Consider the following 51,685-nt stretch of genomic DNA (forward strand, 5'->3'; position numbering starts at 1 on the left):
CTGTCACAGAAACCGCGGGATAAATCCGTCCGGGGAAAGGGGAACCTCGGACATCAGAGGCTTTGTGCAACAAAGCCCAGGCGATCGAGATCGTATTGCGCGTCAAGCACTTTCTCGACGTAGATTCTCCTGGTCAACCAGTTTTGGCTCGCTCTCACGTCGTTGACGACAGATCGGATCGAGTAAACTCCCTTGGGGCCATTGATCGGGGCCTTATCGAGAAGTCGGCGAGTGCCGAGAAGCAGGCTTGACCAGTATCCCTCGGAAACGAGATTGAACATCATCTGGTTAGGCGGGGGTCTCGAGCCTCTCTTCTCATTTGCAAGACGGACGATCCGAACCGTCGTGCGAAAGGCGGCGTAGTTCCAGAGCAGATCCTGAATGGTTCTGTGGATGCCCGTTGTCTCGTCGCGAAAAGCATCCCGCCACGTGGCGATGTGCTGGTCATGCTGCGTCATTAGTTTTCCAAGCCTGAGCGCCAAACTCACCTCATCATACCGGCAGACGCCAACACCGGCGACGGCTATTCGCTTCTGATTCTTCATTCGCGCGGGCTCTTTTTATTGTTCCCGCGAATAAACGCGCATCTTGCAGTGGGCCTGAAGGGGGAAGGCCTTCCCCCTGGCCGGCACTATCGTTGCCGGCGCACCCCCTTCAGCGGGGAGACCCCGCAACGCCCCCTGAGAGGGAGAGTGCGGACGGGTTTTCCGTGACGGGTTGAGGGCTGGAGGAGTGGCCTCCGGCGCCCGTCGCGGAGATCATCCCGATGGCCAGACAGGACCGCGCTCGCCCAGGCGGCGCCCGCAGCAATCTCTATGACGACATCACCGACAAGATCATCGCCGAGCTGGAGGAAGGGCGGCTGCCCTGGGTCCAGCCCTGGGGGACGGCGGCGGCGAAGGCGCCGCTCGCCATGCCGAGAAATGCCGCGACCGCGCGGCAATATTCCGGGATCAATGTCCTGATCCTCTGGGGCGCCGTGGTCCAGCACGGCTATCCGACCCAGCATTGGCTCACCTTCCGGCAAGCTCTCTCGCTCGGCGGCAATGTCCGCAAGGGCGAGCGCGGCACCACCGTCGTCTATGCCGACCGTTTCACGCCGGAGGACGAGAAGCGCCGCGCTCAGGAGGCGGGAGAAGAAGCAGGCAGCATTCGGTTCCTGAAGCGTTTCACCGTGTTCAACGCGGCGCAATGCGAAGGCTTGCCCGAGGACATCGCTGTCGAGGCACCACCACCACCGCCATGCATGATCGAGCCGAGGGTCGAGGCGCTGATCTGTGCCACTGGTATCGATTTCCGCATCGGCGGGGATCGCGCCTTCTATGTTCCGGCGCTCGACTATGTCCAGGTGCCGCCACCGGCCGCCTATTTCGAACCGATCAACTGGCACAGGACGGCGCTCCACGAGATGGGTCACGCCACAGGCCATGCCTCGCGCCTGGGGCGGGATTTTTCGGGCAGCTTCGGCACGAAGAAATACGCCTTCGAGGAGCTGGTGGCTGAGATGAACGCGGCCTTCTGCTGCGCCTCGCTCGGCATCGTGCCGACCGTGCGCCATGCCGACTACATCGGCTCCTGGCTGGAGGTGCTGCGCGAGGATAACCGCGCCATTGTCCGCGCGGCCTCACAGGCCAGTAAGGCGGCCGACTGGCTGCTGGCGCATCTGCCCGACGAGGACGGCGCTGAAACGGTTGCGGCCTCGACCGAGCGGAGGGTGGCGGCATGATCCTCCTGACCCGTACACAGCGCGCGCAGCTCCTCGCCAATGGTCGGCATCGCGGTGCCGATCACGTCCCCGTCGTGAAATTCTTCAATCCGTTTGGCGAGGGCGTCTGGCTCGCCACCGAGCTGGATCAGGGCGGCGACATCATGTTCGGCCTGGCCGATATCGGCTACCCCGAACTCGGCTCGTGGAGCCTGGAAGAGCTGCGTGGGGTCCGGTTGCCCTTCGGCATGGGGATCGAGCGGGATCTGCTCTTCACCGGGGATTTCCCGATCTCGGTCTGGGCGGAGGCTGCGTGGGAAACCGGCAGCATCCAGGCGGCGGAACGAGCCCTCTACCGCGCCGGTGCGGCATTCACCCGCACATCCACAGATACGGAAAGCCGGGAATCCTGATTTCCGGTTGCCGGCTTTGTGGCCTGGCGTCGCACTCTTCAGAGGAAGAGGGCGGCGCTTCGCTTCGTGACGGGTTGGAGGTCGAGAGAGTGGCTCCCGGCCGCCCGTCGCGGAGATACCACGATGGCCAAAGCTGCCAGGAAGAAGCCCGTCGCCCCGATGATCGTCTTTTCACGGGCGCGCGACATTCCGTTCAACCGGATCAGGCTGTCGGACAGCAATGTTCGCGAGGCTGACGTCGAGGCGGGTCTGGACGAACTTACCCATGACATCGACCGGCGCGAGGATCTCGTGCAGGGCCTCAACGTTCGCGCCATCCTCGACGCGGACGGCGTTGAGACCGGCGATTTCGAGACCCCGGCCGGCGGCCGCCGCTACAGGTCCATCGCGCGCCTCGTCGAAGCCGGTCGCTTCCCGGCCGATGGCCTCGTCCCCTGCATCGTCAAGAAGGCCGATGCCAAGACCTCGGCAGTCGACGACTCGCTGGCCGAGAACCTGCTGCGCCTCGCCCTGCATCCGCTCGACCAGTTCAAGGCGTTCAAGCGGATGTTCGACATGGGCATGTCGAAGGAGGAGATCGCCGACGCCTGGCGGACCACGCCGCGCTACATCATGCAGCGCCTTCGTCTCGCGACGGTCGCGCCGGCGCTGCACGACGCCTATGCGCGGAATGAGATGACGCTGGCGATGCTGGAAGCCTTCACCGTCAATCCCGACCACGAGCGCCAGCAGCAGGTCTGGGAGCGGATCAGCACGTCGTGGCAGAAAGAGCCCTGGCACATCCGCAGCCTGCTGACCGAGACCACGGTTCCGGCTGCCAACAAGCGCGCCCGCTTCATCGGCATCGACGCCTATGAGGCGGCGGGCGGCCCGGTGCTGCGCGATCTCTTCTCCGACGAGAACGGCGGTTGGTTGCAGGACGTCACGCTGCTCGACCGCCTGGTTGACGAGAAGCTGCGCACTGTCGCCGACGAGATCGCCGGACAGGGCTGGAAGTGGATCGACGCGGCAGTCGAACTTCCCTACGGCTACGCCAACGGCCTGCGCAGGCTGGTCGGTGTGACCCAGGAGCTGACCGACGAGGAGCGCACCGCCCGCGAGGCGCTGCGCGACGAGTATGACGAACTCGAAGCGCAGTATGCAGAAGCCGACGACCTGCCCGATGAGATCGACCAGCGGCTCGGGGAGATCGAAGCCGAGTTGGAAGGCTTCGAGAACCGGCCCGTCACCTTCGCGCCGGAAGACATCGCCCGTGCCGGTGTTTTCGTCAGCATCGACCGCGATGGCGAGTTGATCGTCAGTCCCGGTTATGTCCGCCCCGAGGACGAACAACCCGAGAGCGTCGATGGTGAGGATGCGGGCGAAGGTGCCGACCCGTCCGATCCCGATGCGGTGCAGCGCGCGGTCATCACCGTCGGCGGCGAGCCCGTCCCGGACGCCGATGAAGAGGAGGACGATGCCGTCAAGCCGTTGCCCGAGCGACTCGTGACCGACCTGACCGCTTGGCGGACGCTGGCGCTGCGCAATGCGCTTGCTGAGAATCCGCGCGTCGCCATGACGGCGCTGCTGCACAAGCTGGTTCTCGATACTTTCGAGCGCACCGCCACCTCGGGAACCAGCCTCTATGCCGCCGTGCGTCACATCTATCTTCCCACGGATGCGACCGGGCTCGCTGACAGCGCCGCCGCGAAGATGATCGACGAGCGCGCGGACGCCTGGCGGGGGGACATTCCCTCCGGTGATGACGACCGGCTCTGGGACTGGATCGACGGTCTCGACGATGCCAGCCGCCTGGCGCTGCTTGCGCATTGCGTCAGTTTCGGCGTCAACGCGCTCTACGAGCGGCCCAACCCCTATTCGGGGAATGGCATCTCGCAGCACGGTCTCGACCGCCGCATGGCCGAGGCCGAACGGCTGGCGCAGGCCACCGGCCTCGACCTCGTCGAAGCGGGCTGGAGGCCAACGGTCGAGAACTATCTGGGCCGCGTGACCAAGACCCGCATCATCGAGGCGGTGCGCGAGGGTGCCGGCGATCGCGCGGCCGATCTCATCGCGCATCTCAAGAAGGGCGACATGGCGAAGGAGGCCGAACGGCTCCTGGCCGATACCGGCTGGCTGCCGGAGCCGCTGCGCCCCGCCATCGAGGCGCAGGCCGTGGATGGCGCGACCGATCAGGACGAGGACAGCGTGGCGCTGCCCGACTTCCTCGCCGGTGGCCATGAGGACACGGCCGAGGCCGCCGACGATCCGGAGGCCCTCGTCGCCGCCGAGTGACGCGAATCAGCGGGGCGGCCTCCGTCGCCCCGCATTCCATCCCTTCCATCTCAAGGCCCGGCATCTCGCCGGGCCGCTTTCGTTTCAGGAGCAAGATCATGTCCGCTTCCCTCATCTTCGACATCGTGCCGCTCGGCTCGCTCGTGGCCTACAGCGACGGCCAGCCGAAGCCGCCCGCACGTTTCACCAAGAAGCTCGCCGCGTGGAAATCCCGCAACGGGGCCGGTCGTCTCGTGCGCAAGGAACCGGGCCGCGAGCGCCCGACCTACACGACCACGCCGTCCTTCACCCTGCATGAAGGCGATTTCGGCGAAGGCGGCATCATTCTTATCACCGTCATGCGCAGCTACGGCATCGACAGCGATCTGAGCTTCCGGGTGATCGAACGCCCGAAGATCGGTCAAGTCCGCGTTGTGCAGGATGTCGGAGAGAACGTCGAATTGCTGCACCTCGCGGAGAACCACGAGGCGGCCGAACTCTGGCTAGCCAGGAACGGCTACACCCGCGCGCGCCTCGAGGAGATCACCGCCGACGAGGCAGGCGCCGACGCCGTCGAGGGTCGAGCTGCCGCGTGACCATCGCCGATCCCGTTCATCCGGCCCGCTTGTCCCGTGACGGCGGGCCTTCTTCGTTTCAGGAGAACACAATGGCCATTCCCGATCCCGTTCGAACGAACTTCGACACTCTGCTTCGTGCTGCCGATGACGGCAATCTCGCCCTTATGGAATGCCTCGACGCCGCGACCCGTGAGACACGCTATGTCCTGTGCGCGGTCGGCCGCGACGGGGGTGATTACGTCTTCACGCCGTTCGGCCATCTCGCAAGCGGCAACCCCTATGACGCCTATCTGCCACCGGATCCCGACGATCCTGCCGGCTTTGTCGAGAAGGCCGAAGATGGGGGCGCATCATGATGACGGTCGATGAAATCTTCGCCGATGACCGCTGCAATCCGCCATCGGAGCGCTCGCTTCCCTGGGAGGAAACCCGCAACGGCGTCACCGTCATCGTGGAACCGAAACCGCATTGGGCCGAGGACATGCGCGCCTTCCGGCTCGATGCCCGCGAATACTGCCGCTATGCCGACTGGACGGCCCATGGCGCCCGGACGCGCTTTTTCGGTCATATCGACACCTCCGGCGACGATGTGATGATGAAGGCCCGCGCCATGATCGCCCGCGAAATCGCCGATGGGTTCTGGGACTGACCGGCCCTGAAAGCCGAACCTTGCACACGGGGCTATCGGGTATCGCTGCACAAGCAGCGATGGATCGAGTTCGAGCTTCACCATTGCGCCAACTCCTTGGTGTTGTGGGGGCAACGGGTTCCGTCCCCGGCCTGAAACACACCCTGAATATCCGCCGGCAACGAGGCTGGCGCAGCAAAGCATCTGCGACGGGTTTCCGGCACCGGCTCGACGCAAAGCACCATCCCCCGCTTCCATTCGCTAACCTTGGTCCGACCGTCTCTTTGCATTCAACCCCGGTGGGGTCGGCTTACGCGCGCGTGCCGCCCTCGGGGATTCGGAAAGAATCCGAACGCCCGAGGGTGATTGCAGATCCGGTCAGACACTTCGGGCGCCTGTCGCGCGGGGGATGGTCCCCCGCCTCCAAAGACAGGAGCCGGAACCCATGTCCTACGCAGATGCCACCGCTTTCGCCGCCAGCCTCGCCACCACGCTGATGGTCGTGATCGTCGTGTTCCAGGCCGGGGACGGCACCCACGGCGCCATGCCCGCCGACGAGTTCGACGGCGACGATGAGATGGTGAAGCTCGAACTCGATCCCTTCGGCTGAGGCGCGAAAGCGCCTCCGCCCGACGGCCCGGCCCGCGTCAGGCGCAGCCGGGCCTTGTGCCATGCGCAGGCTGCGCATCGCCAGCGGCGGTGCCGAGGCCTCGCCTCGGCTGTGGAAAGGGAGAGTTGGGCCGGGATCGGGGCGAGCCTGGCGGAAGGAGAGGAGAGCGCCGCCGGGCCATATCATCCCGCTCTCCTGGAGGATCATCCAATGACCGATACCGACAAACCAGCCACGCCGGAATTCGACATGGCCGCCAGCGTCGCGCGCTTCTTCGCCGAGCGCGATGAGCGCAACCGTCGCGCTGAAGCGGTCCGTCCCGACAACAAGACGGCGCTGGCCGCCGCAGGCATCACTCTCGTGACCGTCACCTTCGACGGTTCTGGCGACAGCGGCCAGATCGAGGACATCACCGCCCAATCGGACGACCGGACCGTGGACCTGCCGCAGGGCGAGATCACCATTGCCACGGTGGCATGGGGAACCGACAAGGTGACCGCAATCTCAATGGGCGTTGAGGCGGCCATCGAACAGCTCGCCTATGACTTCCTCTCGGAAACCCATGGCGGCTGGGAGAACAATGATGGCGCCTATGGCGAGTTCAGCTTCGATGTGGCGGCGCGCACCATCACGCTCGACTACAACGAGCGCTACACCGCCACCGAATTCTACAGTCACGAGTTCTGAGGGGGCGGAAATGGCACATCCCTATCATCATGCGCTCTCGTCGGTGAAGAAATGGGGCGGCACGGTCGAGGATTACTTGCCCATCCATAGCTGGTTCGATGCCAGCAAGGAGATCCTGGCCGATTTTCGTCATCGCGCGCTTCGCTACCATGCCGAGGGCATCTTCATGGCCGAGACCATTTTCGGGGCGACGATCACCCTGTCCACCGGCAGGGTGATCCCGGCCCGATGGGTCGGGGAGCAGCATGTCCGCGAGGATCTGGGCCGTATCCCGTCCTTCGCCGATTGGGCGCGGGCAATCCACCCGGCGCCTTGGATGGGGCGGACGCAGCGGATCGAGGCGGAGGTCGATCCGCATTGCGTCAATGGCCGACTTCAGGAAGAAGTCTGAGCAGTCGCGTCAGCCTCCCCCTTATGAAAGCCTCTTGCCATGCTCAGCCATATCGTCATCTCCGTCCTGCTCTGCACGGCTTCCTGCGAACCGGCGGAAGTCCGCGTCTGGGACGGTGACTCGATCCGGCTGGGTATGGGACAGCAGTCCGAAGCTGTTCGGATATTCAACATCGACGCTCCCGAAATGGAGGGCCGCTGCATCCATGAAACCGACCTTGCCCGGCAAGCGAAGATCAGGCTGGCGGAAATCCTGCAAGGTCGGCGGGTCGAAATCCTGCGTCAGGGGACCGACCGCTATGGCCGGACCCTGGCGGCGATACGCGTCGAAGGCCGCGATGTCGGCGATATTCTCGTCGATGAAGGGCTGGCGAGAACCTGGGCCGGGCGGCGTGAGCCCTGGTGCTGATCGCCGGATCGTCCCGCCGAGGTGCGGGACGATCCACCGTCGGGACGGGAGAGTAAGAGTGCGGGCCGGTTGGCCGTGACGGATTGTGAGGCGGGAGAGGGGCTTCCGCCGTCCGTCGCGGAGCATTCCCCATGAGCCTTTCCCACCACACCACTTTCGCCTCGATCGGCGAAATTGTCGCGCGACAGATCCTGCCCCGGCTGCGTCATGCCCAGAAGCTGCCGCTGCGCATCTCCTGCATCGGTATCGCCAGCGATGACGAAAGCGATGACGTCGGCGGCTTCGACCGCACGCTCGTCATCGGCCAGTGCCAATCCCCCGAAGAGGCGCTGATCATCGCCAGCCAGCGCGTTGCGCGCGGTGATTTCCGCGTTGGACAGGGCGATGCGCTGCGCTTTCGCCCCCGCGTCATGGTCATTCAGGACAACGAACTGGGCCTTGTCCTTGCCGGTGAGGTCCGGGCCGGGATCGTGCTCTGGCAGCATCCGGTCGCCTCCGACGCCGAGGCTCGCCGCACCGTCACGGAGGCCAGCCGTCTGCGGGGCATGGCCTTCACGGCATCCGGGCGCGGCGATGCGGTATCGGCTCGTGATCTCCGCCACCGCGCCAGCCTGCTCGAGGCGCGGCTGGTCGATCCCTTCTGGCGCGAGACGACTGCCGATCTGCTGCGGCTGCCACAAGCTGCCTGACCTGTCGCCCCTTTCCATCCACTAGGCCCGGCCCCGCGCCGGGCCTTCTCGTTTCAGGAGCCTGACATGGCCGACTACTTCACCCATTTCTCCTGCCTGCTCGACGTGGGCAGCCCCGAGAACGCCGCCCGCGCGCTTGATCTCTACAACGCGCTGGCGCGCGAAAACGCCGCCGAAGATCCGCCCTCGGACGGCTTCATGCTTTCGATCCAGCCCGAACATGGCGGCACCCAGCTCTGGATGCGCGATGACGGCACCGGCGATCCCGAGCATGTCATCCAGTTCGTCAAACGCTGTGCCGCCGCGTTCGGCCTGACCGGGCTATGGGGGATGCAATACGCCAATACCTGCTCACGTCCGAGAATCGACGGGTTCGGGGGCGGCGCGCATGTCCTCGACCTCGCCACCGGCGAGACGGTGGACTGGATCTACAACGACGGTTGGCTTTCCACCGTTCTGGACGGGGGCGACCCCAATGCCTGACGTCATCGAAACCACGGTCTATCGGCTCGACGAGCTTTCCGAAGCCGCGAAAGACAATGCCCGCGCCTGGTATCGCGAGGGCGGCTTCGACTACGATTGGTACGATGCCGTCTATGAGGATTTCCGGCGGATCGCGGACATCCTCGGCATCCGCATCAAGAGCCGCACCGTCCGCCTCATGGGCGGCGGCGTGCGACAAGAGCCTTGCATCTGGTTTACGGGCTTCTGGTCGCAGGGCGATGGCGCCGCGTTCGAAGGCCACTATTCCTATCGCAAAGGCACGGCGGCGGAAATCCGTACCTATGCGCCGAAGGATGTGGAGCTGCACCGCATCGCGGATGCCCTGCACCAGGCGCAACGCCGCAACTTCTACCAGTTGACCGCCGAGGCGACCCATCGGGGGCGATACTATCACGAATACTGCATGGCGATCTCGGTCACCCGCGACAGCCCGACCTGGCAGGACATGACCGCCGATGCCGAGGAGACCGTCATGGAGGCATTGCGCGATCTCTCCCGTTGGCTTTATCGCCAGCTTGAGCGCGAATACGACTACCTGACTTCGGATGAGGCGGTCGATGAGGCCATCGTTGCCAACGAATACAGCTTCACAGTTGATGGAAAGCGCTTCGGCTGAAACCCTTCTGCGCTGCCTCACAGAACCGACAGCAGGTCCGTCCGTGAGAAGTCGTCGCCGACGAAGAGCAACGGGCAGCCGCGTTCGCTGGCGACCTCATAGGCGAAGCAATCCCCGTAGTTGAGTCCGGCGGGATGAACGCCCTTGCCCCAGCGGGCATAGGCTTCGGCGATCCTGCGTGCCGAGGCTTCAGTGACGGAGACCACCTCGAACCCAAGGCCCTCGACCAGGGCGGCGATCTCTTCACCGACATTGCGCCGCCCGGCGACGATCAGCGCCTCGGCCACTGTTCCGGCCGAGATCAGCAGGCCGTCTGCCGCCTCGATCGCCACCATGCAGGTCTCGGCCTGCGGCTCGTCCAGCACGATGGCCATCAGCGCCGAGGTATCGACGGCGATCATGCCGGCATCCCGTCATCCCCGTAGAGGAAATCCTGGCTGCGCGCGGCAGCCGCGCCGGGCAATGCCTTGCCCCGCGCCGTGGCCCGGACCCGCTCCATCAGCGCGCGCCGGCCTTTCGGGGTCGCCACCACGGCAACCGGCACGAGGCGGGCGACCTCGTGGCCCCGCCGCGTCAGGATCACCTCGTCGCCGGCTTCGGCCCGCTTCACCAGTTCGGTGAGCTGCCCCTTCGCCTCGGTGACAGAAACCCTCATCGCATATCACTCCAGATGTTCTCCGCTATTCTGCACAAGATGGTCCAGATAATGGTCCACTTCAAGCCCCCAGAGCGAAAGGAGGGCCGGGAACAGGTGCCCCCGGACGGGTTGAGAGAGGGTCGTCCGGCAGGTGCCCCTTTCCCTCTCGGAGACCGATCATGGCTTTGCCCGAACTTGCTTCCCAATCCGCAATCCGCGTCCCCGACGAGCGCCGCATGGACTTCCTGCCGCGCCTTTTTGGCCGGCGCCTGCTCATCATCGGCGAGCATACCGTCTTTCGCTTCATGGAGATACTCAGCCCCGGCGATTACAGCGGCGGGCTCTGGGATTTCTACGAACGCGCCGGCCAGCCGCTCTATCTCGCGCCGACCTCAAAGCCCCGTTGCCGCCTGTTCTGCGAAGGCAACGGCTTCGAGGGCGAGGTCTCAAGCGATGCCGCCGGGATCATCGCCACGCTCTTCGCCTTCTCGCATCTTTCCTTCCGCTACGATGACGACGAACTCGCCGAGGGCTATGGTCGCCTCTACGAGCATGCCGCCGATCACGCGGAGGCGGCGGCGATTTTCCAGGCCATCGACTGAAACCCACAAGCGCCCAGCCTGACGGTCGGGCGCTTGTTTCATGCCTGCTTTCGCCACGGCTTCAGAGCGAGAGATGGGCCGGAAGGGGTTTGAGCCGGTGCGGTCGAGAGAGAGCGCTGCCCGGCTTGATCCTGACTTGCTCTCCCGAGGAATCCCCGATGAACATGATTTCCGCATCCGCGGCGGCATCCGCCACCGCGCCGCTTCCGTTCGACCATGACGCTGAGACCGCGGCCTGCGTTTTCACCGCTGCCGGTCTGCTGCTGCCGCATCTGGAACGCGGTCAGCGTGTCGACGCCGCCACGCTGCGCGGCGCCATGGAGGCCGCCTTCGGCACGTCCGATGCCACCGGCGCTTGGGACTGGAAGACCGCCTATGATGCCTGCGAGGCGGCGACCGTCCTCTTCCTGCGCAAATACGGCAATGCACTTTTCCGCAAAGCCGGGTCTCCGTCGGCAATCCTGCCGCAGCTTACGAAAATTGCCGGGCTCCTGCCGACCCACACCCGGCGTTCCGAGGAAGCGCAGACCTTCCAGCAGTTCTCCACCCCGATCCCTCTCGGCTTCGCTGCGGTGACGGCGGCGGCGATCACGCACGCCGACCGCGTGCTGGAGCCCTCGGCCGGCACCGGGCTCCTCGCCATCCTGGCCGAGATCGCCGGCGGTGCGCTGCTCGTCAACGAACTGGCCGAGGTCCGCGCCGGCCTGCTTTCCTCCCTCTTTCCGGCCCTGTCCGTCACCCGCTTCGACGCCGCCCAGATCGACGATCATCTCGATCCCGGCCTGATCCCGACAGTGGTGCTGATGAACCCGCCGTTCTCGGTCATGGCCCATGTCGAGGGCCGCGTGGCTGATGCCGCCTTCCGCCATGTCGCCTCGACGCTGGCGCGCCTTGCGCCCGGCGGGCGGCTCGTCACCATCACCGGCGCGAGCTTCGCCCCCGACAATCCGGCCTGGACGGCTAACTGGAAACGGCTGCAGGAGCGCGGCCGCGTGGTCTTCTCGGCCGTCATCGATGGATCGGTCTATGCCAAGCACGGCACCACCATCGACACGCGGCTGACCGTCATCGACAAGCTGCCCGCCGAAGACCCGGCGGTGTTCCCGGCAGCGCCCGGTGTGGCGTCGGATGTTGCCACCCTGATGGGCTGGCTGGCGGAGCAGCTTCCGGCCAGGCTTCCCGTCGATCCCGGCCTGGCCGTGCCGGTGGCACGACCGACCGCGCCGCGCACCGTGCGCGGCTATGTCAACCGCGCCGCGCGATCCGCGCCCGACGCGCCCCTTGCGGAACCGGAGGCCGTGCCGGTCGCCTACGAGATCGTGGATTGGGAACCGGCCGAGGGCGGCCGCCTCTCCGACGCGATCTACGAGGAATACGGTCTTCAGACCATCCGCATCGCCGGGGCGCAGGCGCATCCGACCCAGCTCGTGCAGTCGGCCTCGATGGCGAGCATCGCGCCGCCGAAGCCGAGCTATCGTCCGGTGCTGCCCAAAGACATTCTCGGCAGGCTGTCCGAGGCGCAGTTGGAGACGGTGATCTATGCCGGCGAGGCCCATATGGGATTCCTCGCCGGGGCTTGGACGGTGGACGACACGCTCGACAATCTTGCTGCCACGCCGGAGGACGCCAAGGGCGCCGTCCGCTTCCGCCAAGGGTTCATGGTCGGCGATGGCACCGGCGTCGGCAAGGGCCGGGAATCCGCAGCGATCATCCTCGACAACTGGATGCAGGGGCGGCGCAAGGCGGTCTGGATCTCGAAGTCCGACAAGCTGCTGGAGGATGCGCAGCGCGACTGGTCGGCGCTTGGCATGGAGCGGCTGCTGGTCACGCCGCTGTCGCGATTCCCGCAAGGCGCAAAGATCACCCTGAACGAAGGCATCCTATTTCTAACCTATGCCACGCTGCGCTCCGACGACCGCGGAGAAAGGATTTCCAGGGTCAGGCAGATCGTCGAATGGTTGGGTTCCGACTTCGATGGAGTGGTGATTTTCGACGAGGCGCACGCAATGGCCAATGCCGCAGGAGGCAAGGGAGAACGCGGCGATGTCGCCGCCAGCCAGCAGGGCCGTGCCGGGCTGCGCCTCCAGCACGCCCTGCCGCAGGCCCGCGTGGTCTATGTCTCGGCCACCGGCGCCACCACCGTCCACAATCTCGCCTATGCGCAGCGGCTCGGTCTCTGGGGCGGCGAGGATTTCCCATTCTCGACCAGGGCGGAGTTCGTCGAGGCGATCGAGGCCGGCGGCGTCGCGGCGATGGAGGTGCTGGCGCGCGACCTGCGGGCGCTTGGCCTCTACACCGCCCGCTCGCTGTCCTTCAAAGGCGTGGAATACGAGTTGCTCGACCACGAACTGACCCCTGAACAGGTCCGCATCTACGACAGCTATGCCGATGCCTTCGCCATCATCCATAACAATCTCGATGCGGCGATGCAGGCCGCCAACATCACCGGCGGCGAGGGCGGGTCCGGCACGCTGAACCGGCAGGCCAAGTCCGCCGCCCGCTCGGCCTTTGAGAGCGCCAAGCAGAGGTTCTTCGGGCACCTGTTGACGTCGATGAAAACCCCGACGCTGATCCGGTCCATCACGGCCGATCTGGAAGCGGGACATTCTTCCGTCATCCAGATCGTCTCGACCGGCGAGGCGCTGATGGAACGGCGGCTGGCAGAGATCCCCACCGAGGAATGGGGCGATCTGAAAATGGACCTGTCGCCGCGCGAATATGTCCTAGATTACCTTGCCCATTCCTTCCCGGTCCAACTCTACGAGCCGTTCACCGACAGCGAGGGCAATCTGTCCTCGCGCCCGGTCTATCGTGATGGCCAGCCGGTCGAGAGCCGCGAGGCCGCGGCCCGGCGCGACGAGATGATCGCAAGCCTCGCCAGCCTGCCGCCGGTTCCCGGCGCGCTCGACCAGATCATCCAGTATTTCGGGACCGACACGGTGGCCGAGGTCACGGGTCGTTCGCGCCGTATCGTCCGCAAACGCAGCGTCACCATCGACCGGCTCGTCGTGGAAAGCCGCGCCGGTTCGGCCAACCTGGCCGAGACGCAAGCCTTCATGGACGATCAGAAGCGCGTGCTGGTCTTTTCCGATGCGGGCGGCACGGGCCGGTCGTATCACGCCGAACTGTCGGCGAAGAATACCCGGCTGCGTGTCCACTATCTCCTCGAAGCCGGGTGGAAGGCGGACGCCGCCATCCAGGGCCTCGGCCGCACGCATCGCACCAACCAGGCACAGCCGCCACTGTTCCGACCGATCTCGACCAATGTGAAGGCCGAGAAGCGCTTCCTCTCGACCATCGCCCGCCGTCTTGACACGCTGGGCGCGATTACGCGCGGCCAGCGCCAGACCGGTGGTCAGGGCCTGTTCCGCCCGGAAGATAACCTGGAATCGCATTACGCCCGTGACGCGCTGCGCCAGCTTTATCTCCTGCTGGTGCGCGGCAAGGTCGACGGCTGCTCACTGGAGCGGTTCGAGGCTGCCACCGGGTTGAAGCTGATGGATGCGAACGGCATCAAGGACAATTTGCCGGCCATCACCACCTTCCTCAACCGGCTGCTGGCGCTGACCATCGAGCTTCAGGGCATCCTCTTCACCGCCTTCGAACAACTTCTGACCGCCCGCATCGAGGGCGCCATCGCCTCCGGCACCTATGACGCCGGGCTGGAGACCCTGCGCGCCGAGAGCTTCGTAGTGACGGATCGGCAGGTGATCTACACGCACCCGCGCACCGGGGCCGAGACCAGCCTGCTGACCATCACCGAACGCAGGCGCAACCGCCCGGTGACGCTCGACGCCGCGCTGGCGGAACTCGACGATCCCCGCGCCAGGCTGCTGATCAACGAGCGCTCAGGCCGGGCAGCGGTGCAGATCCCCACCACCAGCGTGATGTTGGACGATGGCGAGATCGAGCGCCGCGTCCGGCTGATCCGGCCGATGGAAGCGCAGAACGTCCAGGTCAGGATGATGCGCGAGACCCATTGGGTCGAAGCCGACAGGGATGCCTTCGCATCGGCCTGGGAAGCCGAAGTCGCGGAGGTGCCGGAGTTCGCCGAGTCCACCTTGCACATGGTGACGGGCCTGCTGCTACCGATCTGGAAGCGGCTGCCGAACGACTCCACTCGCGTCTATCGGCTTCAGTCTGACGCCGGCGAGCGCATCATCGGCCGCAAGGTCTCCCCGGCTTGGGCGGCCAATGCGACCGAGACCGGCATCACCTCGGTCTCGCCGGACGATGCCTTCGCGGCGCTGCTGGAAAGTCGGATCATCCTCGATCTCGCTGAGGGCCTCCAGCTTCGCCGGGTCCGGGTCATGGGGGCAAACCGGATCGAGCTGTCGGGTTTCACCGACACCATGCGCCAGCGCCTCACGGCCTATGGGCTGTTCCACGAGATCATCTCCTGGAAGCTGCGCATGTTCGTGCCGGTCGATGCCAGCGGTCCGGCGATCCTCGGGAAGCTCTTCGACCGCTGGCCGGTCGAGCGCATCGGCGAGCGGGAGGCAGCCTGATGCCCAGGCACGACGCATCCGAACTGGCGATCCGCCTTGGCCGAGAGGCCGAGGCGGTCTGCCGCCACTACCTGTCGTCCGGCCACCGCGCCGGGCGATACTGGCTGGTCGGTGACGTGCAGAACACCCCAGGACGCTCCATGTTCGTGCGACTGACCGGCCCGGAATCCGGCAAGGGTGCGGCGGGCAAGTGGAGTGACATGGCGACGGGAGAGCATGGCGACCTTCTCGACGTCATCCGCGAGGCGCTCGGCCTCGCCGATTTCAAGGACGTGGCTGAGGAAGCGCGCCGCTTCCTCGCCCTCCCGCATCCCGAACCGGCAAAGACGAGAGCGCCGACCGACAGCACATCCGGCGCGGCACCCGGTTCGCCTGAAGCGTCGCGGCGGCTCTTCGCCATGGCGCAGCCGATCCACGGCACCCTTGCTGCGATCTACCTCAACCGGCGAGCGATCACCACGCTCGAAGGCACCACCGCGCTGCGCTACCATCCCCGGTGCTATTACAGGCCCAACGAGCATGCGCCCACCGAGATCAGGCCGGCGATGGTCGCCGCCGTCATCGATCTCACCGGCCACCAGACCGGCGCGCATCGCACATGGCTCGCCCCGGACGGTTCCGGCAAGGCGCCTGTCGAGACACCGCGGCGGGCGATGGGCGTCCTTCTCGGGCACGCTGTCCGCTTCGGAACCGCCGCTGAGGTTCTCGCCGCCGGCGAGGGCATCGAGACCGTGCTGTCGCCCCGTCAGGTCCTGCCCCGCATGCCGATGCTGGCGGCGCTTTCGGCCGCTCACCTCGCTGCCATCCTGTTCCCGCCGTCGCTGCGCCGGCTCTATGTCGTCAGGGATCGCGACCCGGCCGGGGACGGTGCAAGAGACGGCCTGGCCGCCAGAGCAGAGAGCCTCGGGATCGAGGCGATGTCGCTCACGCCGCTCAACGGCGATTTCAACGATGATCTGCGACGCCACGGCGCCGATGCCCTCCGGGCGCGTCTGAAGGATCAGCTTCATCCTGAAGACGTCCGCCGTTTCATGGCGGGGTGATAGTGTGATCGGTCCCGGAGGCGCGGCCCAGCGTCATCCTCTGCCGGTTTCAGTCTTTCGCCATCGGCAGGTGCATCCATCGTCGGAGAGTCCCGCGCCCACGGCCTTCGGAGAGGGCGATCGGCGCACAAACGGGCCGGGCAGGCAATGGCCGGGTTTGGACTATTTTCCGCCGGCGGGGAGCCACCCCACGCGACAGGTCGCGTGGGGACCCCGTCTCTGGCCCCGCCTTTGCATCGCGAAAGTCAAAATAGCCCACCCCGGCCATCGAGGCCCTCGCGGAGCGGGCGAGGGCTGCCAACCCGTCCCGCCCGTGCGCTTCGACGCCTGCGAAGGCCGCGATGGGCGCGGTCTCCAGACGAAGGACGCTCCCGATGACGAACGAAACCTATTCCGCAGGCGACGAGCCGGTCCACACCTCCTCCCAGACCGATCACACCCTCACCGAACTCCAGCTCTACGGCTGGCGCCCGTTCCAGGACGAACCCGATCCGAGGCCGCTGCCCGAGGGCAACACCGTCGCCGCCGCCGTCACCGACATCTTCGACGCCCTCGTCGCGACGCTCGGCGACACCCGCTTAGAGCCCGACCTCGAAGAGCTGCTCTGGGGGACCGTCAATCTCTTCCACCGCGCCACCGGCCGGGTGGAGCGCGATCTCGACGACAACGAGCAGGCGCAGCGCCGGCTTCAGCGGGAACAGGACGGCAGCGAGGTCAAGTCGGTCGAACTCGAACGCCTCACGGCCGAGGGGCAGGCCCTGATCGAACGGCGCGCCAGCATGGAACTCTTCCGCGACCTCGCGGCCGAGGCTTTCGAGCACCACACCGGCAGTGCCTGGCGGCCGCGCAGCGGCTCGATGGTCAACCATCGCAACCTGACCGCCGCGATGATCGACAGCCGCGACTTCCTTGCCGCGAAGCGCCGGGCCGAGACCGAGGTGATGCTGCCCGCCGGCCCGAAGGTTGCCGTGACTGGCGGCGCGGACTTCAACGATCACCGCCTGATCTGGGCGAAGCTCGATCAGGTCCATGCCAAGCACCCCGAGATGGTGCTGCTGCACGGCGGGTCGCCGAAGGGAGCCGAACTGATCGCTTCCCGTTGGGCAGATCACCGCAAGGTGCCCCAGGTCGCCTTCCGGCCCGACTGGACCAAGCACGCCAAGGCGGCGCCGTTCAAGCGAAACGATGCCATGCTGGACGTGCTGCCGGTCGGCGTCCTCGTCTTCCCCGGCACCGGGATTCAGGAGAATCTCGCCGACAAGGCCCGCAAGCTCGGCATCCCGGTCATGAAGTTCGACGGCGGCGCGTAAGCGCCGCCGCCTGGCGGCTTTCGGCCGCCGATACTTGACAAGATGCAAGGCCGCGCCTTTGATGGAACATCCTTGCAGAACCGGCGAAGCAGCATAGTCGCAGGCGGAGCGCATCTCCCGGCAGCCTGTCGTGATCCCCAACCGTTCTCTGGAGGTTTCCATGACGCTGATCCTGCTCGCCATCTCGCTCACCATCGCGGCCTGCGTGATCGCCTGGAATCTCGCGATCTATGCCTTGCCCGTCATGGCAGCCATCACGGCCGCGCAATATGCCTGGGGCGCGGGCGCCGGGGTCGTGATGTCCGGCCTCATGGCCATCGGCGCCGCCGTGCTCTCGATCGCGCTTGTGATCGTGACTCTTGGCTTCGCGAAGAACCCGGCCCTGCGGCTCATTGCGCTCGCTCTCTTCGCCGTGCCCGCCGTCATCGCCGGCTATGCCCTTGTCTATGGCATCACCAAGAACGCCATCGACTCGGGGCTGGTTCTCAACCTGTTCGGCGGCATGGGCGGTCTCGTCATCGGCATCTCGGCCATCGTCAATCTGAACGCCCTCGGCGAGTCGGTGTTCTCGCGCTGAAACGGCAGACGCGATCAGCCACTTCTGAGGAAGGCCGGCAGCTTGCGCCGCCGAGCCCCGGTCGTTTCGCCCAAGACGGAAAAGCAGTTCGTCGCAGCATGTCACCATCGCACCCGGTCTGCTTCTCGCGGCGCTTGAAATGGTCTGCGGTGCGAACCGTGGTCCCGTGCGGTCGATGCCCCGCTGCATCGGTCCACGTCGTTTCGTGGGGCCTTCGCGAACACCTTCCTTGTCCCTTCACGATGCTGAGGGACCGAGCCTTTGGCCGATGAAGCAGGGCGGCGACATACCGGACCTGAGAACCCGATAGCCTGTCCGATCACATCGCGGATGACATGGCCTTCCGGCGGCGGACACGACGGTGACCGGCAAAGACGGTTGAAGGAGTGCCATGCCGGTGGTCTCGGTTCGCATGGGGGCCTGCCTGGTCGCTGTCGCCAGCAAGGACGATGGTTCTGCTGTGCGTCCCCGATCTGCTTTCGAAAGCACCATCCCTCCGCCTGACTGATCCCCTAAGTCCGTTCGGCTTCCACCAGCAACCCCCGCGGCTCCCAGCCGTGTTGCCGCGCAAACGCGGCTGCCCGCCCCACCTGGGGCCTTGGGGGCAAGCTGCAGCAAGGGCGGCAGTTGCAGGAGTCTTCCGACGGCCTTGGCCGGGTCTCGTCGGAGGGACGGTCCCTCCGAGGAGCAACGGAGACCTACAATGCAGAACATCGTCATCCTCGCCGGCAACATCGGCCAGGCTCCCGAAACCCGCACCACCCAGGGCGGCACCGGCATCACCCACTTCACCCTGGCCACCTCGCGCCCCCGCTATTCGGAAGGCCGCGTCCTGCGCGACGAGAACGGCTATCGGGTCCAGGACACCGAATGGCACCGCATCACCTGCTTCAACGGCCTCGGCAAGACGGTCCAGCAGCATTGCGACAAGGGCATGAAGGTTCTGGTTCGCGGCCGCATCCACTACACGAAATGGACCGATGCTGCCGGGGTCGATCGCTACGGCTGCGAGATCATCGCCGAGACGGTCGATTTCCTGAGCCGGGCGAAGCAGACCCAGAACGACGACGGCAAGTTCATCGACGACGATGACATTCCGTTCTGATCGGGAACCCGAGGCCCGGCGGCGCAAGCCGCCGGGTTTCCCTCCTGCTTCACCGGATCGCGCCCGCCGCTTCTGGCAAGGTCCAGCGACCGAATCAGACGGGCATGGACGGGAGCGTCGTCTCTCTATCCTTGATAATTGCACCTGAATTTCGGCTGGTGCTCACAGCGAGAACGACTATTATAGCCGTAGTTCTGGAGTGCGTGCGTATCCCGGTGGGAGGTGATCATGTATGATCACCGCTCGCCAATCTCGGGCTGCGCGCGCGTTACTGGGATGGACACAGGAGACGCTCGCCGACAAGGCCCAGGTCGCATTGACCGCACTCAAACGCCTCGAATCCCAAAGCGGGCTCGAGGTGTTCGAGTCCACCCGCGACCAGGTGCGCCGCGCTCTCGAAGCGGCCGGGATCGTTTTCTTGTCGACGGATAAGGGCGAGGGCGTGTTGCTGCAACACGATACGGTCAACACCGACAAACGGTGAAACAGCGGACAGCGTGATGTCAGGTTCTCGTCAAAAGGAATGGCTGTCTTCCGCCGAAGATGGTTAACAAATACGTTACCCAAACATGAGCGAATGATGGGACGCCCGACACAGACTTTCCTCGACAAGCCACCGTCCAGCCAGACGCTGACGTCCTATGATCGCGAGCATATGAAACTCTACATGCGCCTGCTCGATGCCGAGCGTGATGGCGCCGATTGGCGCGAAGCTGTGCAGGTTCTCTTTGGCCTCGATCCCGAACATGACCCCAAGCATTGCCGGTCCATCCATGACGCTCACCTCGCCCGCGCGCACTGGATGACCGAACACGGCTACCGCGAGCTGGTCCGCGAAAGCCAGCGCAATTCCTGACGCGTGATGCGTGCCGCGCATCACCTGTTGACCATCGCCTGACTTCCTCAATTCAACGCGTGCGGGAATCCTGACCCTTCTCAATTCGTTTGAGTAGACCCGGGAGGCCGCGATGACCCCTGACGCATCGACTTGGCGTTCGTCGGCGCAATACGACCATCTGGATGAACTGACGGCATCCGATCTGGCCTGGGAATGGCTGCGCCGCAATGACGATTATGACGCAGATTTTGAAGCCTCAATTGCCGACCATGGAGACCCCCAACCGCTGACCGAACGGATCCGGCAGCGATGGGGGTTGCGATTTCCCTGTCGATCCGTTGGTCCCGCCACCCGATGCGCCGGTCTTTTGGCTCCCGGCGGAGGACACAAGTGTGGTGGTGCTGACCGGGGTCCCTTCGGAACTTGGCGACAGCGCTGACGTCACTCCGCAGAACTGCCGCATCGACTACGCGGTCGAGAATGCAGGTGCGGAGTTTCACTTTCCGCTCGGCAACGGGCAGAAGCTCCAGATTTTCGACGGTGCCATCAAGGGGGACGCGATCGCGGTCGCCATCGTCCCTCTCAGCCTCGCCGGTTTCGACCGGATCGAGGCCATTCAACGCTTCCTTTCGGCCCTGCATGGTCGCGCGATCCCGCCGGATACGCGCCTGACACGCCAGCAACGCGCACGCCTCCGACGGATGCTGCGGGCCTTCGATGGCCATCGGGCCGGCGTCACGCAGCAGGAGATCGCGCGGGTTCTTCTGAACACCGGCCGGCTTGAGCGGGACGAATGGCAGGCGTCCTCGGCCCGTCATGCCATCAAGGCACTCCTGCGCGACGCCCGTTCCATGGTCGCCGGCGGTTATCGGAAACTCCTTCGTCATCGCCGCCCACGATAACGCGATCCTTTGCCCTGATGGTGGGCGATTTCGATACCCCCCAACTTCGCCCTGCAACTCGCCGCTCTTCCTGCGCCACCGTGGTCATTGCCCGCCGCTGATCCGCAGCGGCCGCTTGCAACCCCACGGAGGCCCGATCATGCCACATGAACCCGTCGTCCTGCCGCCGCGTTTTCTACGGACCAAGGAGGCCGCGACCTTTCTCAGCCTCTCGGCCCGGACCCTCGAAAAGCACCGCACCTACGGAACCGGGCCTGCCTATCGCAAGCTCGGCGGCCGTGTGGTCTATGCCATCGACGATCTCGAGGCCTGGACCGAGCGCGGCGCGGTGACCTCCACCTCCGATCCGCGTGGCTCAGTGCTGCCCGCCAAGCGTCAGTCGCTTCCGTCCGGCCCGCAGGCCGGTCGTTACGCCCGCTGATCGCAGCCGGTTCCCTTCATGACGGTGCGACGCCGATCCCTTTCTGAGCGCGGGCAGCTCGACCTGTTCCGGGCGCTCCCCGGCGACTTCGCGCCACGAGACGCGCAGGATCTCATGGCCTATCCCTTCTTCTCCCTCGCCAAGTCGAAGCGCATCGCGCCCATCGACTTCGCTGCCGGCAGCGTGACCATCCGGGTCGAGGCGGTTCCCGATCATGGCATGGCCACGATCTGGGACGCCGACATCCTGATCTGGGCCGCGAGCCAGATCGTCGAAGCCCGCGATGCCGGGCTTCGCACCTCCCGGCTGATGGCCGCCACGCCCTATGAGGTTCTCACCTATGTCGGGCGCGGCACGTCGCTTCGCGACTACCAGCGGCTGAAGGCGGCGCTCGACCGGCTGCAATCGACCACGATTTCCACCTCGATCCGCCAGCCGACCGAAGGCCGCCGTCATCGTTTCTCGTGGATCAACGAATGGCAGGAGCGCACCGACCGCAACGGCCGACCCGACGGCATCGAGATGATCGTGCCGGACTGGTTCTACCAAGCCGTCCTCGACGATGCGCTCGTGCTGACCATCGACCGGACCTATTTCGATCTCACCGGCGGCCTCGACCGCTGGCTCTACCGCCTGGTGCGCAAGCACGGCGGCCGCCAGCGCGATGGCTGGCGGTTCGATTTCCGTCACCTTCACCAGAAATCCGGCAGCCTGTCGCCGTTCAAGCGCTTCGCCTTCGAGCTGCGCGACATCATCCGGCGCCAGCCTCTGCCGGGCTATTCGCTGTTTCTCGAAGCTGAGGTTGGCGGGCGGATGCTGCTGGCCTTCGAGCCGGTCGCGCCCTGTGGAAAACCTGTGGATGGCCTCGTGCTATCAGGAACCCGGACTATCGTGCTATCGGGAACCGGAGGCTCGTGCTATCAGGAACCGAAACCGGGCTTAACACCCGGAACCCATTCAGGAAATCGCGCCCTTAACTTAGAGTCTAACAAAGAGTCTAACTTTGAAGAGCGCGCGCGCGATGTGGAAAACCTCATCCGCGACACCGCCAGAAGCCTTGGTAGAGCCGCTAAGAAGAGGGCATCCGACGCCCCGGCATCGCCTCGACCGGCATCTGATCGAGGCGCAACCGAGGCTCCTGAATCTGCAGAAAGACCCCGCCTGCCTCTCGATCTGCCGGGGGGGTGCAAATGATCATCGCGCTCCTCAACCAGAAGGGCGGTGTCGGCAAGACGACGCTGGCGCTGCATCTTGCCGGTGAACTGGCTCAGGGTGGCAAGCGCGTCACCCTGATCGACGCCGATCCGCAAGGCTCCGCCCTCGACTGGTCGCAACAACGCGCGCGTGAGGGCCTGCCACGCGCCTTCGGCACCGTTGGCCTGGCCCGCGACACGCTGCATCGCGAAGCGCCCGAACTCGCCCGCGATGTCGATCGCATCGTCATCGACGGGCCACCGCGCGTCGCCGGCCTCATGCGCTCCGCGCTGCTCGCCGCCGATCTCGTGCTGATCCCGGTGCAGCCATCGCCGTTCGACGGCTGGGCTTCGGCGGAGATGCTCGCCCTCCTGGCGGAGGCGCGCATCTACCGGCCCCAGCTCGTTGCCCGCTTCGTGCTCAACCGCTGCGGTGCCCGCACGGTCATCGCCCGCGAGACCGCCGAGACGCTGGCGGACCACGATCCTCCCGTGCTCACCAGCGCCATCGGCCAGCGCGTCGTCTTCGCCGACACCGCGCAGACCGGGCGGCTCGTCCGCGAGATCGGGCGCCGATCACCCGCCGCGCGCGAGATTGCCGCCCTGGCCGCCGAGATCGGCCTGCTGGGGATCGGGAGGGTATCGGCATGACGATCCTTACCGGCGACTGCCGCGAAGAAATGCCCTGGCACGCACCCTACGACATGATCCTCGCCGATCCGCCCTATGGCGACACCTCGCTCGCCTGGGATCGGCGCGTCGAGGGCTGGGTCGCGCTGGCGCGCACCGCCCTCAAGCCGACCGGCTCGCTGTGGGTCTTCGGTTCGCTGCGCAGCTTCATGGCCACCGCCGACCGCTTCACTGACGCCGGCTTGCGGATCGCGCAGGAGATCGTCTGGGAAAAGCAGAACGGCACCGGCTTTCATGCCGACCGCTTCAAGCGGGTGCATGAACTGGCCGTCCAGTTCTATCCCGCCGAGACCGCTTGGCGTGACATCTACAACGACGTCCAGACCACGCCCGACGCGACGGCCCGCACGGTGCGGCGCAAGCAGCGCCCGCCCCATACCGGCCAGATCGACGCCGGCCATTATGTCAGCCATGACGGCGGGCCGCGCCTCATGCGCTCGGTCATCTACCTGCGCAACTGCCACGGCCGCGCCATCCATCCGACCGAAAAGCCGTCGGCGCTCCTGGAGATCCTGATCCGCACGAGCTGCCCCGAAGGCGGCCTGGTCGGCGACTGGTTCGCCGGTTCCGGCGCGGCCGGGGAAGCCTGCCGGCTTTCCGGCCGGCGCTATCTCGGCTGCGAGATCGACCCCGACATGGCCGAGTGCGCGCGGGCGCGCATCGCCACCGTGCTGCCATTCCATGACGGAATTTCGTCATGACGGCGCGCACCGAGAAGCGCAGCTTCGCTACGCGCCCGGCCGATCCCGATAGCTGGATCAAGGCGGGCGACGCGCCGCCAAAGCGCACGGATACCGCCGACGCCTATTCGGCGCGGCTGACTGTGGACATCACGCCGGCGCTGCGCGGCCGCATCAAGATCGCGGCCTTCCAGCGCGGCATCACCGTCGCCGACATGCTGCGCGACCTGCTGGCGCGCGAGTTTCCCGACATAGGGGGAGACCGCCCATGATCGGCATCGACGCCCATGACGGCGATCTGACCCGCGCGGAACTGACCCGGGTGGAAGGCAGGACCGAATACTGGATCAGATTCGGCCATGCGACTGGTGAGCAGATCCTCGATCGCAACCGGCGTGTTGTATTCTTCCATCCCGGCACGGTGTTTGCGTTCGTCCGCTGGGCGGCGAACGACCACGGCACGATCATTTCGCGCCTCGACATCCTGCGCGCGGTTGCGCCGGGCCAGTCCTATCAGACGCTGCCCTTCGTCCGTCCAGGCGGCGAAATCCTGCTGAAGATCGAAGGCTGGCCGAAGGTCGAGGCTGTCCTTCGCCATGTCGACGGGATCGAGGCCATAGGTGTCGATCCGGCCCAAGTCGATCCCGATCATTGGCGGCACGTCTCCCACTGGATAAACGCAGGCGAAGCGCCGCGTCCCTACACCGCGGAGCGTCATCAGGCATGGCTCTGGCGGCGGGAGATCGCCCCATGACGCGCTTTCGCTATGTCATGGTGACGACGGTTGCCACGCTCGGGATCGCCTTTGCCGGATTCGTTCCGACTGCGCCAAGGCTGGTCTGGAACGCATCGGCCAGCGTGCCGATCGGGTTCTATACTGTCGCACCCGACGACCGGATCGCGGTGCCCGATCTGGTCGCCGTCATCCCACCCGAACCCTTCGCCTCGTTTATGGTCGAGCGCGGCTACGTCGCACGCGACGTGCCGCTTCTGAAGCACGTTCTCGGCCTGCCCGGACAGCGCCTGTGCCGCGATGGCCGCGCCATTATCGTCGACGGCGTTCCGCTCGGCGAGGCGCGCGACCACGACAGCTTCGGCCGAGACCTGCCGGTCTGGCAGGGCTGTCGCGTCATCGCCGAGGGCGAAGTGTTCCTGATGAACCCGGACGTCGGCGACAGCCTCGACGGCCGCTATTTCGGCCCGTTCCCCGCCTCGGCGGTGATCGGCCACGCGATCCCGCTTTTCACCGACGAGGACGGCGATGGCCGCTTTGTCTGGCGCGCGCCGATGCGGTGACGGCGCGTCCATAGCGGGGCGGTTGAGCCGTCCCGCATCTTCTCCACCGCATAGGAAAGGAGCCTTCCATGGCACAGATCGGCCAGTTTACCCGCACCCCGTCCGGCTATTCCGGGCGACTCCGCACGCTCTCGCTGGACGTCGAGCTGACCTTCACGCCGTCGGAAAATGCGGACGCCGACAAGGCGCCTGCCTATCGCATCCATCTCGGCGATGAGTATGGGCCGGAGGTCGGCGCAGGCTGGAAACATTCCGGCGAGCGCGCGGGACCGTTCGTCTCCGTGCTTCTCGACGATCCAGTTTTCCAGCAGCCGATCCGCGCCCGCCTGTTCCAGTCGGACGAAGACGGCCGCGACTGGGGCTTGCACTGGACCCGCCAAAAGAAGCGCGACGAGCAGGAGTGATCATGGTCACGTCCTGCATCCGTCCCGCCTCGGGGAGATGTGGCGCCCGCCGCCGCATCCTCCTCCTTCTTCTTTCCGGCCTGTTCGTCACAGCCATTGCCCCGCTGCCCGGCCTGGCGCAGATCGCCGTGATGGGTCGTGCCGTCGCCGTGCATCCGCACGGCGCCCATATCGAAGAGGCTTCGCAGCGGTTCGGCATCCCGGCGGCATGGATCATCGCCGTGATGCAGGTCGAAAGCGCGGGCAATATGCACGCCATATCGTCTGCCGGCGCGATGGGGCTGATGCAGGTCATGCCCTCGACTTGGGCGGAGCTGCGCATCCGCCATGCTCTCGGCCGCGACCCCTTCGAGCCGCGCGACAACATCCTCGCGGGCACCGCCTACCTACGCGAGATGTGGGATCGCTACGGCAATGTCGCCGCGATGCTCGCGGCCTACAATGCCGGTCCCGGTCGCTACGATGAATACCGCGCGACGGCTCGTCCGCTGCCTGCCGAGACGCGCGCCTATGTCGCTGCTTTGACGCCGATCCTGCTCGGCGAGCGGCCTTCCGGCAGCGGCTCGACGGTCGCTCCGCCGCCCGACTGGCGCGAGGCGGCGCTCTTCGTCGCGCGTGAAATCGGCGCTTCCGCTGCCGATCCCGCGTCCCCCGACCGAACGCCGGACGATGCCCCTTCGCTCGTCCCGGCGGCACCGGACGCACTCACCGCCTTGCAGTCGGAGGGGCTGTTCGTCGCCCGCGATGCCGGTGGGGACCGGCCATGAGCAGCGGCACCGCAATTCGCATCCCATCGGGCGCTGGCGTGTCATGGAGGGCGCAGAGGGTGGCGGCAGGCACCACGACCGAAAGATGGCAGGATAAAAGCGCGCACGGTGCGGCTCAGGCGGGCGGTTGTTTTTGTTCATGTTTCTGGCGCGTTTCGCACCGTGCAGCGCTATCGCGCACCGTGTGCTTCGCGTCCATCTTCCTGATTTTCTTCTCAGTTTTGCACCGTGCGGGGATGTGCCATGTCCGATGAGCACGAGTTTCGCATCCGTCCGGGGCGCATCCGCTCGACCCGCGCGCAGCAGACCCGGCCCTTCATCGCGCAGGCACTTGCCGCCGCGAAGAAGGCCGGAGGCGGCGTCTCGCGATCCGGTCGCGTCACCTCCGGTAATCGCTCCCGCTTCGGGCGCGGCCAGCGCGCCAGCGTTCAAGCCAACCGCCTCATCACCTCCCGCACACGCGGCGCTGTCGTCAAGGCGCGCGTCGTTCGCCACATGGCGTCGTCGGCGCCGCTTGGGGTGCATCTCGATTATCTGCGCCGTGACGGCGTGACCCGAGACGGAGAGAAGGCAAGGCTGTTCGGGCCGGGAACCGAGGACGCCGATGGTCGCGCCTTCGCGGAGCGCTGCGGTGATGACCGGCATCATTTCCGGTTCATCGTCTCGCCCGACGACGCGCCAGACATGTCTGACCTGCGATCCTTCACCGACGATCTTGTCGGGCAGATGGAAAAGGATCTCGGCACGCGCCTCGACTGGGTGGCGGTCGATCACTGGAACACGGCGCATCCGCATGTCCATCTGATCGTGCGCGGCGTTCGCGATGACGGGCAGGATCTCGTGATTTCCCGCGACTACATCAAGGAGGGGATGCGGGACCGGGCGCGCGATCTCATCACCCTGGAGCTGGGGCCGTGCACCGATCTCGATATCCGCCGCAGCCTTGAGGCCCAGATCGAGGCGGAACGCTGGACACAGCTCGACCGGCAGCTTGTCCGTGACGCCGGCAAATCCGGTATCGTCGATCTCGCCCCGCTCGCTGATCACCCGCAGGATGAGTTCCATGCGCTGAAGGTTGGTCGGCTGCGCACCCTCGAAGTTCTTGGCGTCGCCGGGCAGATCGGCCATTCGCAATGGTTCATCAAGCCCGAGGCCGAAGCGGTCCTGCGCGAGATGGGTGAGCGCGGCGACATCATCAAGCGCATGCACCGTGCCCTGACCGAACGCGGCATCGAGCGCGGTTCGGCCAGCTATGTCCTCGCCGGTGAAAGCCTGGACGTTCCCATTATCGGCCGCCTGGTCGAGCGCGGTCTCGATGACGAGTTGAAGGGCAGCGCCTATGCCGTGGTCGATGGTGTCGACGGCCGCAGCCATCACATCAGGCTGCCGTATCTGGATGCCGCCGGCGACAGCCCGCCCGGCTCGATTGTCGAGCTGCGCGCTTATGAGGATGCGCAAGGCGCGCGCCGTGTCGCGCTTGCCGTCCGCTCCGATCTCGATCTCGGCGCGCAGATCGGCGCCTCGGGTGCGACCTGGCTCGACCGGCAGGCCATCGCCCGCGATCCGGTTGCGCTCTCGAACAGCGGCTTCGGCGCCGAGGTCCGTCAGGCTCTGGATGACCGCGCGGAACATCTGATTGGCGAGGGCTATGCCGAACTACAGGGCGGGCGCGTGGTCTTTGCGCGCCGGCTGCTCAGCACGCTGCGCCGGCGCGAACTCGACAGCCTTGCCGAGAAGCTCACAGCTGAGACCGGCATGTCCTTCGAGCGCGCCGCCAGTGGCGAATATGTCGCCGGTTCCTATCGTCAGCGCTTCGCGCTCGCCTCCGGCCGTTTCGCCATGATCGAGGGTCCCGGACCCGACGGGGGCCTCGGCTTCCAGCTCGTGCCCTGGTCGCCCTCGCTGGAAAAGCAGATCGGCCGTCGTGTCTCCGGCGTTGCCCGCGACGATGGCGGCATCGATTGGGATTTTGGGCGCAAGCGCAGCCTCGGCCTCTGACCTCAACTGGAAAGGATCTCTGCCCATGTCCGCCACCAAAATTCTCTGGGGACAGATCAGTATCGTCTTCCTTATCATCCTCGCCACCACCTGGGGCGCGACGCAATATGTCGCCTGGAGCCTCGGCTATCAGGCCCAACTCGGCCCGCCCTGGTTTGAGCTGTTCGGGACGCCGATCTACTACCCGCCGGCGATCTTCTGGTGGTGGTATTTCTACGAAGCCTATGCGCCACCGATCTTTGCCAAGGGCGGGATCATCGCAGCCTCGGGCGGCTTCATCGCCATTGCGGTCGCCATCGGCATGTCGGTCTGGCGGGCGCGCGAGGCGAAGGGCGTCGCCACCTATGGCTCGGCACGATGGGCGGAAAAGCCAGAGGTCAAGGCCGCCGGCCTGCTCGACCCCGATGGCGTGGTCCTCGGCCGATATGACCACGAGTATCTGCGGCATGATGGCCCCGAGCATGTGCTGTGTTTCGCGCCGACCCGTTCGGGCAAGGGCGTCGGCCTGGTGGTGCCGACGCTGCTGACCTGGCCGGGCTCGGCCATCGTCCACGACATCAAGGGCGAGAACTGGCAGCTCACCTCCGGTTTCCGGGCACGTCATGGCCGCGTGCTGCTGTTCGATCCGACGAACCCGAAATCATCCGCCTACAATCCGCTGCTCGAAGTGCGTCGCGGCGAGTGGGAGGTGAGGGACGTGCAGAACATCGCCGACATCCTCGTTGACCCGGAGGGTTCGCTGGACAAGCGAAACCACTGGGAAAAGACCTCCCATTCACTCCTTGTCGGCGCGATCCTGCATGTTCTCTATGCCGAACCCGACAAGACGCTGGCTGGCGTGGCCAGGTTCCTGTCCGATCCCAAGCGTCCGGTGGACTCCACCCTGCGCGCCATGATGACAACCGCGCATCTGGGTGAGGCGGGGCCGCATCCGGTCGTGGCCAGTGCGGCGCGCGAGCTGCGCAACAAGTCCGAGAACGAGCGGTCGGGCGTGTTGTCGACGGCGATGTCGTTTCTCGGCCTCTATCGCGATCCTGTCGTGGCCGAGGTTACGCGCCGCTCCGACTGGCGGATCAGCGATATTGTGGCCGGTGATCAGCCAACCACGCTCTATCTCGTGGTGCCGCCATCCGACATCAACCGAACCAAGCCCCTGATGCGTTTGCTGCTGAACCAGGTCGGCCGTCGCCTGACCGAGGATCTGCAGGCGAATGCCGGGCGGCATCGGCTGCTCTTGATGCTCGACGAGTTTCCGGCGCTCGGGCGACTGGACTTTTTCGAGACGGCGCTGGCCTTCATGGCCGGCTATGGCCTCAAGAGCTTCCTGATCGCGCAGTCGCTGAACCAGATCGAGAAAGCCTATGGGCCGAACAACTCGATCCTCGACAACTGCCATGTCCGCGTGAGTTTCGCCACGAACGACGAGCGCACCGCCAAGCGTGTTTCCGACGCGCTGGGGACCGCCACCGAGATGAAGGCGATGAAGAACTACGCCGGGCACCGGCTGTCGCCCTGGCTGGGGCATCTCATGGTCTCACGCTCGGAAACCGCGCGGCAATTGCTGACGCCAGGCGAGATCATGCAGCTTCCACCCGATGAAGAGATCGTCATGGTGGCGGGCATCCCGCCGATCCGGGCGACAAAGGCGCGCTACTTTGAGGATGCCCGATTCCGGGAGCGGGTTCTTTCCCCGCCCGAATTGAAGCGCCCCGAGGGAACGCGCCCCGACGACTGGACCACGCTACCGATCCCCGCGCGACCCGGGCCTGCCGAGGATGACGAGGACCACATGGCAGATGATGAAGATCCGACCGAGTCGGAGCGCCGGTTGCAGCCCGAACTCAGCCGCGTGAAGCCGGTGGAGAAGAAAAAGCCCATCGAGAACGAGTTCGAGCCCGATCTGTCCGATGACGTGGACGAAGATATTGCCCGGAACCGACGCATGATCCGCCAGGTTCAGGGGATTGCCCGGCAGGTCGCCATGGACCCGAACGACGGCATGGAGCTGTAGCGCCATGACCAATCGCCGAAAGAAGAAAAAGACCACGATCTATCTGGACCCCGACATTGAGGCGGCGCTGGCGGACTTCGCCGCGCGCCGGGATCGCTCGCAATCCATGATCGCCGAAGCCGCCATCGCGTCGTTCCTGTCGCCGGACGATGCCGAGCGACGGGAAGCGGTTGTCGCCAAGCGCCTCGACCAGCTCGACCGCCGCATGACGCGGCTGGAGCGTGATGTCGGCATCGCCGTCGAGAGCCTGGCGGTGTTCATTCGGTTCTGGGTCACGACAACGCCGGCCTTGCCCGAGCCAGCAGCGAAGGCGGCCAAGGCCAAGTCGGCGGAGCGATACGAGGCGTTCATCACGGCCCTTGGTCGTCGTCTTGCGCAGGGGCCGAAGCTCCGGCAGGAAATCTCGGAGGATGTGGCCGGATCAGAACAGGGTGCGGGGACACACTGATTGGTATACCATTTCGAGCCCATCAGCGACATTCAGGCAGACTGCGGTATGGCGCAGCCCCTCACGGATGCGGAAGAAGACCCGGCCCAAAGTAGACATTCGAGCGCTGTCGATCCTGCCTGGCGACATGTCCGAAAGCGGACACCGCACTCTTGCCGAACGGAAATCCACCCAATCAGTAAGACACGGCGGCGGCCTTCGGCGGATACTTGCGGTTCAAGCTGTGCAAAACGCTGTTCGCTCGGTATCGTTGGCCAAGGGCGGGAGGGATGTTCAGCAGTGGAAATAAGTAGACTTAAAATATCAAACTTTCGCTCTATCAAAGAGGCAGACATTCAGTTTGGCGCGGTTACAGTCCTTATAGGAACCAACAACGCCGGAAAGTCGGCGATACTGGAAGCGATCCGCATCGCGCTTACCAGACGGTGGGGACAGCGCGGAACCGGATTCACTGAGTATGATGTGCATCTGTGCGACGGTAGGCCAGATCCAAAAGTCGGCGATCCCGTCGTTATCGAGGTCGAGTTCCAGGAGGCTGTCACCAACGAGTGGCCCGAGGACCTCCACGGCGAACTCGAAGACATCATCCAACTCGATCCAGTGACCGGCCGCGCGTCAATAATCATGCGCGTCAGCTGCTCATGGGGGGCGACCGAAGAGAGTTTCGTGCCACGATGGGAATTCCTGAACGTCGAAAGGAACCCACTCGCCGGGCGCGGCGCTCGCGCCGTCAATCTCCAGGAGTTCTTCCAGTTTCTGCCCGTCTTCTACCTTGAGGCGCTCCGCGACGTCACGGACGAGTTTTCCTCAAGGAGCCAGTTCTGGGGCAAGTTGCTCCGGACGGTGCAAATCCCTGAACCTCTCGAGCAGAAATCAAAGCGGATCTTCGACCTTCTGAATCGACGCTTGCTCGACGCTGATCCGCTTCTGGCCAATCTTGCCAACGGTCTTTCCCATATCAGCCGCGTCGCCGCCACCGACGTCCCAGGCCAGGCGGACTTGCGGCTGCTGCCCCTCAATACATGGGATATCCTCTCGAAGGCGGAGGTCATCTATCAGACGGAGGGCGGCAAACCGTGGCTACCGTTGGCGCGGCACGGTCAAGGCGTGCAGAGCCTTTCCGTCATGTTCCTCTTCAAAGCCTTCGTTGAGCTGATCCTGAGCGATCTGTACCGGCCCGAAAGCACAGCTGTCCTGGCTCTTGAGGAGCCGGAGACACATCTCCATCCTCAGGCGGCCCGCAGCCTTTGGCGTCATATCACTGAGCTCCCAGGCCAGAAGATCGTAACGACACATTCGCCGTACTTCCTACAGCACGTTCCGTTCCGCGATATCCGCGTCGTCCGTGTCGAGGCCAACGGCACAACTGTAAGCTCTCTCCCCCGTCAATTCCGCGCGCCCGTCCCGCATGTTCCCCAGATTGACGCCATCATCGCAGCCTCCGCCGGCCTCATCACTTATGACCGCGGTCTCAACGAACTCGTGCTGTCCGGCGCTCTGCCCCAAAACCAGTATCGCGATCTCCTCATCGCCTACGGCGGACGCCCTGACACACAGACCATCCACGCCGCGCTGCGTAAGGCATCCGATGCATCGCAGGAGTTCGTCTCGGACGCGGAACTGGAGCAACTGGAGACATTTGCTCGGCGGATCCGTGGCGAAATATTCTTCGCACGCCGCTGGCTTCTCGTGGAGGGCCCGTCCGATTACCATCTGGTTCATGGCATCGCCAAGGGCCTTGGCTACGACCTTGATGAACACGGCGTCGCCGTCATCGATTTCCAGAACAATGGCAGCCCCGAGATATTTGCGGTACTTGCAAGAGCGCTCGGTTATCCTTGGCTTGCCGTCGTCGATGGAGATGCCGCCGGGCTCGGCTACATCGCCAGGATCACCGCACGAAAGTTTTCCGCCGAGGAAATGGCTCGCCGCACCTTCTCGTTGCCGGCCGGTTATCTCGAACAGCAGCTCATAGCAGATGGACTGCAAAACGAACTGAAAGCAATTCTTGTCTCTTTTGGAAACGTAGGAGCAGCGGATTTTGACGATGCGACATTGATTGCGGCACTCGAGAACGACAAGAGCGGCTACGCAGCCGTCCTCGCAAAACAGTGCGCCGAGAACCCGGCGCTGGCGCAGCGCATGCCTGCATCATTCCGCAATGCAATCTTGGCATTGAGAGGCCTAACATGACCGATACCGCCCTCAACGTGGCATTGTCAGAACTGACCGAAGCACAAAGTATCGCTGTCGCTTGGCGCGATGGCCCGATGTTCGTTCTCGCCGGCCCCGGCTCCGGCAAGACCCGCGTCCTGACGACGCGGGTGGCCAAGCTGCTTGCCGATACGCCCGATCGTTCGTTCCGCGTGCTGGCTCTGACCTTCACCAACAAGGCGGCTGACGAAATGTCCGCGCGCGTCACTGCATTGGTACCTGAACAGGAACGGCGCGCTCTGATCGGGACCTTTCACTCCTTCTGCATGCAGATGCTGCAGCAGCACGGCTCCCACATTGGCATCAACCCTGATTTTGCAATCTACTCGCTCGACGTCGATCGCCAGGAAATTTTGCGCGACGCGATCAAACAGGCGGGCCTGAGCCAAAACGACGTTCGGCTTCTGTCTACCATTGACAAGCTTAAGTCGCAGCTTATCCAACCGACAGGCTCGGCCCGATACTTTCGTGATCCGTCCGATGGCGCACGGGTGGAGCAGGTATACACCGCATACGAGGCGGCGCTCACCCAAGCCAATGCCCTAGATTTTGGTTCGCTCATCGCCCAGGCCTATCGCCTTGTCACAGACTTCCCCGGCATCGCCGGACGCTATCGCAAGACCTATGCCTACTGGATGTTCGACGAGTTTCAGGACACTACCGATGGGCAGTACCGACTAATCCGCGCGCTCGCCGGCAAGGATTTCAGGAATGTCTTCGCCGTCGCCGACGATGACCAGATCATCTACCAGTGGAACGGCGCGAGCTACCAACAGATCCAGCGGTTCCGAGCCGACTTTTCCCCGCAGGAACTGCAGCTTCCCACAAACTACCGTTGTCCGCCCGCAATTGTTGCCGCCGCGAACCATCTTGTGGTCCATAATCTGCAACGCACGGCCGCCAAGCAGCCGCTGGAGGCGGGCAAGACCTCGCTGAAATATCGCGATGAACAGCACATCCGCGTCCTACGCTATTCCACCGACGAGGTGGAAGCCGCGTCGATTGCGGAAGGCATCGCCAAAATCGACCGCGCTCGATGGGGTGAAGTCGCGGTACTGGCCCGTACGCGCTACATGCTAGAAAAGCTTCAATCCGCGCTGACGCAGAAGCAGGTCAGTGCGGTCATTTCTCAGCGCCGCGATGATTTCCGATCACCTCAGTTCCTGTGGCTCACTGCCGTACTTCGCCAAGCGCTGCGCCCGCTTGATCGGCGTGCGCTGGAAACCCTGACCGGCGCTTTCAATCGTTGGTTTGGCACTGACGCCCGTGTCGATCTCATCATCACCGCCACCGAATTGACGGAACGCTCCCTGCTCGATGAATGGGCGGTAGCGGTCAAAGCCGGACTGGGTGATGATGTCAATGGCAACGCTCTCGTCGATGTAGCTGCAACCTTCGCAAAGGAGCCCGCGCGGTTCAGGCAGTTTGTTGACGCAGTCCTCGCCATGATCCCGGCGCAGGACGATGAAGCCAGTGACATTGCAGAAGACCGGGCGGCTTGGTCCGATCTTGTGAGAAGTATCGGCAAAACCATCGGCCGCGATGCGCCACTTGAACAGTTTCTCCAGGAACTGGCCATCCGCTCAAAGGAAGCCCCAGTCGGCAGCAATACCGTGACCCTTATGACGATCCACGGCGCCAAGGGGAAGGAGTTCGATCATGTTTATGTGGTCGGACTGGCGGAGGACATCTTGCCGAGCTTTCAAAGCCTGAAGGCGGGCGAGAACAGCGCTGAAATGGAAGAGGAGCGGCGCAACTGCTTCGTGGCTATCACGCGTGCGCGAGAGTGGCTCTGCCTCTCCTATGCAGACAACTATCGGGGATGGAACAAGCAACCGTCACGTTTTCTACGCGAGATGGGTTTCGTGTTGCCCGATCAACCAGCGCAATGAAGCTCTGATCAGTCCAGCACCAAGTGGTTGGCCTGCTGGACACTGATGACGAACCCACGAATGTCCGCTCCCGTCATTGCACCACGCCTCCGGCGCAGAAGCAGCGAAAGCCCGCCTTTTCGCCCCTGCTGGTCGAGCTTGCTGCAGTGCAGCCGATTACCGCGCCTCAGCAGCGAACGGCAACTTGGTCCGCAAGGTCGCAATGTTCATCGAATCAGCCGGCTTGTGTTGAGCGACTCCCCCGCGCCGCGCCGCCTTGGCCCTGAGTAGCATCACCGCCATTCTCCTGTATTTGCACGCCACACTACTACGACGGTCGAAACTTGTTGAAACGGCCGCTTTGGGGTCTCTTTTAGTCATCCCCATCCGGGGAACTCTCGCCTCCCCGGTGGAACGGGGACGAGATGGCAGGCATCAACCACAATCAGGCAACGGTGGACCGCGGCGCGCGCATGCTCCGAACGGCGCTCGGGCCTGCCATCTCAGCCCTGCTGCAAGACCCGTCGGTCGTCGAGGTCATGCTGAACCCCGATGGCCGGATCTGGGTGGACCGGCTGTCCGAGGGACTGGCCGATACGGGCGAGATACTGTCGGCTGCCGATGGTGAGCGCATCGTGCGGCTGGTCGCCCACCATGTCGGTGTGGAAGTGCATGCCCGCAGCCCCCGCGTCTCGGCCGAACTGCCGGAGACCGGCGAGCGCTTCGAGGGCCTGCTGCCGCCGGTCGTCGCCGCACCCGCCTTCGCCATCCGCAAGCCCGCCGTCACGGTCTTCACACTCGACGACTACGTGGCGGCCGGCATCATGTCCGCCGGTCAAGCGGAAACGCTCCGCGCCGCCGTCCAGTCGCGTGCGAACATCCTCGTCGCCGGTGGCACGTCCACCGGCAAGACCACGCTGACCAATGCGCTGCTGGCCGAGGTGGCCAAGACGCAGGATCGCGTCGTCATCATCGAGGACACCCGCGAGCTGCAATGCGCGGCACCCAACCTTGTCGCCATGCGGACCAAGGATGGCGTTGCCACTCTGTCCGATCTGGTCCGTTCCTCGCTGCGGCTGCGTCCCGACCGTATTCCGATCGGTGAGGTGCGTGGCGCCGAGGCGCTCGATCTCCTCAAAGCCTGGGGCACCGGGCACCCCGGAGGGATCGGCACCATCCATGCCGGTTCCGGCATCGGCGCGCTTCGCCGCCTCGAACAATTGATCCAGGAAGCCGTCGTCACCGTCCCGCGCGCCATGATCGCCGAAACCATCGACCTCGTGGCCGTCCTTGCCGGTCGCGGTTCCGCACGGCGGCTTGTCGAACTCGCCCGCGTCGATGGTCTCGGTCCCGACGGCGACTACCGGATTTTCCCCGCCTTTTCAGAACCCGGCACCACTCGCAACACTGGAGAACCTGCATGATCCGTCGCGCCTTCCGCATCCGTCACCATATCGCAACCGCCGCCGCCTTCGCCTGGGTGAGCCTGATGACATCCCCGGCCTTTGCCTCCGGCTCTTCGATGCCCTGGGAAGCGCCGTTGCAATCCATCCTCGAATCCGTCGAAGGGCCGGTGGCGAAAATCGTGGCGGTGATTATCATCATCGTCACAGGCCTGACGTTGGCTTTCGGCGACACCGGCGGCGGCTTCAGGCGACTGATCCAGATCGTCTTCGGCATCTCCATCGCCTTCGCCGCCAGCTCCTTCTTCCTCTCGTTCTTCAGCTTCGGCGGCGGAGCGCTGGTCTGATGGCCGTGAGTTTCGAGGCGCTCGACGCGGTGCCGGGCTTCGCTGTCCCGGTCCACCGCGCCCTGACCGAGCCGATCCTGCTCGGTGGGGCGCCGCGATCCGTCGCGATCCTGAACGGCACGCTGGCCGGGGCAGTCGGCCTCGGCCTCCAGCTCTGGCTCGCCGGCATCCTGATCTGGGCGGTCGGTCACATCGCCGCCGTCTGGGCCGCCAAGCGCGATCCGCTCTTCGTCGAGGTCGCGCGCCGCCATCTGCGCATCCCCGGCCATCTCTCGGTGTGAGGTTTGATCCATGATGAATCTCGCAGAATACCGCCGCACCGCTTCCCGCCTGGCCGATTATCTGCCCTGGGTGGCGCTGGTCGGGGAGGGAGTTGTCCTCAACAAGGATGGCTCGTTTCAGCGGACGGCGAAGTTTCGTGGCCCCGATCTGGATTCCGCCGTCGCGGCCGAACTGGTTGCGGTCGCGGGACGGCTGAACAACGCCTTCCGCCGTCTCGGCTCTGGCTGGGCCATTTTCGTGGAAGCACAGCGTTCGGAGGCCGCAACCTATCCTGCGGACCGCTTCCCCGATCCCGCCTCGGCATTGGTCGATGCCGAGCGCAAGGCCGATTTCGAGGAAGAGGGCAGCCATTTCGTCTCCGGTTACTTCCTGACCTTCCTCTGGCTCCCGCCCGCCGAAGATGCCGCACGATCGGAGTCCTGGCTTTACGAGGGCCGCGAGACCTCGGGCGTGAACCCGTGGGAGCTGGTGCGCGGCTTCATCGACCGCACCGACCGCGTGCTGGCGCTGCTCGACGGCTTCATGCCGGAATGTAGCTGGCTCGATGACGCCGGCACGCTGACCTACCTCCATTCCACCATCTCGACCAATCGGCATCGCGTCCGCGTGCCGGAAGTGCCGATGTATCTCGACGCTCTGCTGGCCGATCAGCCGCTGACCGGCGGGCTGGAGCCGCGCCTGGGCTTGTCGCATCTCCGGGTGCTGACGATCACCGGCTTTCCCGGCACGACCACCCCCGGCCTCCTCGACGAGATGAACCGGCTGGCCTTTCCCTACCGATGGTCCACCCGCGCCATCCTCATGGACAAGACCGACGCGACCCGGCTGCTGACCAAAATCCGCCGGCAATGGTTCGCCAAGCGCAAGAGCATCGCGGCGATCATCAAGGAGGTGATGACCAACGAGCAATCCGCGCTCGTGGACACCGATGCCGCGAACAAGGCCGCCGACGCGGATATGGCGTTGCAGGAACTCGGCGCCGACATGGCCGGCATGGCCTATGTCACGGCGACCGTCACCGTCTGGGACGAGGACGCCCGCCGCGCCGGCGAAAAGCTGCGGCTGGTCGAGAAAATCATCCAGTCCCGCGATTTCAGCGTCATGGTCGAGACGGTCAATGCCGTCGACGCCTGGCTCGGCAGCCTGCCCGGACATGCCTATGCCAATGTCCGCCAGCCGCCGGTCTCGACGCTCAACCTTGCCCACATGGTCCCTTCGTCCGCTGTGTGGGCGGGGCCGGAACGGGACGATCACTTCGGCGCACCCCCGCTGCTTTACGGCAGAACCGAAGGATCGACCCCGTTCCGGCTGTCCCTTCATGTCGGCGACGTAGGCCATACCCTTGTCGTCGGACCGACCGGCGCCGGCAAGTCGGTGCTGCTGGCGCTGATGGCCTTGCAGTTCCGTCGGTACGCGCGCTCACAGGTCTTCGCCTTCGATTTCGGCGGCTCCATCCGCGCCTCCGCACTCGCGATGCAGGGTGACTGGCATGATCTCGGCGGTGAACTGACCGACGCTTCCGAGACGTCGGTTTCGTTGCAACCGCTGGCCCGCATCCACGAGACATCCGAACGTGCCTGGGCCGCCGACTGGATCGTGGCGATCCTGATGCGCGAGAACATCCAGATCACGCCCGAGGTGAAGGAACATCTCTGGACCGCGCTGACCTCACTTGCCTCGGCTCCGGTCGGGGAACGCACCATCACCGGCCTCGCCGTGCTGCTTCAGTCCAATGACCTGAAACAGGCGCTGCGCTCCTATTGCGTCGGCGGTCCCTATGGTCGGCTGCTCGATGCGGAGGCCGAGCATCTCGGCTCGTCGGATGTGCAGGCATATGAGATCGAAGGCTTGGTCGGCACCGGCGCGGCGCCCGCCGTCCTCTCTTACCTGTTCCACCGTATCGGCGACCGGCTCGATGGCCGGCCGACGATGCTGATTATCGACGAGGGCTGGCTGGCGCTCGATGACGAAGGGTTCGCGGACCAGCTCAGAGAATGGCTCAAGACCCTGCGCAAAAAGAACGCCAGCGTCATCTTCGCCACGCAGTCGCTGTCGGACATCGACAATTCGGCCATTGCACCCGCGATCATCGAAAGCTGCCCGACACGGCTTCTGCTGCCAAATGAGCGCGCCATCGAGCCGCAGATCACCGCGATCTATCGCCGCTTCGGCCTCAACGATCGCCAGATCGAGATCCTCGCACGGGCCACGCCCAAGCGGGACTACTACTGCCAGTCGCGGCGCGGCAACCGCCTGTTCGACCTCGGATTGTCAGAAGTCGGGCTGGCGCTTTGCGCGGCATCGGCCAAGTCCGATCAGGCCCTGATCAGCGACATCCTCGCCGAGTATGGCAGCAACGGGTTTCTCGCCGCCTGGCTACGTGTACGCGGCGTCGATTGGGCGGCCGATCTCATCCCGGACCTCACCAATCTCGCGACCGAAAGCGAACACCTGCCGCCAGTCGTCGATGAAAACGAATTCGGCATCATCCTGGAAGAAGAGGAGATTACCCCATGAAGCGCGCAATTCCCCGGTTCATCCGCATGGCCAGCGCCTCGACGCTCTTGCTTGCGCTCTCCGTGCCGCTGGCTCTGGCGCCGGTGTTCACGACACCGGCCCATGCCTTCTTCGGCGGGTTCGGCCGGATCGTCTATGACCCGACCAACCATGCCGAGAACCTGCTGACCGCCGCGCGCACGCTGGAACAGATCAACAATCAGATCACCTCGCTCCAGAACGAGGCACAGATGCTGATCAACCAGGCCCGCAATCTCGCGAGCCTGCCGTATTCGTCGCTCCAGCAGCTTCAGCAGAACGTCCAGCGCACTCAGCAGCTTCTCGGTCAGGCCCAGAACATCGCCTTCGATGTGCAGAACATCGACCAGATGTTCCAGCAGGACTACGGCAATCTGTCCCTGACCGCGACCGACCAGCAGCTCATTGCCGATGCCCGGTCCCGCTGGGAGAATACCGTCGGGGGCCTCCAGGATGCCATGCGGGTGCAGGCCGGCGTTGTCGGCAACATCGACAGCAACCGGGCCGAGATGTCCGCGCTCGTCGGCGAAAGCCAGGGCGCGACCGGCGCGCTTCAGGCCACTCAGGCCGGCAACCAGCTTCTCGCCCTCCAGTCGCAGCAGCTTTCCGACCTGATCGCGGTCATCTCGGCCAATGGCCGGGCCGAGGCCCTCATGGAGGCCGAACGCGCGACCGCCGCCGAGCAGGGCCGCATCCAGCGCGAGCGGTTCCTCAACCCGGGTTCGGGCTACCAGCCCGGCAACGCGCAGATGTTCAACTGAGCCGGGGAGGGCAGATCATGGAAGGGAAGGTGCTGGTCCGGATTGCCGCCATCGTGTTCGTCGCCGTCGCGATCACCGCGGCGATCATCGAGATGACCCGCGAGGAAGCCCCCGCGCCAGCACCTTCCGCTCCTGCGCTTTCGCGTCAGGTCGATCCCCTGCGCGAAGGGCAGCGCCGCTGTCAGGAGATGGGAGAGGCGGCAGCCAATGATGCCGCCTGCCTGGGCATCTGGGCCGAGACCCGCGACCGGTTTCTCGGCCGGACACCCGCGCCGTCGACGCCTGGCCCGGATGAGGGGCGATAATCATGGGCGGGACGGGGGTCATCGACAATTTTCTCGGCATCTTCACCGGCTACATCGACTCGGGCTTTGGCCTGCTCGGCGGTGAGGTTGCCTTTATTGCCACGACGCTCATCGTCATCGACGTGACGCTCGCCGCCCTGTTCTGGGCCTGGGGCGCCGACGACGACATCATCGCGCGCCTGGTGAAGAAGACGATCTTCGTCGGCGTCTTCGCCTATATCATCGCCAACTGGAACAATCTCGCCCGCATCGTCTTCGAGAGCTTCGCCGGCCTCGGCCTCATGGCCTCGGGCACGGGGTTTTCTGCCGCCGATCTCCTGCGCCCTGGCCGCGTCGCCCAGATCGGCCTCGATGCCGGGCGCCCGCTGCTCGAATCCATTTCCGATCTCATGGGCTGGATCGCGGTCTTTGAAAACCTCGTGCAGATCCTCTGCCTGTTCTTCGCCTGGGCACTGGTGATCCTCGCCTTCTTCATCCTGGCGATCCAGCTCTTCGTCACCCTGATCGAGTTCAAGCTGACGACGCTTGCAGGCTTCGTGCTGATCCCCTTCGGTCTCTTCGGCAAGACCGCCTTCATGGCTGAAAGGGTCCTGGGCAATGTCGTCTCATCCGGCATCAAGGTGCTGGTGTTGACCGTCATCATCGGCATCGGCTCGACGCTCTTCGGCCAATTCACTGCAGGCTTCGGCGGTGCGACCCCGACCATTGACGACGCCATGGCCATCGTGCTGGCCGCCCTTTCTCTTCTCGGCCTCGGTATCTTCGGTCCCGGTATCGCCACCGGCCTCGTCTCGGGCGGCCCGCAACTCAGCGCAGGGGCGGCGGTTGGAACCGGCCTCGCGGTCGGCGGTGCTGCTGTCGCGGGCGGTGGCGTGACCATGCTTGCGGCGCGTGGTGGCGGTGCCGCACTTTCGGGCGGTGCTGCACTTGCCCGCGGCGGGGCCTCGGCCGCCGGTGCGGCCTCGTCGGCCTATACGCTCAGTTCCATGGGCGGGTCCGGTGCAGCCGGTGTCGCGTCCGGCCTTGGTGGCGTGGCGCGCACCGGAGCATCCGCAGCCATCTCGCCCCTCAAGCGTGCCGCGTCTCGCTCCGCCGACAGTATGAAATCCAGCTATTCCGACGGCGCAAAAGCGGGGTTCGCGGCGTCCGGCGGCAGCTCCTCAATGGGCACGATCGGCGGCGCCCCATCGCCTGATCCGTCAACGCCCTCAGCCGCAGATAGCCCGCCGGCCTGGGCGCAGAACATGCGCCGCAGCCGGGCGATGAGCCATGGCGTCACCGCTGCCGCCCATGCCGTCCGGTCCGGCGACAGCCATGGTGGCGGCTCCTCCGTCAGCCTTTCCGAAAGTAACCGCACATGAACATCTTCAAACGACCGACGACCCATTACGGCAAGATGCCGGAACCCGAAACGCCCTATCAGCGCGCCGCGCAGGTCTGGGACGACCGCATCGGCTCGGCCCGGGTCCAGGCAAGGAACTGGCGCTACATGGCGTTCGGCTCCTTGATCCTCGCGGCAGGTTTCGCCGGCGCTCTTGTCTGGCAATCGGCGCGTGGGAGCATCGTGCCATGGGTCGTTCAGGTGGACAATCTCGGCCAGGCGCAAGCCGTCGCGCCGGCAGCAGCCGATTATCGGCCGACCGACCCGCAGATCGCCTTTCACCTCGGCCGTTTCATCGAACAGGTGCGCGCGCTCCCGGCCGACGCCATCGTCGTCCGCCAGAACTGGCTCAGGGCTTACGAGTTCACCACCGACCGGGGCGCGGCCGCATTGAACGACTATGCCCGCTCCAACGATCCCTTCACGCGCGTCGGCCGCCAGCAGGTAGCCGTCGAAGTATCGAGCATCATCCGGGCGTCGCCGGACAGTTTCCGTGTGGCCTGGTCTGAGCGGCACTACGAGAACGGCCAACTCTCCACCACCGAGCGATGGACCGCGATCCTGACGGTCGTGATCCAGACCCCGCGCAATGCCGAGCGGCTGCGCTCCAATCCCCTCGGAATCTATGTCAACGCGATCAACTGGTCGCGGGAGATGAGCCAATGACCGCCACGACTTTCCGCAAAGCCGGGCTTCCGGTTTTCCGCAAACCCGCCTTCGCGGCTTTGCTGCTTTCCGCCACCATGCTGGCCGGCTGCGCCACCAACCGGACGCCGCAGTTCAGCTACGACGCCGATGTGCCGCCGGTGCCGACCGTGCAGGCCGCCGCAGCCGACACAACGCCCCGGCCGCTGCACGTCCCGCCCGCCTGGACTGTGGCGCGGGGCGGCGAGGCTGCCGGCACGGCGACGGCCCGCGTCGAGAACGCCAATGCCGCCGCCCGCGTCGAGCCGCGCCGGGAAGGCTACTATAATGCCATCCAGATTTATCCCTGGTCGGAAGGCGCGCTCTATCAGGTCTATGCCGCAGTCGGGCAAATCACCACCATCGCGCTGGAGCCGGGCGAAAGCCTGACCGGCGCGGGGCCGATTGCCGCCGGAGACACCACCCGCTGGATCATCGGTGACACGGAGAGCGGCAGCGGCCCGACCCGCCGGGTGCATGTGCTGGTGAAGCCGACCCGACCGGACATTTCGACCAACCTCGTCATCACCACCGACCGGCGCATCTACATGATCGAACTCCGCGCCCGCGAAGCTCTCTATATGCCTGCCGTGGCATGGGCGTATCCGACACCACCGCCGGGAAGCCGCGTGACCACGCCCTCAGCCCCCGTCATCCCGGCCGAGACCGCGCGCAACTATCGTTACGGCTTGCAGGTGCAGGGCAGCAGCCCGCCATGGCGGCCGGTTTCCGTCTTCGACGACGGCAGGCGCGTCTATGTCGTCTTCCCGCGTGGCATCGTGCAGGGAGAGATGCCGCCTCTGTTCGTCCTTGGATCGGACGGCGAACCGCAGATCGTCAATTCCCGCATCCATCGGAACGTCCTGATCGTGGACCGCCTGTTCGGCGCAGCGGAACTTCGCCTCGGCAGCGGCGACCGCCAGCAGGTCGTCAGGATCGTCCGCGTCGAGCAGACGCGGGCCGCAGCCCAGCCAGCCGGTGCGACCACGGGAGGATCACCCTCATGAGCGATACCGACACCGCAGCCCCCATGCGGTTGCGCGCCGAGCCGCCCCGCGTCACCCGCCTGTCCCGCAAGGTGCTGGCAGGCGCCGGAGCCGTTGCCCTTCTCGGCATTGGCGGGGCACTGATCTACGCTCTCCAGACCCGCGATGCCGGGCCGGGCGGCGGCGAACTCTATTCGACCGAGAACCGCCCCACAGCAGATGGGCTTGCCGGCCTGCCGCGCGACTATACCGGCCCGGTCCTGGGACCGGCGTTGCCGGGCGATCTCGGTCGCCCGATACTTGAGGCGCAGAATCGGGGGCAGCCGGTCGCGCCACCGACCATCACGGCGCCCGCCGTTGATCCAGATGAGCAGCGTCGTCTCGCCGAGGAAGAAGCCGCTCGTCTGAGCGGCGTGTTCTTCCAGTCTGGCCCGCGGGCTGGAGCGACGCCGGGAACGACCATGCCCGGCCTCGCGGGTCTCGATCTCGGTGGTCAGGCTCCAGCGCAGGATCGCCATACCGCTTTTCTCAACGGGCCTGTGGACCGGCAAACCGTCGCCCCGGATCGCGTCGCACCACCGGCATCGCCCTATATCCTTCAGGCCGGGGCGGTGATCCCGGCGGCGCTTATCACCGGCATCCGTTCCGATCTGCCCGGCCAGATCACGGCCCAAGTGACCGAGAACGTCTATGACAGCCCGACCGGCAGCTTGTTGCTGATCCCGCAGGGAACGCGCATCATCGGCCAATATGATGACGGTGTGACCTTCGGCCAGCGCCGCGTCCTGTTGGTCTGGAATCGCCTGATCCTGCCCGGCGGCCGCTCCATCGTCCTGGAGCGCCTGCCGGGTGCGGACGCTTCCGGTTACGCCGGGCTTGAGGATGGCGTGGATTACCACTGGTGGGATCTGATGCGGGCCGCTGGCCTCTCGACCTTGCTTGCGGTCGGTGCGGAATTGGCCAGCAGCGACGAGGATCGACTGATCCGCGCCATACGCGACGGGGCGCAGGATACCATCAACCAGGCGGGTCAGCAGATCGTCCAGCGCCAGTTGCAGGTCGTACCGACACTGACGATCCGTCCTGGCTACCCGGTCAGGATCATCGTCACCCGCGATCTGGTATTCGAGCCGGCAGGAGGTTGACCATGACAAAGCTGAAACTCGGCCCGCTCCCCGACGACAAGCCCGTGAAGGTGACGGTGGAACTGCCCGCGTCGCTTCACCGCGATCTGGTCGCCTATGCCGAGGTACTGGCCCGCGAGACCGGCCAGCCCACCGCCGATCCCGTCAGGCTGATCGTACCGATGTTGGAGCGGTTCATCGCCACGGATCGTGGCTTTGCAAAGGCGCGAAAGATCCGCTCATGACGTGATCGGGTGTTTGGCCGGGCCGGTTGCCGCGATCATCTCCATGAGCGCGTCTATCACGCTCTGCGTCGAGTCCCACTTCGCCGCGTGGTCCAGCAGGCGGTTCTGAATGTTCAGACTGACCGCTCCATGGATCGTTGACCAGAACATGAAGCCGTAGCGTTGCAGGTCAGCACCCGGCAAGTAACCATGCTCCTGAGATGAGCGCAGGCCTGTCAGCAGCAGACTCAGGACCTGACGACCCGCTTCGCTTGACCACGGATCATCGCTCACCCCAAGCTTCGGGGGCGGTGAGAACATCAGCCGGTACAGAGTGGGGTTCTCCAGGGCGAAGCGCGCATAGGCATAGCTGCCATCGCGCAAATAGCCGAACGGATCGCCTCGCATCTGTTCGAAAACCGCGAACTTCTCGTTGTAGAGGCGTCCAAATCCTTCGTCGCGCGCCGCGCGCAGTAAAGCATTCTTGTTGCGGAAATGGCCGTAAAGGGCCGGCGCCGTGCAGCCCACGGCCTGTGCCACCGAGGTCAGTGGAACATCGAAGTCGCCTTGCTGTGCCAGCAGACGGATCGTTTCCTCGACCGCACGGCGAGCAATATCAAGTTCCTGCTCTTTTCGGGGGCGAGCCATCGAGATCCCTGTTGCGACTGTCCGCTGAAACTGAATACGATTTATTTTTTTCGTTGACGGAGCCGATGTCAAGCAGCACCATTCCAAGAACTGAATGACATTCAGTTTGAGGCGGAGAGGAGGGGAGATGGTCGCGTCCGAATCTGGGCATCATGGTGCGCGCCTCTCTTGTGGCACGCGCCGTCGCCTTCGCCGGCAGGCCGCGACCGAACGCCGGCCAGAAGCCGACTGCGGTTCGGGATGATGCGTCATGCCTGCGCGCCGGAACAGGGACGCCCCATCTGGTAGCTCCGTCCTCGCGCGTATTGTCGAGGGCAGCGCCGGTAAGAACACAATCCGGTTGCGCCAGCTGCGGCATTTCCTTGCAGCGGCGGACCAAGGGAGTTTCCGCAAGGCAGCAATCGCGCTCGCCATCAATGAATCGTCGGTCAGCCGCCAGATCCGCGACCTTGAGGATGAATTGGGTGCCTCACTATTCATACGACATTCGGGCGGGGTGCGGCTGACGGTCGCCGGGCAGGAGTTTCTGCGCAGCGCCCGGCATGCTCTTCGGCAGATCGACATCGGCGTGACCAAGGTTGCCGCAGTCGGTCGGGCTGACCAGGGACTGCTCAAGGTCGGGATATTTTCCTCGCTGGCGTCGGGATTTCTGTTTAACCTCCTGCGACGGTTCGGGACGCGCCATCCGACCGTTCAGGTCGATCTTATAGATGGAAATCCGTCCGAGCACGTCGCTGCCGTCCGGCAGTTGGATCTGGACATCGCTTTCATAACCGGAACGGCACCCTGGGATGGCTGCGAAACGGAGCATCTCTGGTGCGAACGGGTCTTCGTGGTGCTGCCTGCTGGCCATCCCTTGGCCGCCAAAGCCGAACTCGAATGGCCTGATCTGACAGGTGAACGCTTCATCGTGAGCGATGTCGCACCGGGCCAGGAGATCCACGACTATCTGGTTGCTCACCTTGCGGGTCTCGGTCATCACCCTGACATTCAATCCCAGCAGGTGGGCCGCGACAATATCCTGTCGCTGGTAGCCGTCGGTCGGGGGCTAACGCTGACAAGCGAAGCCACCACCGTTGGGCAGTTTCCGGGGATCGCATTCCGGCAACTGGCGGATGAAGTGCTGCCCTTCAGCATGGTCTGGTCGGATAGAAACGATAATCCGGCCTGCAGGCGCCTGTTGAGCATGGCTCGAGCGATGGGGAAAACCTCGTCAACATTACAACCGAACGCCTGAGGGGACATCGTCGCTTTCCAAATGTGTGCCTCCGTTGCGATTCCTCTCATACAGCACCACTTTCAGCGCCGACGGGAAGCCTCAGCTCCGCAGGATGCATGGCACAAGAACTCCTGCGTTCCCCCCACCGAACGAAATTCGGCGGAAGTCGCGGGCTTCAGGAACCGCAGTTTCGATCATGGCGCGCGGCTATCCACTGGCTGAGCGCCTTCACCTCGGCACCGCTGAAGCCCGTGGCCATCGCATCGGCAACGCGCTGCATCATCGCCCGATCATCCGGGCCGGTCGACTTCGCGGGCCAGGATGATCGGAAATGCCCACAGGCATAACTGAACCCGGCCGCCCAGTCCCGCATGGCCATCTGGCTTCGCGCGGACATCGCCGCTGAAAACTCCGCAGCCTCTTTCGCTTGGTCCACGCAGGCGTTCGCGCGCATCAGGATCAGATCGGCGAAGCGCTGGATACTATCCGACGTGAGGTTGCCAATGGCGCTGCCGAGGATCTCGGGTAGCCACCTGTTCGGCGCGATCACCTTCGGCGCGATGGTGACCGACATCAGGAACCCGTCGATCCAGTCCGCCGTGATCGCCGAGCCTTTCACGAGGCGCGCCAGTTCGCCCTTCCGCTCCGACTTTGGCGCATCTGCCTCCGCCTCTTCCACCCATTCCTCAAGCGTGGCATCCTGATCCACGTCCGGATCGTCGAACACCCACGCCTCGATTGTCTGGTCGTGGACATCGGCCATGACCGGGATCTTCTTCAGATCGCGTCCTTCGAGGAGCGCCATTGCCGTGGCCGTGAAGCTGGCGGCGTCCGGGTGGTCGCTTGCGGCCAGCACATCTGCCGCCCGCGCGACAAGCCGCGCCCAGAAGTCGCGCCGGGTCTCGAGCCATCGCCAGAGCGCCGCGTCCAGCGCGCGCGGGTTGTGGCGGCCCTCGAGCACCTCATGCGCATGATCACCTTCCTCGAACCAGCTCTGGACGATCTCATGGCGATCCCACCAGCCCTCGCTGGCATTGATCAGCTTGCCTCGCGCCTGAGCCGAGAGACCGCGTATGCGTTCCGCGACGGGCAGCGCCGCGATCAAGGCCTCGGTCGTGACCGCTTCCGGCCGCAGCTTATCGAGGCCGCAAAGTTCCGCCACCTCGATGAGCCCCGCGGCCGGGGGCAACCCTGCTGCAAGGCCATCGGCCAGCGCCATGGCGAGGCTGCCTTCGAGCCAGGAGAGGGGCACCTTGACCGCGCCGGTCTCCTGGCTGATGCGGCTTAACAGCGCCTTCTGTTCGTTCGCCGATTTGCAGGGCACGGTGTAGGCGTCCTTGACCCCGTAGCCCTGCTTGAAGAGCAGCATCGCGGTCTTGCGGCTGCCGCCCGACTGCAGCGCGATCATGAGGCTTTGCGCGCCGCCGCCATCGGGCAGTGTGGCCATGACCGAATGGATAGTCCACGGCTTGGCTGACGCGCCGGTAGCCAGACCCGACCGCTTGGCGAGTTTCAATGCCTTGTCCACCGAGGCGCGGGCCTCGTCCTGAGGCATCCAGCTGCGCAGGATCACCATCTTGCCTGCAACCTCTTCCGACAGCGTGCCGGCGGTGGCGCGTTCGCTCAGCGCCCGTGCAGCCGCAGCGCGGATCTGCGCTGACGGATCGAGCAGCCAGAAACATGCCAGCTTCGCGTGGATCGGCTCCGATCGTCCAACCGACCATGCAATGACATGCTGACGCATTGCCGACGGCATTGCCGGGAACGTCTCGGTCAGCGCTGCATGCAGCGCGAGCGCATCGCCTTCGGTCTGCTCGATCAGACTGCGGAACAGATCTTCCAGCGCCGCCTCCGCCGCGACACGATCCTGCGGGGCAGGACTGGGCGCTGCGAGCATCATATCGGCGGCAGAAACCTCCAGAGATGTGGGTGCGGGCAGTCCGTTCGTGGTCCATGCGCTTGCAAGGAGCAGGCGGTGGAAGGGGCTCAGGCGCCCCTGGCCAGAAGCCAGTTCGACCGCATCCGCCACGGCCTCTAGAAAGGTATCACCTCGCTTCTTTCGGTTCTCCCTAGCGATACGTGCGGCACCCAGTGCCGATGCCAGCAATACGGTGAGTGGCTCCAGCTCCGGGGCACTCTCCTCCGTGGCGCAGAGCTTCGCGACCAGACGCCCACCCAATGCAGGCCGATGCAGCATCGTAAAGCTTGCGCGGTCGAGAATCTCGCCGCGCGCGCTATCATCGTCCTGCAGCCGCGACAGTTCCGCCAATGCTGTCTCGATCGGTCCTTCCGACACGTATCCCTACTTTCTGAATCACGCCCTTCCATTTTTCGCAGCCTATTCGCTGTCCGTGGGATTGTCACCGACGCGAGCACTGAGAGCGGCACTTATTGGCCCAGAACAGGTCCGACCCGTCGTCGTTGGCCACAGGTCCAGACCAGAACATCGATACTGACGCGACGGTGACCACCGGTTATGGTGCCCCATGACCTTTGCCTTCTACGATCTGGAGACGACCGGCACTTCCCCTGCATTCGATCAGCCCCTGCAATTCGCTGCCATTTTGACGGATGATGCGCTCAGGGAGATCGAGCACGTCAATTTGCGTTGCCGCATCGCGCCGCATGTCATTCCGTCGCCTTGGGCGCTTGCAGTTACCGGGGTGCGCCCGGCGCAGCTCCTGGACCCGGCTTTGCCGACGTTCTTCGAGCTTGCGCAGCAAATCGGCGCGCTGATCAAGCGCTGGTCTCCCGCGATCTGGATCGGATTCAACAGCATCCGCTTCGATGAGGAAATGCTGCGCCAGGCTTTTTATCAGAACCTGCAGCCCGACATCTTCGCCACCCAGTTCAACGGCAACACGCGCTTCGATGTGCTGACCGCGCTCTATGCCGTCTGGTATCGTCAGCCTGACCTGTTTGAGTGGCCGGTCGAGGTGGACGGCAGGTTACGCTTCAATTTGGACCGCATAGCGCCGCTGAACGGCTTTGCTGCACACGACGCGCATGATGCGCTCGGCGATGTCGAGGCGACCATACACATCGCCCGCCGCATCGCCGACCGTGCCCCGGCGCTCTGGGCAGAATTGCTGGCCAACCGGGACAAGGCGCATGTTCAAGCCAGCCTTGAAACCTACCAGCCCATGGCGCTGGTGGAGCGTTTTGGCGGCGGCCCGCCGCACGCGACCGTCGGCTGCTTCTGTGGCATGTCGGCCAGCAACGCCAATCAGGCGGCCTTCTTCGATCTTGATGCCACTGATCCGGCCGATCTCCTTGCGGCCGATGACGCAACGCTTTTTGCTGCCGTCGATGCCGCACCCAAGGTCATCCGGGCCTTCTCGATCAATAAGTCACCCGCTTTGCTTTCGGTCTCGACGCCCAGCGTTATCCAGGTGCAGCGGGCACAGGTGATCGCTACTGCTCCTGACTTCCGGGCGCGGGTCGCGCAGGCTCTGGCCGCCCGCTTCCCCAAAGATCCTGCGGCACCGCTGCCTCCGGTAGAAAAGCAGATCTATGGCGGCTTCTACAGCCATGCGGACAAGACTCTCCTTGCCAAGTTCCAGCCTGCGGACTGGCGTCGACGGCAGGAGATCGTGTCCAGTCTTGTAGACCCCCGCCTGCGCCAGCTCGGCCGCCGCCTCGTCGCGTTTCACGCGCCCGATCTGCTCTCGACCGAAGAGCGCGGGCAATACGAGGCATGGTTGCGGGGGCGCTGGTCTGCACCGGAGGACCGGGAGACTGAATGGATGACCACGGTTCGCGCACACGCTGCTCTGGACGAGATGCGGGCCGATGAAGGGCTCGATCTGGGACTTGTCGCCGAGATCGAGACATTCCTGCAACAGTTTGGTCTGCCGGAAAGCTAACGATCAGAGGCTGTTCAGCTACCAGAATCATTTTATTGCGAGGGACTAATTTATGGTTCTATACTCGCAACAGGTGAAGGAAAGGCTCGGTGTGCCCCGCAAACGGATCAAACAGCTGAACTGGGGTGCGGAGCGGCGTAACGAGTTCATCGAATTCCGGGTGTTCTGGCATGGCCGGATCAATCGCTCGGACCTGATGGAAACCTTCGGCATCTCACTCCAGCAGGCATCCCTCGACCTGACGGGCTATGCTGATAGGTGGAAGCGGAACCTCGTCTATGACAAGAGCCAGCGTGCCTATGTCCGGGGGCGGAGCTTCAAGCCGCATTTCATAAAGCCTAGCGCCGAGGACTATCTCGCTCAGCTGCGTGCCCTCGATCAGGGCCTGGTCTCGCGCGAGCAGAGCTGGATCTGTCTGTTTCCAGGCTATGGAACCACGCCGACACCCGCGGGGGGGATTGCGCCAGAAACCCTGCGCGAGGTGTTGACCGCCATTCATGAGCCATCGGCTCTTGAGGTAACCTACCAGTCGATGTCGCGCCCCGAGCCAAGCGCGCGCTGGATCGAGCCGCACTCACTGGCCTTCGACGGGTTTCGCTGGCACGCCCGTGCGTTCTGTCAGAATGACCAGGTGTTCAAGGATTTCCTGCTCTCCCGGATTGTCGAAACAGGCAAGCACGGGCCGGTCACGGCCGACCCTCAGAGTGATGTCGATTGGCACACGGAGGTCATCCTGGAAATCGGGCCGCATCCTGATCTTTCTCCAACGCAACGTCGTGCGATCGAGATGGATTATGGGATGGAGAACGAGCGCGCGCAGATTCCTGTGCGCAAGGCGCTGCTGTTCGGCTCTGTTGCACAAATCGCGTGAGGGATTCATCTCGTGAATCCAGCGTGGTAGCTGTGATGCATGAGCAGACCCA

The 51,685-nt window shown here is 64.9% G+C and carries 56 protein-coding genes; 51 read left to right on the plus strand and 5 right to left on the minus strand.

What is annotated here, in order from left to right:
- Positions 1-53: 53 nt before the first annotated feature.
- A complete protein-coding gene (locus Q0938_RS15245; protein ID WP_299364024.1) occupies positions 54-545 on the minus strand; it encodes a hypothetical protein in 492 nt (163 codons plus the stop codon).
- Positions 546-766: 221 nt separating this feature from the next.
- Between Q0938_RS15245 and Q0938_RS15250 the strand changes: the two genes are divergently transcribed.
- The 13 genes from Q0938_RS15250 to Q0938_RS15310 all read left to right on the plus strand — a co-directional run bounded on the left by Q0938_RS15250 (position 767) and on the right by Q0938_RS15310 (position 9,482).
- The gene (locus tag Q0938_RS15250; RefSeq protein WP_299364027.1) at positions 767-1,726 is read left to right on the plus strand and encodes a zincin-like metallopeptidase domain-containing protein; all 960 of its coding nucleotides are present in this window, start codon (positions 767-769) and stop codon (positions 1,724-1,726) included.
- Positions 1,723-2,118, plus strand: coding sequence for a DUF2958 domain-containing protein (locus tag Q0938_RS15255; RefSeq protein WP_073067607.1), 396 nt, complete (start codon positions 1,723-1,725; stop codon positions 2,116-2,118). Before Q0938_RS15250 ends, Q0938_RS15255 begins: the two co-directional genes overlap by 4 nt.
- A 123-nt stretch (positions 2,119-2,241) precedes the next feature.
- Entirely contained in the window at positions 2,242-4,392 is a 2,151-nt protein-coding gene (locus Q0938_RS15260) for a chromosome partitioning protein ParB (protein WP_299364032.1), read from the plus strand.
- 98 nt (positions 4,393-4,490) lie between these two features.
- Positions 4,491-4,967, plus strand: a complete 477-nt coding sequence (locus Q0938_RS15265; RefSeq protein ID WP_058098278.1) for a hypothetical protein — start codon at positions 4,491-4,493, stop codon at positions 4,965-4,967.
- The gene (locus Q0938_RS15270) at positions 4,964-5,305 is read left to right on the plus strand and encodes a DUF6117 family protein (RefSeq protein ID WP_299364043.1); all 342 of its coding nucleotides are present in this window, start codon (positions 4,964-4,966) and stop codon (positions 5,303-5,305) included. Before Q0938_RS15265 ends, Q0938_RS15270 begins: the two co-directional genes overlap by 4 nt.
- A complete protein-coding gene (locus Q0938_RS15275) occupies positions 5,302-5,598 on the plus strand; it encodes a hypothetical protein (protein WP_299364047.1) in 297 nt (98 codons plus the stop codon). Before Q0938_RS15270 ends, Q0938_RS15275 begins: the two co-directional genes overlap by 4 nt.
- Before the next feature lie 424 nt (positions 5,599-6,022).
- Positions 6,023-6,187, plus strand: a complete 165-nt coding sequence (locus tag Q0938_RS15280; RefSeq protein ID WP_299364049.1) for a hypothetical protein — start codon at positions 6,023-6,025, stop codon at positions 6,185-6,187.
- A 210-nt stretch (positions 6,188-6,397) separates the two neighbouring features.
- Entirely contained in the window at positions 6,398-6,874 is a 477-nt protein-coding gene (locus Q0938_RS15285; RefSeq protein ID WP_299364051.1) for a DUF6878 family protein, read from the plus strand.
- Between the two features lie 10 nt (positions 6,875-6,884).
- Positions 6,885-7,265: a hypothetical protein gene (locus tag Q0938_RS15290; RefSeq protein ID WP_299364053.1), complete on the plus strand. Its 381-nt coding sequence runs from the start codon at positions 6,885-6,887 to the stop codon at positions 7,263-7,265.
- Between the two features lie 39 nt (positions 7,266-7,304).
- Positions 7,305-7,673 (plus strand): thermonuclease family protein, encoded by a 369-nt coding sequence (locus tag Q0938_RS15295; protein ID WP_299364055.1) that lies wholly within the window; start codon positions 7,305-7,307, stop codon positions 7,671-7,673.
- Between the two features lie 131 nt (positions 7,674-7,804).
- Complete coding sequence (locus Q0938_RS15300) at positions 7,805-8,362, plus strand: hypothetical protein (protein WP_039194755.1); 558 nt, start codon at positions 7,805-7,807, stop codon at positions 8,360-8,362.
- 66 nt (positions 8,363-8,428) lie between these two features.
- Positions 8,429-8,845, plus strand: coding sequence for a hypothetical protein (locus Q0938_RS15305; protein WP_299364065.1), 417 nt, complete (start codon positions 8,429-8,431; stop codon positions 8,843-8,845).
- Entirely contained in the window at positions 8,838-9,482 is a 645-nt protein-coding gene (locus Q0938_RS15310; RefSeq protein WP_299364068.1) for an antitoxin of toxin-antitoxin stability system, read from the plus strand. The genes Q0938_RS15305 and Q0938_RS15310 overlap by 8 nt, the downstream gene beginning before the upstream one ends.
- A 17-nt stretch (positions 9,483-9,499) precedes the next feature.
- Here Q0938_RS15310 and Q0938_RS15315 read toward each other — a convergent pair whose 3' ends face one another.
- On the minus strand, positions 9,500-9,883 hold the full coding sequence (locus Q0938_RS15315; RefSeq protein ID WP_012092614.1) for a type II toxin-antitoxin system VapC family toxin: 384 nt from the start codon (positions 9,881-9,883) through the stop codon (positions 9,500-9,502).
- The gene (locus tag Q0938_RS15320; RefSeq protein ID WP_028034381.1) at positions 9,880-10,137 is read right to left on the minus strand and encodes a type II toxin-antitoxin system Phd/YefM family antitoxin; all 258 of its coding nucleotides are present in this window, start codon (positions 10,135-10,137) and stop codon (positions 9,880-9,882) included. The genes Q0938_RS15315 and Q0938_RS15320 overlap by 4 nt, the downstream gene beginning before the upstream one ends.
- A gap of 161 nt (positions 10,138-10,298) precedes the next feature.
- Between Q0938_RS15320 and Q0938_RS15325 the strand changes: the two genes are divergently transcribed.
- The 35 genes from Q0938_RS15325 to Q0938_RS15495 all read left to right on the plus strand — a co-directional run bounded on the left by Q0938_RS15325 (position 10,299) and on the right by Q0938_RS15495 (position 45,050).
- Positions 10,299-10,721, plus strand: a complete 423-nt coding sequence (locus Q0938_RS15325; protein WP_299364074.1) for an antirestriction protein — start codon at positions 10,299-10,301, stop codon at positions 10,719-10,721.
- Between the two features lie 158 nt (positions 10,722-10,879).
- On the plus strand, positions 10,880-15,229 hold the full coding sequence (locus Q0938_RS15330) for a strawberry notch-like NTP hydrolase domain-containing protein (RefSeq protein WP_299364075.1): 4,350 nt from the start codon (positions 10,880-10,882) through the stop codon (positions 15,227-15,229).
- Positions 15,229-16,272, plus strand: coding sequence for a toprim domain-containing protein (locus Q0938_RS15335; protein WP_299364077.1), 1,044 nt, complete (start codon positions 15,229-15,231; stop codon positions 16,270-16,272). The genes Q0938_RS15330 and Q0938_RS15335 overlap by 1 nt, the downstream gene beginning before the upstream one ends.
- A 374-nt stretch (positions 16,273-16,646) precedes the next feature.
- Positions 16,647-17,582, plus strand: a complete 936-nt coding sequence (locus tag Q0938_RS15340) for a DUF2493 domain-containing protein (RefSeq protein WP_299364079.1) — start codon at positions 16,647-16,649, stop codon at positions 17,580-17,582.
- A 160-nt stretch (positions 17,583-17,742) separates the two neighbouring features.
- Positions 17,743-18,159: a hypothetical protein gene (locus tag Q0938_RS15345; RefSeq protein WP_039194765.1), complete on the plus strand. Its 417-nt coding sequence runs from the start codon at positions 17,743-17,745 to the stop codon at positions 18,157-18,159.
- 703 nt (positions 18,160-18,862) lie between these two features.
- A complete protein-coding gene (locus tag Q0938_RS15350) occupies positions 18,863-19,264 on the plus strand; it encodes a single-stranded DNA-binding protein (protein ID WP_012092621.1) in 402 nt (133 codons plus the stop codon).
- A 232-nt stretch (positions 19,265-19,496) separates the two neighbouring features.
- Positions 19,497-19,748 carry a helix-turn-helix transcriptional regulator gene (locus Q0938_RS15355; RefSeq protein ID WP_012092622.1) on the plus strand — a complete coding sequence of 84 codons (252 nt, stop codon included), beginning with the start codon at positions 19,497-19,499 and terminating at the stop codon, positions 19,746-19,748.
- Between the two features lie 93 nt (positions 19,749-19,841).
- Positions 19,842-20,120 (plus strand): DUF2285 domain-containing protein, encoded by a 279-nt coding sequence (locus tag Q0938_RS15360; protein WP_299364088.1) that lies wholly within the window; start codon positions 19,842-19,844, stop codon positions 20,118-20,120.
- Positions 20,121-20,232: 112 nt separating this feature from the next.
- Positions 20,233-20,541: a DUF6499 domain-containing protein gene (locus Q0938_RS15365; protein ID WP_073469400.1), complete on the plus strand. Its 309-nt coding sequence runs from the start codon at positions 20,233-20,235 to the stop codon at positions 20,539-20,541.
- On the plus strand, positions 20,495-21,004 hold the full coding sequence (locus Q0938_RS15370; protein WP_299364095.1) for a DUF2285 domain-containing protein: 510 nt from the start codon (positions 20,495-20,497) through the stop codon (positions 21,002-21,004). Before Q0938_RS15365 ends, Q0938_RS15370 begins: the two co-directional genes overlap by 47 nt.
- A gap of 139 nt (positions 21,005-21,143) precedes the next feature.
- On the plus strand, positions 21,144-21,425 hold the full coding sequence (locus Q0938_RS15375) for a helix-turn-helix domain-containing protein (RefSeq protein WP_039194768.1): 282 nt from the start codon (positions 21,144-21,146) through the stop codon (positions 21,423-21,425).
- Between the two features lie 18 nt (positions 21,426-21,443).
- Positions 21,444-22,619: a replication initiator protein A gene (locus tag Q0938_RS15380; protein WP_299364101.1), complete on the plus strand. Its 1,176-nt coding sequence runs from the start codon at positions 21,444-21,446 to the stop codon at positions 22,617-22,619.
- Entirely contained in the window at positions 22,616-23,269 is a 654-nt protein-coding gene (parA, locus tag Q0938_RS15385; RefSeq protein ID WP_299364104.1) for a ParA family partition ATPase, read from the plus strand. Before Q0938_RS15380 ends, parA begins: the two co-directional genes overlap by 4 nt.
- Complete coding sequence (locus Q0938_RS15390) at positions 23,266-24,009, plus strand: site-specific DNA-methyltransferase (protein ID WP_299364106.1); 744 nt, start codon at positions 23,266-23,268, stop codon at positions 24,007-24,009. The genes parA and Q0938_RS15390 overlap by 4 nt, the downstream gene beginning before the upstream one ends.
- On the plus strand, positions 24,006-24,260 hold the full coding sequence (locus tag Q0938_RS15395; protein WP_039194771.1) for a hypothetical protein: 255 nt from the start codon (positions 24,006-24,008) through the stop codon (positions 24,258-24,260). Before Q0938_RS15390 ends, Q0938_RS15395 begins: the two co-directional genes overlap by 4 nt.
- Positions 24,257-24,742 (plus strand): DUF2840 domain-containing protein, encoded by a 486-nt coding sequence (locus tag Q0938_RS15400; RefSeq protein WP_299364108.1) that lies wholly within the window; start codon positions 24,257-24,259, stop codon positions 24,740-24,742. Before Q0938_RS15395 ends, Q0938_RS15400 begins: the two co-directional genes overlap by 4 nt.
- Positions 24,739-25,284, plus strand: coding sequence for a S26 family signal peptidase (locus Q0938_RS15405; RefSeq protein WP_299364109.1), 546 nt, complete (start codon positions 24,739-24,741; stop codon positions 25,282-25,284). The genes Q0938_RS15400 and Q0938_RS15405 overlap by 4 nt, the downstream gene beginning before the upstream one ends.
- A 68-nt stretch (positions 25,285-25,352) precedes the next feature.
- A complete protein-coding gene (locus Q0938_RS15410; RefSeq protein ID WP_012092633.1) occupies positions 25,353-25,688 on the plus strand; it encodes a DUF736 domain-containing protein in 336 nt (111 codons plus the stop codon).
- 2 nt (positions 25,689-25,690) lie between these two features.
- Entirely contained in the window at positions 25,691-26,455 is a 765-nt protein-coding gene (locus Q0938_RS15415; RefSeq protein WP_012092634.1) for a lytic transglycosylase domain-containing protein, read from the plus strand.
- Positions 26,456-26,698: 243 nt separating this feature from the next.
- Entirely contained in the window at positions 26,699-28,453 is a 1,755-nt protein-coding gene (locus Q0938_RS15420) for a VirD2 family relaxase/mobilization nuclease (RefSeq protein WP_299364113.1), read from the plus strand.
- 25 nt (positions 28,454-28,478) lie between these two features.
- Complete coding sequence (locus tag Q0938_RS15425) at positions 28,479-30,464, plus strand: conjugal transfer protein TraG (RefSeq protein WP_299364116.1); 1,986 nt, start codon at positions 28,479-28,481, stop codon at positions 30,462-30,464.
- 4 nt (positions 30,465-30,468) lie between these two features.
- Complete coding sequence (locus Q0938_RS15430) at positions 30,469-30,912, plus strand: CopG family transcriptional regulator (RefSeq protein WP_299364118.1); 444 nt, start codon at positions 30,469-30,471, stop codon at positions 30,910-30,912.
- A gap of 279 nt (positions 30,913-31,191) precedes the next feature.
- On the plus strand, positions 31,192-33,105 hold the full coding sequence (locus Q0938_RS15435; protein ID WP_299364120.1) for an AAA family ATPase: 1,914 nt from the start codon (positions 31,192-31,194) through the stop codon (positions 33,103-33,105).
- The gene (locus Q0938_RS15440; RefSeq protein WP_035746445.1) at positions 33,102-35,018 is read left to right on the plus strand and encodes an ATP-dependent helicase; all 1,917 of its coding nucleotides are present in this window, start codon (positions 33,102-33,104) and stop codon (positions 35,016-35,018) included. The genes Q0938_RS15435 and Q0938_RS15440 overlap by 4 nt, the downstream gene beginning before the upstream one ends.
- Before the next feature lie 404 nt (positions 35,019-35,422).
- Complete coding sequence (gene trbB / locus Q0938_RS15445; protein ID WP_035746447.1) at positions 35,423-36,421, plus strand: P-type conjugative transfer ATPase TrbB; 999 nt, start codon at positions 35,423-35,425, stop codon at positions 36,419-36,421.
- Positions 36,418-36,747, plus strand: coding sequence for a TrbC/VirB2 family protein (locus Q0938_RS15450; RefSeq protein ID WP_035746450.1), 330 nt, complete (start codon positions 36,418-36,420; stop codon positions 36,745-36,747). Before trbB ends, Q0938_RS15450 begins: the two co-directional genes overlap by 4 nt.
- Complete coding sequence (locus tag Q0938_RS15455) at positions 36,747-37,028, plus strand: VirB3 family type IV secretion system protein (RefSeq protein ID WP_035746452.1); 282 nt, start codon at positions 36,747-36,749, stop codon at positions 37,026-37,028. Before Q0938_RS15450 ends, Q0938_RS15455 begins: the two co-directional genes overlap by 1 nt.
- Positions 37,029-37,038: 10 nt before the next feature.
- Positions 37,039-39,546 (plus strand): conjugal transfer protein TrbE, encoded by a 2,508-nt coding sequence (trbE, locus tag Q0938_RS15460; RefSeq protein ID WP_299364136.1) that lies wholly within the window; start codon positions 37,039-37,041, stop codon positions 39,544-39,546.
- Positions 39,543-40,325, plus strand: coding sequence for a P-type conjugative transfer protein TrbJ (gene trbJ / locus Q0938_RS15465; RefSeq protein WP_252928271.1), 783 nt, complete (start codon positions 39,543-39,545; stop codon positions 40,323-40,325). Before trbE ends, trbJ begins: the two co-directional genes overlap by 4 nt.
- 17 nt (positions 40,326-40,342) lie before the next feature.
- Complete coding sequence (gene trbK-alt, locus Q0938_RS15470; RefSeq protein WP_143794968.1) at positions 40,343-40,630, plus strand: putative entry exclusion protein TrbK-alt; 288 nt, start codon at positions 40,343-40,345, stop codon at positions 40,628-40,630.
- 2 nt (positions 40,631-40,632) lie between these two features.
- The gene (gene trbL, locus Q0938_RS15475) at positions 40,633-41,991 is read left to right on the plus strand and encodes a P-type conjugative transfer protein TrbL (protein ID WP_143794967.1); all 1,359 of its coding nucleotides are present in this window, start codon (positions 40,633-40,635) and stop codon (positions 41,989-41,991) included.
- Positions 41,988-42,677 carry a conjugal transfer protein TrbF gene (trbF, locus tag Q0938_RS15480; RefSeq protein WP_035746461.1) on the plus strand — a complete coding sequence of 230 codons (690 nt, stop codon included), beginning with the start codon at positions 41,988-41,990 and terminating at the stop codon, positions 42,675-42,677. The genes trbL and trbF overlap by 4 nt, the downstream gene beginning before the upstream one ends.
- A complete protein-coding gene (trbG, locus tag Q0938_RS15485) occupies positions 42,674-43,702 on the plus strand; it encodes a P-type conjugative transfer protein TrbG (RefSeq protein WP_035746463.1) in 1,029 nt (342 codons plus the stop codon). The genes trbF and trbG overlap by 4 nt, the downstream gene beginning before the upstream one ends.
- Positions 43,699-44,826, plus strand: coding sequence for a TrbI/VirB10 family protein (locus Q0938_RS15490; RefSeq protein WP_143794966.1), 1,128 nt, complete (start codon positions 43,699-43,701; stop codon positions 44,824-44,826). Before trbG ends, Q0938_RS15490 begins: the two co-directional genes overlap by 4 nt.
- A gap of 2 nt (positions 44,827-44,828) precedes the next feature.
- Positions 44,829-45,050 carry a DUF2274 domain-containing protein gene (locus tag Q0938_RS15495; RefSeq protein ID WP_035746465.1) on the plus strand — a complete coding sequence of 74 codons (222 nt, stop codon included), beginning with the start codon at positions 44,829-44,831 and terminating at the stop codon, positions 45,048-45,050.
- Here Q0938_RS15495 and Q0938_RS15500 read toward each other — a convergent pair.
- Positions 45,045-45,677 carry a TetR/AcrR family transcriptional regulator gene (locus tag Q0938_RS15500; RefSeq protein WP_143794965.1) on the minus strand — a complete coding sequence of 211 codons (633 nt, stop codon included), beginning with the start codon at positions 45,675-45,677 and terminating at the stop codon, positions 45,045-45,047. The genes Q0938_RS15495 and Q0938_RS15500 overlap by 6 nt on opposite strands.
- A 250-nt stretch (positions 45,678-45,927) precedes the next feature.
- Here Q0938_RS15500 and Q0938_RS15505 point away from each other — a divergent pair, with 250 nt between their 5' ends.
- The gene (locus Q0938_RS15505; RefSeq protein WP_058098604.1) at positions 45,928-46,914 is read left to right on the plus strand and encodes a LysR family transcriptional regulator; all 987 of its coding nucleotides are present in this window, start codon (positions 45,928-45,930) and stop codon (positions 46,912-46,914) included.
- Between the two features lie 157 nt (positions 46,915-47,071).
- Here Q0938_RS15505 and Q0938_RS15510 read toward each other — a convergent pair whose 3' ends face one another.
- Positions 47,072-49,192: a UPF0149 family protein gene (locus Q0938_RS15510; protein WP_299364161.1), complete on the minus strand. Its 2,121-nt coding sequence runs from the start codon at positions 49,190-49,192 to the stop codon at positions 47,072-47,074.
- A 190-nt stretch (positions 49,193-49,382) separates the two neighbouring features.
- Between Q0938_RS15510 and Q0938_RS15515 the strand changes: the two genes are divergently transcribed.
- Both Q0938_RS15515 and Q0938_RS15520 read left to right on the plus strand, forming a co-directional pair.
- Positions 49,383-50,762 carry an exonuclease domain-containing protein gene (locus Q0938_RS15515; protein WP_299364164.1) on the plus strand — a complete coding sequence of 460 codons (1,380 nt, stop codon included), beginning with the start codon at positions 49,383-49,385 and terminating at the stop codon, positions 50,760-50,762.
- Positions 50,763-50,814: 52 nt separating this feature from the next.
- On the plus strand, positions 50,815-51,633 hold the full coding sequence (locus Q0938_RS15520) for a WYL domain-containing protein (protein ID WP_299364166.1): 819 nt from the start codon (positions 50,815-50,817) through the stop codon (positions 51,631-51,633).
- Positions 51,634-51,685: the final 52 nt, after the last annotated feature.

The sequence above is a fragment of the uncultured Paracoccus sp. genome (assembly GCF_947496875.1).
In the GTDB taxonomy this organism is placed as follows: domain Bacteria; phylum Pseudomonadota; class Alphaproteobacteria; order Rhodobacterales; family Rhodobacteraceae; genus Paracoccus.

Bases quoted from the DNA above. Each gene is read 5' to 3' on its own strand.
- trbK-alt (WP_143794968.1), top strand. From the start codon at position 40,343: ATGGAAGGGAAGGTGCTGGTCCGGATTGCCGCCATCGTGTTCGTCGCC.
- Q0938_RS15255 (WP_073067607.1), top strand. From the start codon at position 1,723: ATGATCCTCCTGACCCGTACACAGCGCGCGCAGCTCCTCGCCAATGGT.
- Q0938_RS15425 (WP_299364116.1), top strand. From the start codon at position 28,479: ATGTCCGCCACCAAAATTCTCTGGGGACAGATCAGTATCGTCTTCCTT.
- Q0938_RS15260 (WP_299364032.1), top strand. From the start codon at position 2,242: ATGGCCAAAGCTGCCAGGAAGAAGCCCGTCGCCCCGATGATCGTCTTT.
- Q0938_RS15375 (WP_039194768.1), top strand. From the start codon at position 21,144: ATGCCACATGAACCCGTCGTCCTGCCGCCGCGTTTTCTACGGACCAAG.
- trbJ (WP_252928271.1), top strand. From the start codon at position 39,543: ATGAAGCGCGCAATTCCCCGGTTCATCCGCATGGCCAGCGCCTCGACG.
- Q0938_RS15440 (WP_035746445.1), top strand. From the start codon at position 33,102: ATGACCGATACCGCCCTCAACGTGGCATTGTCAGAACTGACCGAAGCA.
- Q0938_RS15250 (WP_299364027.1), top strand. From the start codon at position 767: ATGGCCAGACAGGACCGCGCTCGCCCAGGCGGCGCCCGCAGCAATCTC.
- Q0938_RS15360 (WP_299364088.1), top strand. From the start codon at position 19,842: ATGATGGGACGCCCGACACAGACTTTCCTCGACAAGCCACCGTCCAGC.
- Q0938_RS15515 (WP_299364164.1), top strand. From the start codon at position 49,383: ATGACCTTTGCCTTCTACGATCTGGAGACGACCGGCACTTCCCCTGCA.
- Q0938_RS15355 (WP_012092622.1), top strand. From the start codon at position 19,497: ATGATCACCGCTCGCCAATCTCGGGCTGCGCGCGCGTTACTGGGATGG.
- Q0938_RS15395 (WP_039194771.1), top strand. From the start codon at position 24,006: ATGACGGCGCGCACCGAGAAGCGCAGCTTCGCTACGCGCCCGGCCGAT.
- Q0938_RS15275 (WP_299364047.1), top strand. From the start codon at position 5,302: ATGATGACGGTCGATGAAATCTTCGCCGATGACCGCTGCAATCCGCCA.
- Q0938_RS15505 (WP_058098604.1), top strand. From the start codon at position 45,928: ATGCCTGCGCGCCGGAACAGGGACGCCCCATCTGGTAGCTCCGTCCTC.
- Q0938_RS15450 (WP_035746450.1), top strand. From the start codon at position 36,418: ATGATCCGTCGCGCCTTCCGCATCCGTCACCATATCGCAACCGCCGCC.
- trbE (WP_299364136.1), top strand. From the start codon at position 37,039: ATGATGAATCTCGCAGAATACCGCCGCACCGCTTCCCGCCTGGCCGAT.
- Q0938_RS15325 (WP_299364074.1), top strand. From the start codon at position 10,299: ATGGCTTTGCCCGAACTTGCTTCCCAATCCGCAATCCGCGTCCCCGAC.
- Q0938_RS15415 (WP_012092634.1), top strand. From the start codon at position 25,691: ATGGTCACGTCCTGCATCCGTCCCGCCTCGGGGAGATGTGGCGCCCGC.
- trbB (WP_035746447.1), top strand. From the start codon at position 35,423: ATGGCAGGCATCAACCACAATCAGGCAACGGTGGACCGCGGCGCGCGC.
- Q0938_RS15400 (WP_299364108.1), top strand. From the start codon at position 24,257: ATGATCGGCATCGACGCCCATGACGGCGATCTGACCCGCGCGGAACTG.
- Q0938_RS15405 (WP_299364109.1), top strand. From the start codon at position 24,739: ATGACGCGCTTTCGCTATGTCATGGTGACGACGGTTGCCACGCTCGGG.
- Q0938_RS15265 (WP_058098278.1), top strand. From the start codon at position 4,491: ATGTCCGCTTCCCTCATCTTCGACATCGTGCCGCTCGGCTCGCTCGTG.
- Q0938_RS15245 (WP_299364024.1), bottom strand. From the start codon at position 545: ATGAAGAATCAGAAGCGAATAGCCGTCGCCGGTGTTGGCGTCTGCCGG.
- trbF (WP_035746461.1), top strand. From the start codon at position 41,988: ATGAACATCTTCAAACGACCGACGACCCATTACGGCAAGATGCCGGAA.
- Q0938_RS15330 (WP_299364075.1), top strand. From the start codon at position 10,880: ATGAACATGATTTCCGCATCCGCGGCGGCATCCGCCACCGCGCCGCTT.
- trbL (WP_143794967.1), top strand. From the start codon at position 40,633: ATGGGCGGGACGGGGGTCATCGACAATTTTCTCGGCATCTTCACCGGC.
- Q0938_RS15300 (WP_039194755.1), top strand. From the start codon at position 7,805: ATGAGCCTTTCCCACCACACCACTTTCGCCTCGATCGGCGAAATTGTC.
- Q0938_RS15420 (WP_299364113.1), top strand. From the start codon at position 26,699: ATGTCCGATGAGCACGAGTTTCGCATCCGTCCGGGGCGCATCCGCTCG.
- Q0938_RS15380 (WP_299364101.1), top strand. From the start codon at position 21,444: ATGACGGTGCGACGCCGATCCCTTTCTGAGCGCGGGCAGCTCGACCTG.
- Q0938_RS15285 (WP_299364051.1), top strand. From the start codon at position 6,398: ATGACCGATACCGACAAACCAGCCACGCCGGAATTCGACATGGCCGCC.
- Q0938_RS15335 (WP_299364077.1), top strand. From the start codon at position 15,229: ATGCCCAGGCACGACGCATCCGAACTGGCGATCCGCCTTGGCCGAGAG.
- Q0938_RS15490 (WP_143794966.1), top strand. From the start codon at position 43,699: ATGAGCGATACCGACACCGCAGCCCCCATGCGGTTGCGCGCCGAGCCG.
- parA (WP_299364104.1), top strand. From the start codon at position 22,616: ATGATCATCGCGCTCCTCAACCAGAAGGGCGGTGTCGGCAAGACGACG.
- Q0938_RS15410 (WP_012092633.1), top strand. From the start codon at position 25,353: ATGGCACAGATCGGCCAGTTTACCCGCACCCCGTCCGGCTATTCCGGG.
- Q0938_RS15320 (WP_028034381.1), bottom strand. From the start codon at position 10,137: ATGAGGGTTTCTGTCACCGAGGCGAAGGGGCAGCTCACCGAACTGGTG.
- Q0938_RS15520 (WP_299364166.1), top strand. From the start codon at position 50,815: ATGGTTCTATACTCGCAACAGGTGAAGGAAAGGCTCGGTGTGCCCCGC.
- Q0938_RS15390 (WP_299364106.1), top strand. From the start codon at position 23,266: ATGACGATCCTTACCGGCGACTGCCGCGAAGAAATGCCCTGGCACGCA.
- Q0938_RS15455 (WP_035746452.1), top strand. From the start codon at position 36,747: ATGGCCGTGAGTTTCGAGGCGCTCGACGCGGTGCCGGGCTTCGCTGTC.
- Q0938_RS15290 (WP_299364053.1), top strand. From the start codon at position 6,885: ATGGCACATCCCTATCATCATGCGCTCTCGTCGGTGAAGAAATGGGGC.
- Q0938_RS15310 (WP_299364068.1), top strand. From the start codon at position 8,838: ATGCCTGACGTCATCGAAACCACGGTCTATCGGCTCGACGAGCTTTCC.
- Q0938_RS15345 (WP_039194765.1), top strand. From the start codon at position 17,743: ATGACGCTGATCCTGCTCGCCATCTCGCTCACCATCGCGGCCTGCGTG.
- Q0938_RS15295 (WP_299364055.1), top strand. From the start codon at position 7,305: ATGCTCAGCCATATCGTCATCTCCGTCCTGCTCTGCACGGCTTCCTGC.
- trbG (WP_035746463.1), top strand. From the start codon at position 42,674: ATGACCGCCACGACTTTCCGCAAAGCCGGGCTTCCGGTTTTCCGCAAA.
- Q0938_RS15340 (WP_299364079.1), top strand. From the start codon at position 16,647: ATGACGAACGAAACCTATTCCGCAGGCGACGAGCCGGTCCACACCTCC.
- Q0938_RS15365 (WP_073469400.1), top strand. From the start codon at position 20,233: ATGACCCCTGACGCATCGACTTGGCGTTCGTCGGCGCAATACGACCAT.
- Q0938_RS15315 (WP_012092614.1), bottom strand. From the start codon at position 9,883: ATGATCGCCGTCGATACCTCGGCGCTGATGGCCATCGTGCTGGACGAG.
- Q0938_RS15280 (WP_299364049.1), top strand. From the start codon at position 6,023: ATGTCCTACGCAGATGCCACCGCTTTCGCCGCCAGCCTCGCCACCACG.
- Q0938_RS15350 (WP_012092621.1), top strand. From the start codon at position 18,863: ATGCAGAACATCGTCATCCTCGCCGGCAACATCGGCCAGGCTCCCGAA.
- Q0938_RS15500 (WP_143794965.1), bottom strand. From the start codon at position 45,677: ATGGCTCGCCCCCGAAAAGAGCAGGAACTTGATATTGCTCGCCGTGCG.
- Q0938_RS15430 (WP_299364118.1), top strand. From the start codon at position 30,469: ATGACCAATCGCCGAAAGAAGAAAAAGACCACGATCTATCTGGACCCC.
- Q0938_RS15305 (WP_299364065.1), top strand. From the start codon at position 8,429: ATGGCCGACTACTTCACCCATTTCTCCTGCCTGCTCGACGTGGGCAGC.
- Q0938_RS15495 (WP_035746465.1), top strand. From the start codon at position 44,829: ATGACAAAGCTGAAACTCGGCCCGCTCCCCGACGACAAGCCCGTGAAG.